This window comes from Caproiciproducens faecalis, from assembly GCF_019448085.1.
In the GTDB taxonomy this organism is placed as follows: domain Bacteria; phylum Bacillota; class Clostridia; order Oscillospirales; family Acutalibacteraceae; genus Caproiciproducens; species Caproiciproducens faecalis.
Window position 1 is genome coordinate 461,372 of the sequence record NZ_JAGFNZ010000002.1, and the last position, 57,671, is coordinate 519,042.

Sequence of the window (57,671 nt, forward strand, 5' to 3'; positions counted from 1 at the left end):
GTGTCAGAAACAGCGATATCATAGTAACACTGCCCAACATGTACGGTGCTGAAGCAGACATGAATGAAATAATGAAGCACAAAACCCAGTTTGCGCGATGCTATATTGCAGATACCGATGCCCAGGCAGTGGGTTCCATGATGGCCTTCCAGTCAAAGGAGTACAAGCTTCCCGACGATGTGGCACTGGTTGGTTTTGATAACTCTTTCTTTTCCGAGGACTCCAAGCCAGGGCTTACCACAATTGAGACCTACCCTTCTTATATGGCATCTACAGCAATAAACCGTTTACTGGAACTAATCTCAGAGGGTCCGCAGACGGTTCCCATGAAAATCGAAATAGGAACCACTTTGATTGAAAGAGGTTCTTCATAAATGTCAATCGAGTAGGTGATGCTGTATCATGCCTTAGGTGGTTTGTCCAACAATATTTTTGCTTCGAAGTATACGTATTATATTCCAGATAAGGAAGAACTAATAGAGCAGGTGGAAAAGGTAATTAACAGATTACAGGCAAAGTTTTATGTGTGTTTCACCTACATTGATAAAAGTAAAGTATAAAATTTATTTTTATATGTAACCTTTTAGAATATTTAACGAATAATTAGTATCAAACAAAAGAAAATCAAACGAGGTGCACTTCATATGATTTCTGACAAATCACTGTATTATTCCTTCTTGGAGGGTGATATACCATCCTTTGAAGAGCTTGTAATACGACATCGTCATAGTTTGGTTTATTTTATAATGCAATATGTCAAGAGCTATCAAATAGCTGATGCACTGCCTGTGAAAAAGCAAATGGGGAAACTGTGATTCAAAAAGCAGCCACTCCTGTACCGGTGATGAAAAAGAGCATGGCAGCGCCGGCGACTGTCGCCTACGTTATGCAGGAGAAATACGAAAACGCAGTGCCGCTATACCGGCAGGAACGCTTTTGGAAAAGCAAGGGTGTCGAGCTGAACCGGAATACGCTTGCAAACTGGGTTGTCCGCAGCAGCCGGTGGTTTGAGCCGGTGTGTGAATATCTACACAACACGCTGCTGCAAGGTGACATTGTCCATGCAGATGAAACGGAGTTTCAGGTGCTGAAAGAAGACGGGCGTACCGCAGCGCAAAAATCCCGGATGTGGGTATTTTGTTCCGGCAAAAGCGAAGAAAAGCAGCTTGCACTTTACCGGTATGCGCCCAGCCGTTCCGGCAAGGTGGCAAGTGAGATGTTGAACGAATTTACCGGATATTTACAGACAGACGGCTATCAGGGCTACAATGCGGTAGAAAACGTGACGCACGTTGGCTGTTGGGCACACGCCCGTCGAAAGTGGGCGGACTGCCTGCCGAAAAATATGCAAACGGACGGCAGCAAAGCCGCGCTGGCGCTGGAACTGGTAAAGCGGCTGTTTACTCTGGAAGATATATTCAAAGAATTACCGTCTGAAGAACGAAAATCAAAGCGTGCAGAACAGTCCAAGCCTGTTCTGGATGCTTACTGGTCGTTGGTCGAAAATATCAACGGAAACCAAGGCTCCAATCTTGAAAAAGCACAAACCTATTCCCTGAATCAACGTAAAACATTGGACACATTTTTGCTGGATGGGCATATCGAGATGACCAACAATCGTGCCGAACGGGCAGTGAAACCATTTGTGATTGGACGCAAAAATTTTTTGTTTGCGGATACCACCCGCGGTGCCTGTGCAAGTGCCCGCTGCTACAGCGTAATTGAAACCGCGCGGATGAACAACTTGGATATCTGCTGCATCTTCTTGCGGAGTTACCCAAATTTGGCGAGAAGCCAACCCACAAGCAGCTTGAATCTGTGATGCCGTGGTCACTAACGCTCCCTGAATATTGCCGCAAAGGTAATCCAATTGAAATGAAGGACGTAGTCCGCACCTAAAGTGCTCTGAAATGACCCCAAAAAGTTAGACAAAAATAGAATTAGGCAGATTGAAGGGCTTGAATCCTGTACTGAACAGGGCTCAGACCCTTTAATTTTGATTTAATACGAAGGTTGTTGTAATAATCAAGATACTCAACAAGTTCGTGTTTAAAATGCTCCATGGAAGTAAAGTCCTGCAAGTAAAGTAACTCGGTTTTATGAATGCCAAAGAAATTTTCAATGACAGCATTGTCCCAACAGTTTCCCTTGCGGGACATGCTCTGCCGAACACCTTTTTCTCTAAGCATTTTTTGGTAGGGTTTCATTTGGTACTGCCACCCTTGGTCAGAATGGAGAATGAGGTTGGTCTGGCTGGGTATTTTTTGAAAAGCTAATTCCAACATCTCTACTGTTTGAGAAAATCAAGAATGTTCACTAATGCAGTAGCTAACGATTTCGCGATTATACAAATCAAGAATAGGAGATAGATACAGCTTTTGCCCAAACAGAGAAAACTCTGTTACGTCGGTGACCCATTTCTCATTAGGTCTGTCCGCATGGAAATTTCGATTTAGCAGATTAGGAGCCACTTCGCCTGCCTCTCCTCGGTATGAATTGTATCTCTTCATCCGAACCCGACAAAACAATCCGAGCTGCCGCATTAAGCGCTGTACTGTCTTGTGATTAATACAGATTTTTCGGTTGTGCAACTCAGTTGTAATTTGCCGGTAACCATACCGCTTCCTATGCTCTTCATAGATCGATATGATTTGAGTTTTCACGGATTCATACTTGCTCGGCTTCTCCAGCTGCTTGGCATGGTAGTAATAGGTGCTGCGCGGAATGTCGGCAATTTCAACCAGTAAAGTGACCTTAAACTCATGCCTTAGCTCCCAGATCACTTGTGCTTTCTGTTTTGCTGTTCTTCTTTTAAAACCAAGGCATTCAATTTTTTTAGGTAGGCAACCTCTGCTCTTAACCGTTGATTTTCAGCTATCAAATCTTCTTCTACTTGCTTTTCTAATTTGGGTGGTCGACCTTTTCTTGTTCCACTATTCGTTCGTGTCTATGCTGTAATTCCGGTACGCCTGATACAAGGCACCAGAGCTTTCACGAAAACTGGCAGCAAGTTCACACTTGTCCTCAAGAAAATGGCCAAACCAGTCGTTCTGCGCGCGGTACTCCTCAATTGCTTTCTGCACACATGCCGGTACCGGAATTTTGTAGTCCAGAGCAATGACCTTCTGGGCACCTTCGATGATCCATGTGAGGATGCTCTCACCGGCGTTGTTGTAAAGATAATCTAATGTGTCAGAGTAATAATACTTGGCTATGAGTAAAACCTACGCCACTCCAAAATGTTTCGTAATGACAAAATTCAACTTCATAATATTGATTCGTTTGGCTCTCCTTATAGCCCCATTATTTGTTTTTTCTTAATTTCAAACTCTTCTTGAGTAATAATTCCGGTATCCAGCAAGTCTTTCAGCTTTTTTAATGTTTCAATTTGAGCATCCACATCCATAGCAGGACTTGTTTCAAGTTTCGGAATCTCTTCCTCATTTGTTTTCTTACCTAGCAAGCCTTTTGTGACGCTTAATACTCCCGTAAGGGCATTGCCGCCTTTTGCCTGAGCCTGTGCTTTCTTACCAAACCCACCAAAAACAGCACCTACCACACCGTTTTCAACAACACTTTTAATCGCACCAACGGTACTAATACCAAAAGTATCATCTACAAGATTCACAGCACCCTTGACTTTTTTTGCGCCTCGTTCCGACATTGACTTTCCGGATACTAATTTATTAGCAGCGTTTGCAAACTTGTAAGCTTCAATTTTCGAATAGAAATCAAAAATTATCTCCGTATTGGTAAGGTAGATTTCAACCATACAGTCATGCTGCTTGATTTGAGGAACATCATTATAGACTTTAATTTCTTTAACTGGAAAGCTCTTCAAGTCAACTTGCTCACTAGAAAAAAACTTTTTTGTCTTGGTAATGACCACAATGTTAATGTTAGTCAGAAGCAATTCGCTACTTGTCTTATTGTTACCGAAAGTAGCTCGGCCCTTATAGAGCACTGCTTCGTCTGACTGTAAAGAATAATCTTCCATAATCTTGTCTCCTTGCATTTTTGTATTTCTTTAATCTAATGGACAAATTGAGTTATCCACTTTCTCAAAATAGCCTTTGTAATTTTCGCGGAGAAATAGAAGGTGCATCGCTCTTGCAGATTTTGAAACTTATGAGTTTCCTCCTACTTGAGCTTTCCTTACCAAATTTATATCTTACATATTGCATTATTGCATATTTGATTTTAATTAAGAATAGCATACCACAAATGGTTATATTTCACAATTAATTGCTAAATTTCTTTAAGGTATTACATTATCAGATGGACTTTTTCTAAGCCACAGATTTCAATGTTGAATATTGGACATAACCTATATATTCACAATAAAATAGGCCGGTACAGAAATTGAATGATCAACTTCCATACCGGCTCTCATTTGTTGCTTTATTCACTTTTACCCTAATCTTCTTGTAATTCCCCTTGGTGTCAAAATATCATCCAATGCATCTGCTGCCATTTCATCAGCCGTTTTAATGGCATGAGCATAAATATTTTCTGTAGTGGAAGTTTGCGCGTGACCTGCTCGGTATGATACTGTTCGCAATGGAACACCCGCTGCAATCAACAAAGTAATATTGGTATGTCGAAGCGAATGTATCGTTATCTGCGGTAAATCAGTCTTGGCAATAAACTCGCGGAACCAACCGGTAATGGAATCCGGGTGGATTGGCTTGCCGTCACACTGCGTAAAGATTCGGTCGGAAACTTCCCACCTGTCGCCCATTTTCAAACGTTTCTCTGTTTGCCAAATCTTGTATCCTTTCAAAACCTCAAAAGCCTGTGAGGGTAGTTTAATCGTGCGGTCGGAAGTTTCAGTTTTGGTTTCTTTGGTGTAAATGCCTTTACCTGCAACATATTGGGAAGAACGGCGTACCGTAATCAAATGGTTTTCAAAATCAATATCTTTCCATTCAAGGCCGCACATTTCACCTCTACGAAGGCCACTGTATAAAAACATTTTTATCATCGTCTGATGCGGCACTGATTCAGGTTCCAAAAGCCTAAGTAGTTCTGCCGTTTGCTTTTCATCGAGATATTTCGCTTCAGTTCTCGCCACCTTTGGAGGCTTCACCCTAGAAGCCGGATTACTGGGGATGACCTGCCAAAAGACTGCTTGATTCAGGATTGCCGATATCAGTCGATGATGGTGCTTAATTGTTTTGTTTGATAAACCATTGATTGGCTTTGAAGGTTCAAATCCCTCTTCAAAAAGAATGCCGAGCACTCCACACACTTTACGCGCGGTTTGCTCGGCTACTGGCTTATTCTTAAAAACATTATAAATGGTATTTAAGTGAATATCGGTTAATTTTGAAAGAGTGTCCCTTGTATACCCTTTTTCCTCAAATGCCTCCAGCAAATCATCAGTTGCTAAAAACGATAATCCACGATGGTTAATATCACTGCCCATATCCTTGTAAAGTTCCATTAGGTGATGGGGTTGAAGCTTATCCAACTTGATATGCCCAATCGCCGGTAAAATACGCTTCAGCATGGACTGATACCTTGCATAGGTTTTGGGAGAAAGGTTGACTTCGGCATAATCCCTGCACCATCGCTCCGTGAATTCCGCAAAGGTAACGCTTCCATCCAATACCTGCCCGGACATTACCTTTTTTTCGAACATTACCGATTGCTCGTTTAGCGCCTTTTCAATTTGTCTTTCGGTCATGCCTTCTTCTGGTTTCCACGTCATTGTCTTTCGGATTTGTTTGCCAGTAGTATCATAACCAGTGCTGACCATAATAAAGTAAGCGCCATTGCGCTCCCTAATTGATGCCATTTGAATATCTCCTTTTATTGATTTTTTGCTTTTGTGGACACCATGTTACCTCTGACACCTACAATTAGCAAGTTGATTTTGATGTTTATTTTTTGATTTTATTGAATTATTTTCAAAGGATTTTTGTAGCCCGGCAGCACGTCTTCCGGCTTGGTTCCCTTGAGATATTCAAACAATACATCGAGGTCAATCAGATATTTTTTGCCCGCTTTCACGCAGGGGATCTGACCCGACACCACCATACGGCGCAGTGCATTAGGGGTAATGGCGGTTTCGTTATCTTGTTCTTTTATGTAATTATAAGTTTCTGTTAATGTTCTGAGTCTTGGCATATATAAATTTCTCCTTCTATTTCTGTTTTATATTTTTATAATATTGTAATTTCCTAGCGGTAGGAATTCTTGTACTCATATTTTGGAGGAATGTGTTTTCCCATTTCTCTATCTGCTTTACGTATATGAAATAATTAAAACATTGAGATCGTAAAATACAGTGCTGTCATCTGACAGTGTGGCGGTAAGTATTACGCTATGCCCAATATAAGCATTGTTATTAAGCGCAGCCAGTTTGCAGGTTGTACCTGTCATATCAGACAATGTTGCCATGACATCTCCGGTGTAATCTTTGTTTTTCACCGACCAAGTCACCGATTTTGTGGTAATAGCTGTGCCGTTTTCATAAACAACAGCGGTAAATGGCTTTGGATAACCGCCGACTCTTATTTCAGCAGTGTTTTTGAAGGTAATCTCTACCGAGTAGCTTGGCGTTACCGTTCCGGTTACCTTTGTGGATACAGTCACCGCTGCTTGAGGATACCCGGAAACAACAGCGGTAATTGATGCCTCGCCATTGGAAATTCCGGTTATTAACCCAGTATTGCTGACTGTTGCAATTGCTTCATTGGATGATGTGCAGATAATTTGCGGCAGGGTTGAAACCTGACTGCCTTTATCAGTGACAATTAAAATAAGCTGTGTAGTTCCACCTACAGTCACCTCAATTGGCTGTTGATTCGAAACCGTAATTGCATATTGATGGTTGTGCTTATAATAATCGGCAATTTCATTCTGCTTATCGTCATCATCTATAAACACGTCTTTGTCGGCATGAATCATATTGAGACCCTTTTTACTCCGGTCAACGCCACTGACTTTCCAAGCGTAGCCAAGCTTGATGAACCTCGCATTGATTTCAATTTTATCGGAATACTCATTTGATGGCACTGTAACAATAATTTCTCCGGCGGCAGTATTGATTACTTTCCCATTTTCAACATAAGCACCGACGGAATCAATCATGGAATCAAACTCATGGAGAATTTCGCCGATATACACTTTTATTACAAAATCGCTTTCTCTTATTTTGGCACGATAAGTTTTACTGTTTTCTTCCGGCTGAGAAATGACGACCCACTTTTTGTTCTGATATACGATGATATCTCCGGTTGTAATGGGTACATCGGTTCGTAAATATTGATCATCATAATAGGTTGGATTTTCACTTGCACTGCTTATGATACCAAAATTTTGTACTCCATTAATCGTGATCTGTTGACCTTTTTCAAATTGAAAGAAGTTCCACAATTTTTCAATACGATTCATATCGCGCCACGCTCACATTCATAGAGCCAAAGTTCTAAATAATCGCTGTAAGGCTTTATCTTCATAACTTTATAAAGCTTACTGCTGTTCTTTAAATAGGACTGGTCGTCTATTTGAGGAAGAGCTTCACAGAATGCTCTTTTTGTAATTTCAATATCAATGCCATCCTCAAAAGTCATGGTTTTTTCAAACGGCTGTATGTCCGCATCGGTTTCAGCAATCTGTTGAAAGGAACCATTCAGTATTTGAATCTGTGTATCTTTAAACATCTGCCACCCCCACTGTTATTTTGGGAACAGGCAGTGCTGCCTTAATTGACTCAGGGATACCCAATTCAAATGCAACGCTCTTTTCTCCTTCGGTTTTCTGCGTATAACCTTTGCTGTCCCTATTTTTGTACAAATAAACAGCCAATTCTGCAACCGTATCGTCATAACCCACTAAGGCCGCAACATTGCAATAAAGCAGAGCCATTTTATTTGCCTGAGTAATATAGTGATCCAAAACTTTGTCCTTTGATGTATCTGTGCTGTCGATACCGAGCAACATCTTTACAAGTTCAAGCATTTGGTTCCTCCGTTTCTTTCAGTATATGCAGAAGTTCCTCTTTTTTCATACCGATTCCGTTAAGTCCTTTTGATTTTGCATATTCGGTCAATTCCTTATAATTCATTTCTTCCAACTCTGGTAAAATGTAATATCCGTTTTCTTCAAACCAAGAAAGAAGGCGGGAGTCCGTTGAGACCCCCACCCCGTTTACAAAGTTGATTCCTGCGGATATACCGTTATACTTTTCGTTTTTAGAGTATATCCTCGCCATATCATATCCTCCGTTATATTACTTTAATATTTCTGAATACACCGGCGCTCTTTGTTGCCTTTAGTGCTACCGCAGCAACCATTTCTACTTCTCCGGTTTTCACTGCGCCTGAAGTGCTGAAGTCAGGAAGCCAAATTTTCACCAAATCCTGATTTGCAAGGGAAACAGCATGGAAACCGTCAAGAGCCAGCCTTGCAGCATAAAGGTCAGTTAATCCGGTTACTGCATTGGTTCCATCGGGTTTTCGGGTATCAACAATGGATACAACCGGATCATTGCTGCCAACCTTTGCACCCAAATCCACAAGTGGAATTCCGTCATAGGCATCTACCTTTCTACCGAAAGCATCCTCACTTTGTGTTAAATATCCCGCTCGTCTTGCAACTGACTTAATTTTGGTAATCAGTTTCGAGTTGCCGCCAAGGAATGTGGGCGTTGCATCAAGGTTGGACAGGAATTCATCCAGCATATCAAGGAACTGCTTGTAATTGGTATCCACCGCAGAAGTGCTTGATAAGTCAATTGTCTTATTCACTGCATACTCAGTGGTAGAGCCGGTTACCGCTTTATTCAATCCGTCAAACGAATTCACATTGATTGCGGAATCACCATTAATAATGGTATCGTGAAACAAAGCCTTTGCCGCTTTCACCTTTTGCTGAACCTGTAAATTCACCTCATCGACCAATCCACCGGTATTGGCAACAATCCGGTCTACTGCAAAAGAACCACCGAATGGCTTGAGTTCCACTGTAAACCTGTCCTTGGTGACTTCCTGTGAAGTATATTCCGTGTTAATTGCTCTGAAAGCCGCTGTCGGCTGGGTAATTAACCTCGTGTAACCATATGTAAGCGTAGCTCCATTGGTTCCGGGCGTTACCGCATTGTCAAAAGTAATATTGTCGAGAATATACGAACTTTTTCTGAATTCATCGATAACACCTTTTTGAATATCATCCTGTGAGTCAAGTTTTGCCTGTTGTAATGTTACTGCCATAATAATCATTTCTCCTTTTTAAATTTAGTTGTTGTTTTTCGTATAATAATTTTTGAGGGCATCGCCCAGATTCTTAACTTTTGGTTCCTGTTCCTTGCTTTGAGGTGGAACATAGGAATTGCTTTTGAGCCTTTCTTCCACTGCCGACTGAACGGAATCACCGAAAACAGTTTCAATCCTGCCGATGTTTTCGAGCGTGGATTCTTCATCTTTACCTAATAGCAAATCAACAATATTAGTAATAGGTAACTTTTTCTCCGCTGCAACGGTCAAAGCCTTATTTTTGAGAATTTCTCGCTGCTTTTCCTGCTCCATCTTTTCAATTTTGGAATTCAATGCCCGAAGCTGTTTTTTCTCTTCGGATTCCTCCGGGTAAAGTTCTGCTATTTTTTTGTCGATTTCCTTTTGCAGATTGTTGGCTTTCCAAGTTTCAAGACCTTTTTGCAAATGTTTGTCTTTCACAGAATCCAGCCACGATTTGCCATCCTGCGTTTCCATGAAATTTTGCACCCCTTCAACGGTAATAAGCCCCTGAAGATATGCTTTGGTTTCCTCACTGTCTTTGTTTTCACTGAAATACTGTTTTACTTCATCAAGTGTCATGATTTTTTCCTCCTTTAAATTTACCCATCCGACTCAAGAAGAACCGGATACGTACTTTGGCAGTTTAACGTCTTACCAAGGACAACTTTTATCTGCGTTTATAGCGTGGGCAATCGACCTCTTTGCATCGGTAGGATTGTTTGCAGGGATTTGCACAGCGAGCGCACTTTTTAAAATATTTGATATTGCCTTTTTCATCCATCCAAAACTCCAAATCTGATTTATCAGAATCGCTGATTCTTGCCAAGTAGTATCATCTCCCTCACCCCCTTAAAACGGGCAAATTAATTTTTATGATAAAAGCCGAAAAATCCAATGAATACTGGATTTATTGGCAATTTTCACATGTGTGTAATATTGTGTTTCGCGTTGTTTCAGGCAATAAAAAAACAGGGGAGGTATAATTACCCTACCCTGCTATGAAAGTGCCTGAAATATTGTTTTATTGTGTAATCGTCGGTTCTGTATCCGTAGTATTCTCTGCCTTTTGTTTTTGCTCTGCCTGATATTTATTAAGTTCAATTTTGGGATTCTCTACAAAGGGCAGCAAAGTAAGGAGTGTTTCCTGCGAGCAGACATTTTCAAGTTTGACAATCACATCTGCAAGCCCTGTCAAATCGGTTGGCAGATTTCTTGTGAACTTTACGGTGACATCCCGGTAATCATAAGTAATACCTTCTTTTTTAGCAATGAAAACAAACAGATTTCTGAGCCGCTCTTTGATTACCCGTTCCATAAAGGCTTCTCGCATAGACACCCGATTTTCCAGATTCAGCAGTTTATTGCGCAAAGCTAAGGATGAGGTATTGGCTGCCCAATTCTCATTGAAATTGACCTCATCCATCATGTCATAGATTTTACGTTCAATATTTTCTAATTCGTTCTGCACAAAGCTATCATTAATATCTTTGGTGAGCCAAGAAACCTTACCGCCCTTCGGCACCTGAATAATGCCCATACTTTTCATTTTCTTCAAATCATCATCTTCTAGTTTGGCATTTTCAATAACAAGATAGGCATTTCTGTGATCCGCAATCTCGTTCACTAAATCCGAATTAATAGCATTATAGGCATCAAACAAAGAAACCACATCTTCAAATCCGCTTTTGCGATCAGAATTAGCGGGGCAGACAATTACCGGTACCCTGCCGAAAATATGAGGATGGCTACCCAAATAGTTCAGATTTTCCCCTGAACTGACTGTGCCCAATGAATCTGCATCACCAATTTCATAATGCATAATTTGCGTATCGGTATAAACATCCACATAAAGATTGGAATCAAAAGGCTTCTTAAATTGGTGCAGAGCAAGGATGACATTTCGGTCGGCAGAGCCATCCTCTAAGCAATAGCAATTGAGTGGAGTCAACACTGTCCCACAGAATTCACCATCTGTATTGATGTAATCCAGTTCATAGCTTTCACCAAAGATTTCCGATTGCTTTCTTAGATTGAGATTATGTTCTTTGTCCCAGTGAGAAATGTTGTGGTCAACACAGTCCACCACAGCTTTATTATCGGTTTTGGATATAAAATTAACCGGCTTACCCAAAAGGTACCCGGTTTCGTTATCCACAAATTTCCGTGGGAAGTTGAATATCAATTTTCGGTTGCTGCGGCTATCCTGCATATCGTAATCGTGCAGAATATTATGGTCGCCATCATAATAATACTTATATTTTAACTTTTGTTTTGCTTGAGTATTTAGCTCATCAAGACAAAGCCTGATGAGGTCTTCATTTACTTCCAAATAATCCTCTCCTTTCAAAAATTGGCAGAAAAAAGGACTTCCGAAGAAGCCCAATATGATTTAAACTATTTTTTCAGCACACTGAATTAAACAATGCTGAAGATGCTCCGGTTCAAACACGGACGCAATAGAAGCGTCCAACAGCTCTTGCTTTGAAACTTTGTCCCAATGAATGGCATAACCGTTTTTGAGTGCCAGTTCTCTGATAAATTCTCGTATTGCTCTTCCGTTCCCTTCTCGAAACGGATGAATAATATTTAATTCTGTCATATAATAGGTAAGCTTTTCAAAAAACACTTCTTCATCTAACCCAGCTAAAAAGTTGTCAGCTTTCAATTTATTGAAAAGCGCCTTTAGTTCTCTGTCTATATATTGTATCGGACAAAATCTTGTCTGCCCTTTGGATATATCTTCATAACGGATTCTTCCGGCGAAAGAATAAATATCCTCAAATATAAACTTATGAATACGAAATAAATGAGTTATACCAAAGCGTCCTGTAATCGGTTGGTGAGTCAACTCATAGGCCTTTTTAAAAGTAATTTCGTTCTCAGCCATTTTAAGCAATTTTTCATCTTTTATATGCATTTTATTGCGTAACACAGGTACGTCTTTATAATAGTAAAGCGACCATGAATCAACATAAACTTCATATTTAGAAAACTCGCCCATTACCGCTGTGCCATCTCTCTATATTTCTTGGTAACAGCTTCTATTTCCTGCTTACATGAAATTCTTCCGGCATCACGCATCCGGCAATATTTCAATGTTTCCCGGCTTGGAGTGATACCCTCAACAGCGAAGGACGCAATCGTACTCTTTAAATTTTTTTTGTTTTTATCATTTATTTTTATACTTCTCTCCATGTCGGCACCTCTTTCTTACCGTTATTATACTGAAATCTCTTCAATTTATCAACACATTTTTACTCAACTTCAGTATATAAAACTGATACATTGAGTTGTTCTGAATTGCAATTACCCCAATCAATCCAGGTGCTACTTTTTAAAATATGATGAGATGTTTTATGTCTTCCAAATTCATCAATTAATATTGCAACACCACATTTGGCTTTTTTATTTTCAACAAAGCGGTGTATCCTATCTATATCGATTAACACTCCACTCCATTCAACAACTGGCAGCTTATGTACGCAAATTTCATCTTTACGCATCTTGGAAGGCTCGAATTTAAACTCGATTACAAATTCAGCTTGTGCCTTTCCAATTAATATATCTTTGTCATTGCAGTTGTTTGCAATAACTGCAATATCAACGCTTTTGCTTCTTTTTTCTCCGGACTCAATTGGGAAGTCATTGAACACCTTATATGGAAGTCTATCATGATCCATATACTTTTGGATATATTTTTGAACAGTCCAAACAAAGTCTCTTTCACAGTAAAAATGGAAATTACAATAATCTTGCCTTATATCTTCCAAACAATTTTTAAACACATCCAAGAAAATCATTCGTGTTATCCCCTTAAAACAGCAGGCCTCTGTCAAAGAATTTCAAGCTCTGTACACCCTGTACCAATTGTACCGCACCATAAAGGCTGTCCGGTGCGTCATCATGCTTTGCACCTTTGTTATAATCCTTTACTTGATTATTATACGCCACATTTGCAGGATTGAAAAGAATAAATCCACGTTTGATATCCGGCTCCAGTGTAATAATGCGCTCATGCTTTTGCCCTTTAGAATTGACTTCTTCCACTGGAGTAAAAATTCGTTTTTCCCATAGGCTTTCCTCAAATTTTTGTTTCATATAGCTCTGCGCCTGCGTTGCTTCAAACCCAACTTTTTCAATAGGGAACTGTTGCAGTTTTTCAATGGCAACCTGAAAAAGGTCATCGGGCAGCAACTTATAAATACTGCCATCCAGGACATACATCTGACCAGTCTTCTCCTGCCTTCCAAGTATTGTAATTGCTGAATAGTCATTACGCTTTCCGGCTTTAATGGCAGGGTCAACATACATGACCACCTCCAAATCAGTGTAATCTGGTAGGCTGTCCCACATAGAGATATTCTGAAAAATATAATCATCAGTGGAACGAGGATCGTTCTGTAATTCCTTGTAAAATGACTTATCTCCCATAGACTGCTTTTTGCACATCAGATAATAGTAATCGAGGTATTCATGCCACAAGATTTCAGTACCTTCCAGCATGGCTTCTTTGTTATCCTCAAAATATGCCTTGGCAGTATTGATGCGATCAAAATCCTTTAAATTGTTATATAGCCGCTCCCATTCACCCCATAAATCATCGCGCTCTGAAAATGATAGGATTGCTGCTTTTCGAATACTTCTCACCCCGGAGATTTTGCCCTTGAGAAGCTCTGCCATCAGATCTTCTTCATGAAGGACTGTGCCAACCACAAGGATGTTTGTTTCTTTTGTGCCAATTGGAATGACAACATCAGTAAAGGTGGATTTCACTTGTTCACGCTTGGTTTCCGATTTTGCGGTATCATCCTTCAAAAGATCATCGAGGAGCACAAGCTGCGGGCGAAATTGTTTAAAATGAATACCACGCAGGGAACCATCAATACCACGAATCATAATGCAGGCATCAATGCCGCGACCTCTTATCCAAATTTCATTGTTGTTCCATCGATTACCCTTTTCAATGTCGAAGTCTTCAATCAGCAGTTTATTGTTTTCGAGTTCATCCTTAATCATATCGAGAAACGGCAGGGCAATCTGCTCGGTTGCCGAGATAATAAGCGTGAACTGCGATTTATTATATAATGTAGAATAGAGCGGGAACAGGAATGAGTTGATGGTACTTTTACCGTGTTCACGAGGCAATCCGAATGCTTCAATCAACCCGCTGTTACCCAGCATATATTTTAATTCAGAAAACAGTTCTTTATGAAAGCTGCCAAAAGGACGGTCAAAGTACTTTGGGAAATAAACCAATGCAAAAAACTGAATATCAATTTCACCAAGCAATTTTCTAAGCTCCGAAAACGTGAATTGTTCAATTAATTGCTTCATTTTATCTTGTGGAAAATATTTATTCAAATAGGTCATCAATAAGGCATTTTGCCTGTCATCTTCATTTGTCATTACTTCACCTGCCTTTTTATTTTTTGAAAAAATTGTACTGTAAAAATTTTCGGGGCTTCAGCTGTGGGGCGCGTTTTTGTAGATAGAAGCACCCCTCCCAACAAAAAAAGCGACACTGTTTCCAGCATCGCTTGATATATTCTATTCAGTTTACCAAGCCAAGCCTTGCAAAGCGTCAGCCTTATCCTGCTCAGTGGTCTGCGTGTACAAATTTGTTGTTAAAATACTCTCATGGCCGAGAATTTGTTGGATAGTTGTCATTGGTGTACCTGTTTTGATTAGCTTATAGGCAAGGGAATGGCGCAGCATATGAGGTGTAACTTTAATGCCAAGTGCTTTGCCATAGTTACAAAGGATAATCTCCACAGCACCTCTGCCCAGTGCGCCACGTTGCCCCAATAGGAGCCGCTGTGTGCTGCTGTCCGGTCGTACTGCGAGGTATTGCTCCAGTGCTTGCTTTGCAACAGCGTTGAGGGGCAGTGTGCGGTTGACCATTCCTTTGCCAATCACTCGGATATGACTGTCAGTATCGCTTATGACAATATCATTAAGGGTCAAACCTGTCAGTTCACTCACACGAACGCCGGTTCCAAAAAGCAATTCGACAATGCAGATATGCATCGGATTTCCTTTTTTCAGGATTGCTTCATGCAGTGCGGTCAAGTCCTGCTCTGATAAGCCTTTATAACTGCATTTATCTCGGCTCTTGGTAAGCTTTGCGGCATAGGCTTCCGGCAGTAACCTTGCATCATATAGGTATCGGCAAAAAGCATTGACACTGGCAAGCTTTCGATTGGAAGTAATGACTGTTTTCTCTTTTGCAAGCAGGTATCGCTTGTAGGCAATGAGGTCAAACTCTGTTATCCGCTCTGGTTCTTTGCCATACCAAACAAAAAAACTTTTTACATCGCGCAAATAGCAGGAGATTGTGTTCTCACTGCGCTCTTCACGCATCAGATATAACTGGAAATTATCAAAGTTTATCATATATAGCACCATCCTTCGGTACTACATTAATCACTCTAAGTGGGTGCTAAGTCAAGATAATTCTAACAACATAACCTTAATTCCGTAATGAGCAGCAAAAATCATTAGTCGCATTCCAAGTTCTCATCATCTTCAGAAGTTTCAGCAATTTCCGGTGGCTGCTCATCAGAAAGCATTTGCAGGAACAATTCTTTACGAGCCTGCTCATTTTGTGCGGTATCAAGAACCAACTGCTTTTTATCCGACCATTCCTCCGGGCATCGATTGCGAAGAAAAAAGGATATTGCCTGTGCGGATGGTGGCTGGTGGCGCTTGGTTTTTTCCAGCTTGGTGTGCTTCTTTCCGTTTCTATCCTCTTCAACGATGGTTTTCAGTTCTTCAAACTCATATCCCATGCACAACTTGAAAAGTGATTTTTCCACGTCCTGATTCAACAGGCACTTGCCCATATTCACGAGTTCAGAAAGTGTTTCATGATCTTTGCAATATCTGTACCAAGAATCCGGCGATATTGATAATTTGTGGCAAATGTCACGAACTGAGTCTCCTTCGGCAATCCATTCTTTTATGTCCGACAAACGGGGTATTATGTCCGTATCATATTTACTGATTTTATTTGCTATTCCTTTTCTGCTCATGGCGTTCATCTCCTTTCTTTGCCCCACGTTTCGCCTGTGTGGGCATCATTTTATATATTCAAGTACATTTGCGTACCATAAGAAAAAGGGGCTGTTCGCCCCAATTTCCAATTATTCTTCAATCATATCGGCAATGAAATGCAAGAGAAACGGAATATCATATGAAGTGAATGTTTCCGGCAGTTCTCCAGTCAGCATCAATTCGTCAATCCGTTTGGAATCAGCCATATCGGTTGGCAATATCTGCGGCATCAACACTTTTTTCAAATCATTCTGTTCAGCCTGCTGTGATAGATTTCTCAAAGTATCAACTAATTCCTGTCTGTCCATAAAAATCCTCCCAGTTTTGAATTTACGACATTCATCACTCCAAAGGGCAGATTAGTCAAGCGGCTTTTGAACCTGCTCATATGGGATTTTCTTATCGCCACGTAAGAGAAAGACTTCATTTGCTGAGCCAACTTTATCAATATAGCGTTTCACAATTACATCCACATATTGTGGGTCAAGTTCCATCAATAAGGATTTTCGGTCGGTATTTTCACAGGCAATCAGAGTAGTGCCACTGCCTCCAAACAAATCCAAAACTGTTTCCCCACGATAGGAACTGTTTGTAATCATTTTCTGCATCAATTCAATCGGCTTCATCGTTGGATGCAAATCAGATTTACTTGGCCTTTGAAAGTCCCATACATCTGACTGTGTTCTGTCCTCAAGCTGATGAATTCTTGGTGCATTGTCCAGCCAGCCATAAAATATTGGTTCATATTTGGTATGGTAATCTTTTCGAGACAGTACAAGCCTGTCTTTATTCCAAATAATTGTGGACGACCAGTGAAACCCGCAATCTGAAAGCACATCCATCATATTTCCCCATTCTTGAGCCGACATGAAGGAATAGAGCATGGCACCACTTTCTGCAACAGATGCAATATTAGAAAATGCTTTGAATAGGAAGTCATGAAAATCATCTTTCCCCATAGCATCATTCATAATACTTCGTTTTCTCCAACTAGGATGTTGAGTCGCACCATAATCTACATTATATGGAGGATCAGTACAAATCAGTTTTATCTCCCCACCGTTAGCCAATTTTTGTACATCTGCCAAAACGGTACTGTCACCACACATCAGTCGATGCTTCCCTAAGAGCCAGACATCACCTTTTTGTGAAACCGGTTTTTCCGGCAGCTCAATTTCAAATTCATCATCTTTTGATGTATCAGACTGTTCTCCTAAGTATTCATCCCATAACTTTTCCGCTTCACTCATATCAAAGCCGGTCAGTTCCACACTGTAGTCCTGTTTTTGTAAATTATCAAGCAATTTGGAAAGCCGTTCAAAATCCCATTCACCGCTGATTTTATTGAGGGCAATGTTCAATGCTTTTTCTTTGGTTTTATCAATCTCAAGCACAACACACTCTATTTCGGTATAGCCTAAATCTTTCAATACAGAATATCGCTGATGGCCTCCGATAATTGTCATATCAGAATTTACTATGATCGGTTCAGCAAACCCAAACTCTTTGATGCTGTTTTTGATTTTTTCATATTCTTTATCTTCTGGCTGCAACTTCTTTCGTGGATTATATTCGGCAGGAACTAATTTATCAATTGCAATTTTTCTAAACTCCATTATTGTTCCTCTCCCGTAACCTTGAACCACAGTTTTTGGAAAAATTGGCCTATCTCAGCAAATGGGATGTGTTTATCACACCATCTAACCAACTTATTAACCATGAATGAAACTGCCATATAAAATCCAACGTAAATCAAAAAGCCAAGTAGACCAATGAAAAAATGCGCTGTGTCTGTTAAAAGTAACCTCATAAAACTCATTCTTTTTTCCTCCAATTAAAAAGCTGCCTACCCATAACGAGTAGACAGCACAGTCCAATATTCGTACTATTCAGTTTTACTTTAAATTTTGCAAATTCATGTTCTGATTTTCATCTTGCTAACTTCACCCCCTTTTATGAAAATTTTCATGTAACATGGCAAATTATGCTCAATGGAATATAAATAAAAGCTGCCTACCCAGCTAAGAGCAGACAGTTGTTATTACACCTTAAAAATCATGGAAATCATATCGTATTTTAAGCTTGATGAATTTCCACTCATTTTCTATAAATTTTAATGTAAGGATATCATTTTCTCAGCAAATGCTGAAATTGGCGCTTTCCATAAGTCAGCAGGTTGAGTTTCAAAATGCTTGGAAACAATGGGCGACAGATTTGTTTCAAATATTTCTCCAATAAGAGGCTGAAGATATTGCTCCACTCTATTTTCATAATTATTAGCTTGCAGAATTTCTTCTTGTATTTTCTCTTTTGCCTGAAATGTCAGTTTATTTTTCAATTCACCTCTCAAAACATCTTCTTGAGGTACAATTTTACTACATGCATACTGATTAAACTTTTCCTCAATCCAAGTAACAAATTGCGGAGATGTCATAGCATTCAGTTCCACACGATTGGTTTCAAGCCAGTGTTTTGATTCCCTGTCCAGACTACTTGCAGAAGCCGCACCCTTCTTTTCAACATTTTCTACTGGTAACATCATCTCAGTTGCTTCCTTTGGATTAAGACCAAAATCAATAATATTGACTTTCCTTTTTCCTCGGGCTTGTGTTTCTTCAACTAATGTCTGATAAATCATAGTACCCGCCGCATCGCAGTCATGAATACAATACACTTCAAGTTCCTCATCAGTTTCACCCAAAAGGTCTAATAAATCTTTGATTGCCCTGCTTGCATAGCCCTTGGAAGTGAGCAAGGCACAGTCATACCGCTCAGGAAATCTTACATCTTTCAGAATTTCAAAAAGTCCTTCCTTTTCAATATATAATACCTTATTAAAAATGAACTCCGGTCGGTGATACTGTTCCACTGTCAAAGTACCCATCGGTACAGTTTGATGAAGGTGGGGAGTATACAAACTACCCCGGCAATCTCGATACATTCCATCTATATTTTCGTTTTCTTTTTCATGATCGGTAATGACAGTGCCAAAATAATCATATTCCAGTTCTTTATTTAATTCTTGCATCACAAATGGCCTGATAACATAGTACAACTGCCTTTCACTAAATCGGATAGTTCCATCGCCACTTGCTTTGGAAATAGCTCCGTCAAGGTGGGCAAGGACTACTGCTTTTTGTGACCCTATATTTTCTGTACTTTCAGATATACTTTTATTTTTCGCCTTAAATTTCCTGACAGTCTTCTGAATTGCAGAATCAATACTTTCCTTCATTAGAGTAAGGTCTGGCTCCTTACCGTCAGATGTAATTGGAATCACCGGAGAATTCACATTAATTGTAATTTGTATATTATCAAAACAATTTATAAAAGAATGAACTCCAACACCCCAAATTTCAATTTTCTTTTTTTCTGTAAATAAATAGGGTGATTTTATTGCCGTACTTTTATTGATCAGGAGATCAACCTGTGAATATGTTCTGGGTGAAATTAGCACTTCAATTTTATATGGTATTTCTGCCGACAGCTTGCCTTTTGTACTTGGCAACACATATGTACCAGAAACCGAAGAATAAAAAGTATCTGTAATTTCACCAATCTCTCCTAAACGATCAGCTTTGACAGGTTTAGAATGATCTCTGATTGCTGATAACAATGATTCGGAATCTTCAAATGATAGATTTGGAGCTTTATAATTCTTGTCAAACAGCTTTGCAATTTGTCCTGCTTTTGCACCGGTGCAGCCATCAAACTCAGAAACCAAATCATACACTGTTCCATCAAATGCCTGTGTAATTTCATAGAAACCTTCTGAATTATACCAATACGCTGATGTTTTGCCTTTGTATTTTTCACCACGATTATAGTAGACAGCATTCTGTGCCCAAGAATCATCAATGGGATAATCTCCAAGTGATAGTTCAATCATAGTCCCGCTTATCGGGTAATGATCCAGATACATAACCTTTGAGCTACCATCATCCAGTGAATCTATTTTATATTTATCACCATTTGAATAAACAAATAATTCACCGCCAGTTGCAATAACCGCTCCAACTACTACTCTTAATCCATTGCCTAAAGCTCCTCTCGTTGGAAGTTTGATTAATTTTGTTGATACCAATGGGCGATTAATTGAAAATAATTCTGCAATTCGATCAGCCGGGATACCAGTACCACCATTCCAGACAAATAATTTGTTTCCATCACACTTAACCTCAATGTCGTCTGTAATATCCAGTGCATTATCGGTTAATTCCTTAGCGACCAGTTTTGGTATATCGTTTTTGGATACTCCTGCTTTTTGAGTAAGTGTATCCATACTTCTAAATTGAGTCCATTCCTGTTTCTTAAATTCCATATACTCTCCTTATATTTTGATTTTGGGTAATAAAAAACTGCCTACTTCACTTGGAATAGACAGTCCTGTTTTATATTTGATTTTAATTGTCATTTATACTATTTTCTATGATAAGCGGATCGCGTATACTGCGGTATACGCACAGCGCGATAATAATAAGTTATCTACACTACGTTTCGCGAACTTATTATTTTTCGCGCTGTAAACAAGGATTTAAATTGCATTACAAATACCAATTTTAAAAACATACATTTATAAGTTATATAAATAGATTGATATTAAATATACCTTTTAATTGTATGTTTTTTAAATTTTTAAAAGATAATTCGCTAATTCTTTTTGAATATCAACATAATCATAATTGTATTTAAAACACTTAAAGCTACTTTCAATTGGTCTCCCAAATCCATTCCAATTTGATATGAACTTCTCGTACCCTCGATCATATTTATCTCTATTTCTTTTATAATTGTTCTCTGCTTGTTGGTTCATTGCATCAATGACTTTTTGATTCAGTTTCAATTTTTCTATTTGCAACTCTGTTTTGGGGATTTCCTGTATTATGTTTTTCTGAGTATATATTAATTTAAATTGCTTGTATGTATATTCCCAGTTATATTGCTCTTTCAAAATGGAGTCAACTCTTGAATAAAATTTATCTCCCTTGAATTTTAAAAATACTTGTGTCAAGCTAATTAATCCCATTTCATCTAACACTTGTTTTTTTACAGAATCAATACATTTTATTTCAGTATCATTTGCTATTGTAGTATAAGTTTTTCCATCTTCATCCTTTTGTATAATGACTATTTCTTCAAAATAGCTAATCAGACATCTATTTTTCAAATTTTTTAATGCATCAAATAAAATTTTGTCTAACTTCTGATATGCCCTTTGATAAAAATGGTCTAAATCATACGTCCTGATTTGGTTATTTTGTTGCTTTATTAAATCGTATGGTTTGTTTGAAAATTCGCCATTTACTAGACCTAAGAATTGAAAAAGTCTTTTCCTTGTTATTGTGCAAGTAAAATTCTCTTCACGAGCTAATCGATTCATTAGTAATAGCTCAATATATTTTACATAAATAGAATGATTCCCTTTTGATCTTAGATCCTCTTTTTCCAATGGAACATCATAAATTTCTGTGATCAAGAATTTTTGTCCATGTTTTTCAAAGTCAAAATATCTTGAAAATTCTTTAAGATGTGCTTTTTTACCATTTGTATTATTATTAGAAACAGGAGCAATATTTAATATTTCACATAATGCTTTATAATTTTTTGCGATTTGTCCAACTTGTAAATTACTGATATCTATATAAGTTCACCATCCTTAATTTTTATAGTAATAGCACTTCACTATTCCACAAAAGTGGGTCTGGAAGACAGGCATTTAGGTAAACAAGCACGTTAGTGCTTAGTGAACCTTAGTGCCTGCTTGCCCACTTATACAATTATTTCAGTTACAGTCATTCCTAAACTCTTTTTGGTTTTTGCAATATTAACTAGTTCTACCTTGACTTGTTTGATCAAGGATAAATTATATTGATTGACCTGTGATTTTTCAGCGAACGCTTGCAATAGCGGCTTGCCTTCTCGCAGCAGCAATGCTTGCCCATCTTTATCCTCAACGTCAAGCCAAATAAATCCATTGGATTTTATCTCCGATTCAATTGTCTCAATGGCAGCACCATCAATCACCCTTGCTCGAATCTCAGCTTTTTCGATAATCTTAAGACGCTTTTTCTCTTCCAAATGCAAGTTTTTAACTATGTAGCCATTATCAATCGCCGAAACTTCTATTTTTTTATACTTCTCGTGCAAAAATGAGATATCCCCGTCTTTCGCTATCTGATATACATATCTCTTCGCTTGCAATTTAGAATTCAGGTATTCAAAGACTGGCCAAAATAAATTTATAATAAAATCTTCGGTACAGTTTTTCATATTACCAATGGCATTCGCAATTGTAGCCAGCTTAAATTTTTTTATGATAGCATCGGCAAGCAGGATATATTTAGTATCAATCTCTTTATATTTCTGTGTTTTTTCCCGCTTGTATTTTTTAATACTTGAATATAATAATTCATCATCGATCTGACTCCAGAAGCAATTTTCAATCAAAAACTCTTTCTCTTCAAGGCCATGCCTGACTTTCCGGTTGTATTGTTTCTCGGCGGTTTTCCGTTCATCAGTATAATTTTGATATAGCACCATTATTTCCGCCGCACATGGTTCGTACTCGTCAACTGGGTAATCACTGTTGGTCAATTTTTGTTGTATCAATTCCGGCTGATCATTAAATTCTTTACGCATGTCATCTATTTCATCTAGCAGTTTCTCTTTTACTAGTCTTGTTGCAATATCCAGCAGTCCCTTTGTCCATTCATAACTGCCGTTATATACATCATCAGCATCTTCTTTAAACTGCAAAAACCAAGCCTTGCGCCCGTATTTACTGTTGATAGGCTTCATGTCTTCCGAGGAAGGGAAATAGAGCGTTTTGGGAGCATCAATGCTGACCATAGCATTGTATAGCACTATATAGATGTCTTTTTCATTATCATAAAATCTCTGCTTTACATAATTCCGATGCTGCTCAGCAGCTTTATATGTTGTTATCCATTCGCCGCTTTCCAATTTTTTATTCTTTACTGCTTTCTCGTCTTCTGAAGCCTTGCTCCAATTAAACTCCACAAAACTTTTATTTACGGTATCATAATAGTCTAGTGTCTGCTGACTATTAGAATTGATACTGGCGCTCTTCAAAGCTATACTACCAATTAAATTGCCGGATGCTCTATAGGTTGCAAAAAATCTATTTTCAAAGTTGTATTCCATCTTTTCTTTGTGACCATCATCTGTATTTAAAAAATACTTACCATCTTTAGGAATAACAACAGCGTCCCGAATAATATCGCTATCAACCACCGTGCAGGCATCCCCGTCACAGTCAGCCGAGCTCATGAGTGCCAATATATCGCTCTTTTGATTAAAGTAAATTAATTGTTTGCATGGGCTAAAATAGTTATCGAAAAATGAATTCCTAACGAAGTTCACATTATGTACTTCGCTATAGGCGCATAGCGGATTTCTTGCAATTGTTCTAATATCCCCGTTTTGGCAGTCAGCACTATAGAATTCTCCAGCTTTCAGCCCATTTTCCCTTTGCTGCCGGTACATAGCATAATTCATATAAGAGATTGCATCGACCGCAATATATTGATACTTGGCTTTTGCTGTAACTTTCCCGCAGGCAAGTTCCCTGCATCTTTTTTCAATTTGCTTTGCCAAATTACGTTTAACATTTTTCAGCCTTACAAAGTTCTCCGATATATTGAGCAACTCTTCGCATTTATTCATAATATTTCTGTTGAGTGTTTGAACTTCCTGTTCAAACTCATCGCTATCCGAATCGTCGCTTTTCACTATGTTTTTAAAGAAAAGTCTGATAGCGTCAATATTAATCTGCCACTCCGATTTGTCATCCTTTTGAAATGGCTTGATAATTTTTCTATATGATGCAATGTCTTCCTGTATTAACTCATAATAATCTTTTTTGCTTAAAGCCAGCGCCGAAAGCAATTGATAGTTTAACCGCCTATAATTTCCAATATGGTCTTCACTTTTATTAAATTTTGTAACATACAGCTTACCAATAATATTCGCATACTTTGGATCAACTTCACTAAGTCTTTGTTTACATGTGCTCATATCTTCATTGTTTTCTGATTTGTAATATTTCGCAAGTTTAACCATACTCTCATTCAGCAGCATTGTTCTATCAGTGACCTCTTGCCAGTTATCCCAATAATCCAGTAAATAGAATTTGTCATCTACTTTTTTGCAGTACTCCGTATCGGCTTTATAAACTGCGTTTAGATATTTCAGTATATCGAACTTGGTTATCATGCCTTTTATCCCGATGCCGTAACCCCGAATAATAGCAAATTCAACAGGATAGTGAAGCTCAAGTACAGATTTTATCTGTTCAAATACTTTCGGAGTGGCAATGCCGCCACCGTCAAACACCTCAATATCATCATCAAAATGGTAATCCACCAAATCATAAACAACTGTATCTTCCAATTCGCCTTTTTTGTTTTCCACCTTAGCAGGCTTTTTCTCAACGGTCTTATAGTCTTTGACGATTCTGTACTTTGGCTGCGAAAGGACAATAATATCAGGCATATCACCTGCCATCTGGCAGCTACTCAAACCTAAAGAAATTCGGCTCAAAACATCTTTATTGATGCAAATCTCTTCTTTGCTCTCTTCAATTTCTTTGAACTTTCCAAGTGAAATCAAATTTTCAAATTCACGAGCAAAGTCACAGAAATCCTCCCGTACAAATAAAGTTTCGCACTTCCCATTCGAAGGCTCTTTTTTCATACCTCCGGTAGTGGCGAACCAAGCATAATATATTTTGTCATTGAATGTTAAACCGTCATCCCATTCGGTTTTTGCTTTTTCCTCTGTGCTGGGGAGTATAACTTTTATTATTCCATCAATTAATTGCTTATCTTGTAGCTTTTCGCCTTTATAGCATTCATAAGCTAAGGTTAAAAAGCTCTCATCTATCGTTATAGTGTTTTCACCTAAATTTTCAGATTTTATTACACCGTCAAAAATGTAGTTCCTTCCAAAGCTATACATTTTAATCTGCTTTTGCTCCATTTGTTATACCCCCTCATATGAAAAAAGCCAGCATTAGCAAAAAGTATTGCTTAATGCCGACTTTTCTGGTTGACAATATTCCTTAATATTGTTTTAAACTAATTATTTCATAACTTTGTCCATTAGCGTGTTGTAATCGCTTACAACATCGTATTTTACCGTGTCTGAACTAATTGCTTTGAAATGCTCTTCTGCACACCTTATTTTTAACTTTTCGACTTCCCTGAGCTGCAAAGAAGACATACTTCCCTTAGTTTCAGCGACAAAATAAATATGCTTCACCTTGCCCTCGTAAAAAGCAATTGCCCAATCAGGATTATATTTACCAACCGGCGTTGTAATAAAAAAGCCAGTGGGCAATTTAACATATACTGCCACTTCTTCACTTTTATCAAGATTGGTTGCAAATTCACACTCATTGGTTGAGTCATAAAGAATATGATCATATAAATGCTTATCTGCTTCCATTGCATTAACACCCAACCGGCCTTTTAATGTTGGCTCCGTAAAGATGCGAGTATCATATTTGGCATCCAATTTATTGTAAGTGATATGTTGAATGATTACCGTGGCTTTTTGCTCGTTTATAATATTTGAAGCCTTAATAATAAATTCTTCCGGGTTATCTTTAAAATTTTCGAAGGTGGCTTTTTGGATTCCTTTCAGAATTGCTACGGTGGCACTGCGCGTAAGTCCCGTTTCTGCCACTATTTTTCCTACAAGGTCGTACTTTACATTACTGTTTGAGAAAACATTGGCAGTTGTGGTACTGGCAGAATCTTTTTTAAAGCTTTCTGCGTTCTGTAACTCTTCTTTTGATTTAATTGACTTCATTGCACCAGTTTCAACTTTAAAGAAAATCTGCGATACATGAAGCTCCTTATCTAATGCGGCAATAGACTTTTCAATAAGTTCATCGGTATTAAAATCAACGACGTAAGCAGACTTCGTATTAATTCTACTCCACAGCTCTTTAAATTCCTTGCGGTTCAGCTTATCATTATCAATCTTTAACTCAACATTCTTATCACGAGCATTGTCCGGCATCATAGATTTTGGATTATAGATGTTATCAAGTATTTTGATCACGGATGCTTCACAGCCTTTTAATTCTTCTGGTACAACAAAGTTACCTGATTTAACATCTTCATAGTACTTGTCAGTCAATATGCCCTTACGCGTATATCCATTGATAATCAGTTCCTCTGCAATACTCATCGCTGTACTTTGGTCAATCGTCTGTTCCACACCATTTGCATTACAGATTACTTTATTTTCAAACAGCTCGGCATTTACAATGCGAGGACGGTCTGCAACAACCTCTGCAAGTTCGGACTGAAGCGCCTTGGCAAAATTATCGTAAGATTCATTTGCCACCACTGTCAATACATTAATATTATGGACATCCTCTCCCAGCAGATTTTCATCCATGCGCTCTCCGTTTTGATTGACGCTCAACCGCAATCCTCGACCGACTTCCTGTCGCTTGCGCACATCACTGCCGCTCTGCTTCAAGGTGCAAATTTGAAAAACATTAGGATTATCCCAACCCTCACGAAGCGCTGAGTGTGAAAATATGAACCTGACCGGCTCTTTGCGGTCAAGTAAGCGTTCTTTGTTTTTCATAATCAAATCATAAGCATCCGCATCATCAGATGTTTTTTCTTTTTTGTCGCCAAGTTTGCTTTCAACAAATCGATGGCTTTTTTTATCAATTGAGAAATAGCCTGCGTGTGTACTTTCGGCAGAAATTCCATTTAGATATTTCATGTAATCATCTTCGCCAAAAGCAAGCTGCCACTCATTTAAAGCAGCGTTGTATTCTTCTTCAAACACATCGGCATATTCACCGTTATGCGCGACTCCCGCCGCATCGTATTGTTTGTATTTTGCAACCTCATCGATAAAAAACAGTGATAACACTTTAATGCCTTTATAAAAGAGCTGCCGTTCGCGCTCAAAATGCGACTTTATGGTTTCTCTGATCTGTATCCGGCGAACCTGTTCTTCACTAACCGCACCCATTACATCACCGGCAAAAATCGTCACCCCATTCTTAAAAGAAAGGGAATTCGTTGAACCATTGATGTCAGAAACGGTATAGCCTCGATATTCTTCCAAACCGCTGTATTTCTCGTATAAATTGTCTCCAATGCTGACAGTTCGCGTTATCTTGCGGGGTGCTGATGACCCTTTTACTTCAAACTCGAGGGAAGCAGTTGGCGCTTTGCTCTTGGATAAATTAATGCTTTCTAAATAAAGATAGCTCTCGGTAGCGGTGCTGCCCGAAATAGAAATTCCCTTAACCGCAATTTTTTTAACCAGTTTTTTATTGTAGGCTTCCATGGCATCCAGCCGGTAAACCATGTTATAAATACTGTCTTTTTTGTGGGTAGCCGAGTAGCGCAAGGTCAACAACGGCTCGAAATCTTTTAGCCGCTCCTTTGTTGCCGCTCCCTCAACCGACTGCGGCTCATCAATAATCAATATGGGATTAGTTTTAGCAATCACATCAATTGGTCTGCGACTGCGGAAACTATCCAGCTTCATATAGATGCGCCTTGCATCTTTGCCTTTGGCATTAAACGCCTGTGAGTTGATGATCATTACATTGATGGCACTGTCACTGGCAAACTTATCAAGATCGGTAAGCTGGGCAGAGTTATAGATAAAGAAGCGGATTTTCTTTCCGTATTCCTCAGCAAAATGGTCTTGCGTAATTTCAAAGGATTTATACACTCCTTCTCGAATCGCAACACTCGGCACAACCACAATAAATTTGCTCCAGCCATATCGCTTGTTCAGCTCAAACATGGTTTTTATGTAGGTGTAGGTTTTGCCAACACCGGTTTCCATTTCAATGGTCAGATTATATTTACCCTCAAGTTTGCTTGAAGGTTCAATCTGATAATTCCTTTGAATTTTATTGATGTTTTCAAGTATGATGCTGTCGTTCAGCTCCGGCACAATTGTGTGATTATTAAACCCGGTAAAATTTATTTCCTCTTTCTCTTTATAAAATCTTTGTTGTTCCGCATTGCCGGTACTTGGTTTTTGAACCGTTCCTTTATCGATCATATAGGTAGGGGTATAGTAAGGCTGTCCGGCAAACACATCGCACACTGCCTTTGCCGCATCTGCTTGAAATTTTTGATGCTTAAATTGAAGTTTCATTCGGTATCCTCGCTCTCAATTACCGGCAAATCCTCAATTGAGTATGCATATTCGGGGAATTCATCCCAGAATTCCATTAAGGCGTTGTGGTAATTTTTAAAATCTGTATCTTTTATTTGTAAAGTAGGTTCAAGCAAAGTAGCGTTACGTTTTTTCAACACATCAGTCCCATTACAATTGAAAAAATCAGGTCTTAATATTCTGAGGTTTTCTTCTGATCTGCCTTTCCCATGCTTTAATACATTGACCAATTCTCTTAGTTCTTCAATTTTTCCGTTCTGAACCTCTTTATAATTGACCCCATGCCAAGTCAATGTTTCTGATACAAACTTAAATCCACTTTTCATATCGCCTTCATCATAAATAATGCCTTCAAGTTTTGCTTCGTGCAGTATAAAAGAATATAATTGTTGTTCCCAGACTTGGCACATACAAGAAATCCACAAGCCAAGCGTCCTGTACTGCATAGAGGACAGCAGTTCATATCTCTCCACACCTGCCTGCCATACCGCCTCTTGAGCATCGCAAGGATCTGGCGCATCATCTGCACCCCAGTTAATGCTTGTGCCGACCTCTTCGTTTAGGTTATTTGTATATTCTTCCGCTTCTTTTTCCGGGTCTTTAAAAGTTGGCTCAATACGTTCAAAATATAAATCAATAATATTGGTCAAATCTCTTTTATATTTTTTACGCAGTCTATCATATAAATATAGTTCACTACGCATGCTATATCACCTTAACCGTTGTTTTCGGTGCCGCCAGCTTGAATATTTCCTCAACATTGATTTTGTCGGGGCTACTCACAAAGCTGCTGTCACGGAAAACGGCGCGCAACGGCTGGCGTTTGGCAATTTCACGAATAACGCTTTCGTCAATCTTATTGGCAAAGCAGGCAATTAAATCGCCCTCATTCACGGTATGTACTGTTACGCCGTTTATCTGCTCCATTTTGTGCGGCAAAGAAAGGGGTAAGCCCCATTCCAAAAGAACGCCGTACAGCAAATCCATATCGGTGCGGTCATCTTTCACATTGGACACCAAATGATCAAGCATTGTTTGGTCATATTCAGAAGCACCATAATAAACATCTTTCATATTAGTGCTGTCCAATTTTAGCACACGAAAGCCAATATCCGGCACTTTCTTTGGCTCTTCGCCAAGCTTGAGCTGCTTATTGCTTTCTTCAACTTCTGACTTGATCATTTCACCCGCGCGGCGGATACGCTCTTTTCCGATTTCACAAATGTTTTTATAGCCTGCTTTGTAAGCTTCACTCTTTTTGTCACAGGGTTCGGGCAATTGCACCATAATAAATTTGCGGTTGCCGCCATTTTCGGCATTCAACTGCATAACAGCATGAGCGGTTGTAGCAGAACCAGAGAAGAAGTCCAGTACAATATCATTTGAATTGGCATGTGACATTAAAATGCATTCACAAATATAGTCTACTGATTTGGGAGATTGAAAATATTTTTCTTTAGTTTGAAATAAATAATTAACTGTAGCCTGCCCCTTTTCTGTATGAAACTTTTTATTTGTCCAAATGGACTTGACTTGCTTTAGCGGTTCCTCTTGGTTAATGGAGGCATATGCCTTTCGATAGACTTTCCACTGCCCATTGACTACTTTCCCGATTAATAAATGGATTTCTTCTTTAGCTTTATCTTTTCCCCATGTCCAGCACCCTTCAAAACCATCATCCCATATTGGATATACCTCTGTTTCAATATCTTTCTTTTCTAAAAAAACTTCCCCATTATTATTAACAAAAAATGGATAAAAAAGATTTGGTCGGTTAAATCTTCCAAAATCTCTGTGCGTATTTCGCAGCTCCAATTCTCTATATGCTAATCCAGCTTCGTCTATAAGTGTATAATCCTTTTCAATATCTTCTTTTGTTTTCGGTATTGAAAAGGCTCCTTTGTTCATTGGCATCTTTGAATAAATTAGTAAATACTCGTGACAAGTCGCAACATATTTATCTTGGGATCTTCCTTTAGGATTGTTTAAGGCTGCTATTTTTGCAACAAAGTTTACCTCTCCGAACACCTCGTCGCAAATTTTTTTTAAATTGTCGACTTCATTGTCATCAATGCTAATAAAAACAGCCCCATCATTAGCAAGCAAATTCCTTGCTAATTGCAATCGCGGATAAAGCATGGAGCACCAGTCGGAATGAAAACGCCCATTGCTTTCGTTATTTTGGAAAAGGCGATTTTCGTCCTCATCATAAAGTCCGGTCTGCTCGTCATACTCTCCCTTATCCATGGTGAAATCGTCTTTATAAATAAAATCGTTGCCTGTATTGTAAGGTGGGTCTATGTAAATCATCTTAATAGAGTTTAAATAACTTTCCTGCAATAGTTTTAAAACATCAAGGTTATCGCCCTCAATGTAAAGATTTTCGGTGTTCTCCCAGTCCTTGCTTTCTTCTTTGCAGGGGCGCAGGGTTTTGCGGATAGGCTTGTTGCCCTCAACAATACTTGCCTTTTTACCCACCCATGTGAAATCATAGCATTCCTCGCCGTCAATCACGTCTCCGGAAAGTTCCTGCTTGAGCAGTTCAAAATTGATGCCTTTTTTCAGCTTGCCGTTTTCATCTTCCATTTCTGTCATTACATTTGGAAACAGCGCTGCAATTTTCTCAATGTTTTTTTCGGTCATATCTACCGACTCCATTTTAAACTTGTCCATTGTCTTTCTCCTCCGGGGATTTATCAATTTCTTTTCTTAATGTTTGAATTTCACCTTTAGCTAGAGCTATGAAAGAATACTTTTTTATATTTTCATCGTCTAATCCAAATTTGCTGTTAGTTAATATTTTAAACAAAATATATTTCATCCACAAGTAATCACTATAGTTAAATGACCACCAGTCAGTATCATTTGGATGCTCATTAATTTGCAAATGGACTTTATTCCTTAAACGTTTCAACTTTTTTAGATAAGGGAATGCTTGATGCGGTATATCTATTAGGCTATGGCTCTCAATCTTTTTTATCATAGAATCCAAATTCATTTCATCATCTGTTTTAGGGATACTTTTGAAAATATGTGTTTCAACTTTTCGTGTTTCATTTTCAAAGCTAAATCCATTTGACTTTACTATTTTTTCGAGCTCCCACTCTTTTTGTGTCCACAAATTATTGGATTTTAAAAGATAGTAAAAGACACCTTCAATGATGGAAACGCCTGTAATAATAAATGTTTTGTACAGCATTGTTATTATTACATTATGTAGGTCTAACTCGTGCAATTGTAATTCTATATATTCGAGATATTGCAGACTGTAAGCTATATTTTTCCTTAAATCATGGTTTAGGCCTTTAAGCGTTCCTTGTGATAAATTATATTCATATGTACTTACAAGATTTGGACTCCACCGATCATTATAACAAATATCATTTTTCTTAATTAATGTTTCAAAATCAGACATTCCTGTTAAATTGTTTATTGGCAAAACAATTCACCTCAAATCAACTATTTTGTAATAATTTTTCTTTCAGTTTTTTCAGCTCTGCATTGAGTTTTACCTGCACATTAAACTGCTTTTCCCTTGCTATTTTGGCTTCCAATACTGCAATTTGCGCCTTCAAATCATCAATTTCTTTTGCTTTGGCTATTGCCTCTTTTAAATCGCTTGAATTTGTCACATTCAGTTTTCCGCTTGCTATTTGGAGGATAAAATTTTCATAAATTTTATCCATATCCAAGCCATTGACGGATAGGGTCAAAGCGTTCATGTCAGACCAATCCGTCTTATAAGTCGCACTAATTTTGAACTTACCTTCGCGGTTCTTTATGGCTTCTTTAAAGTTGATTACGAGCTGTGCTTTTTCCTGCATTCGCAGTATGAAAACAGTATGGTGGGGAATGTTGCTGTCAATAAATTCAAGCAGTTTGTAGTCGCATTCATTGCCTTTTAGGATAACTTCCAAAACATCGATTTCAATAACATTCGCGCCATCGGCAACATTTAAAGTGGTTTTGGATAGCTTGTTTTGCCAAACGATAGAATCAATACCGCTGATAAAACGCTGCCTGAGTTTTGAATCAATATCTAAATTTTTATAAAACTTCTCCTTTGGTATTTTTCTCTCAAAGTATGTAGATTTCGGTAAATTCAGCACTTGCCTCACTCCTCATTTCTAACTACTAAAAAGCATATCAGTTCAAAATCATTTAAGCCGGAAATTTTGTTGGTTAATGCTGTTGTTTCACCAATACTAAAAAAGCTGTCAATATCACTTTCATCTTTCACATGAATAATGGAAGCAATGGCGTCTTCCAACAGTCTTGAGTATTTTGCCATAACTCTACCGTCTTTGGTTTCTGTGTTAAACAGCTTACAAAGATTAGTGTCCGGCTCCTGCCTGCCTTTGCAAAGATACCGCATCGTATCCAGCAGTTTCTTTGGCTCAAGATGATTGCACTCGACCTCACCGTCATCTTTAATGTATACCATGTAGAAAGGGGGCAGTCGGTTCTGATTATCAATATTTACACCATTGCTTACGTTTTTGAGAACATAAATTACTCCAGCAGGACAATCCTGTGTTGCTTTTGCTATTGCATGCATTCCAAACGGTGTTTTATCAAGATCGGGGTTAGCTTTGATATAATCAAGCAAATCTAAGCGGAATTCATTAAGTCCCAAATCCATAATTGAAATGCCATTGGACATTTCCTCAATATCCACAACCTCTTTTTCAAGACGTGAAAGCTGCTGTTTGCGATATTCCAAATCGCCTTTTTCCTCATTGTTAATAAGGTCGTCATCGCCGGTAGAGGTCATAACTGAGATTTTCATTCGAGTTTCAACACGGCTCTTGAGATTAATATATTCATCCAGCGACAAATCCGGCCAGAAGTTCACAAGTTGAATTGTCGCATTTTTACTTCCAATACGGTCGATACGACCGAAACGCTGAATAATACGAACAGGGTTCCAGTGAATATCATAGTTAATCAGATAGTCACAATCCTGCAGGTTTTGTCCCTCAGAGATACAATCAGTGGCTATTAAGATATCAATCTGGTCATTGTTGTTTGGCATCAACAACTCTTTTTCCTTTGATAGGGGAGAAAAACAAGTAAGCACCGTATTTAGGTCTGCTTTTAACTTTGGTATTGTAGTTTTACCGTCGACAGAACCGGTTATCATGGCAGTGTTTAGCCCAAATTCTTTTTTGACCATCTTACTAATATTGTTGTACAAATACTCGGCGGTATCAGAAAACGCGGTAAAAACAATGATTTTTTTGTTTCCGACATTGATAGGATGATTAATTTTATTTCTAACCACCTCAAACAGGGTCAAGAGCTTTTTATCGTATTGAGGGGTAATATCATTTATCATTGAAAGCAGTAATTCTAACGTTGCTTTATCTTCTGCGAGACCTTTTCTCCACGAAATATAATCCATATCTTTCAGTTCAATCTTCACTTTTTTACCGACAGATAACAAATCCATGTTTTGATCATCATAATCAAAGTCTTCTGCGTCGCTGAGATCAACCAAACTGATTTCGTTTTCTGGGCGATAATTGTCAATGGCTTCAATTGTGGAATGAATCAGATCATAAATTCTTGTAAGTGTGAGCTGAAAAGAATGGACTGAACTTTCAAGCCGTTTTAATAGATTAATGCTCATTAATCTGCGTATGCCTTGTTCACGACCGGCTTGTGTCAGGCTTGTTCCCTGCTCATGATTAAAAACATTATACTTGTCCAGCTTGCTCGGAAAAATAAAATCCGTCGGAGTATAAATACTCAGATTGAGCTGTGATAAAGATTCATAAATCTCATTATATGTAATTGCGCCTTCCAGCTGGGTGAGAGGAGGTCGTTTGGAAATCGGCTTTTTCCGTTCCGGAAATTTACCGATATCCCCCATATCATAATACTTCCGAATATGATTTCTTGACCGAGCAATCGTTACGCTGTCTAGCACTTCAAAGAAATCAAAATCAAGTGTTTTTAATAATGTGTCAGTTGTTCTTTCCTCTACAGGAAGTTTACTCCATGCATTAAATGACTTTTGCGCCATACGAAAAATATCATCAATATTCTTTGTCGTATTAAGCTTGTCATTGATTAGTTGTGGATTCCCCTCATATGCTAAAGCAAGTTGATTTCGTAAATCAAAAAATTTATTATTTACCGGAGTTGCGGAAAGCATTAGAACTTTTGTTTTTACCCCTTGCCTTACAACTTTGTTAAGAAGTTTCAAATAGCGGTTTTCTTTTTCGCCGCCTTCCCCAGAGGTTTCGCCACCATTACGGAAATTGTGTGATTCATCAATTACAACTAAATCATAATTGCCCCAGTTAAGGCGTGATAAATCAAGGCCATTTGATGAACCGTAATTACGGGATAAATCGGTATGATACAGTACATCGTACCGCAGTCGGTCTTTTGCGATTGGATTATTCACATAGTTATCTTTGTATGTATTCCAGTTATTTGCCAGCTTCTTAGGGCAAAGCACTAAGACCGACTTATTTCGATTTTCATAGTACTTTATTACGGCAAGAGCAGTGAATGTTTTTCCCAAACCAACACTGTCTGCTAAGATACAACCGTTATATTTCTCGAGTTTATTGATAATTGCCCTCGCTGCTACCTTTTGAAAGTCATAGAGTTTGTTCCAGATCATGCTTTCTTTAAATCCGGTTGCCTCATTAGGTAGAACGTCCTCCGAAATATCATCTAAAAACTCATTAAAAATATTATAAAGCGTTACAAAATAAATAAATTCAGCAGAGTTTTCTTTATATACCGTTGTTATATTGTTTATAACTTCATCCGTTACATCTTGCAGTTTAGATTTATCATTCCAAATATTATTAAAAAGCTTGATGTATTCACTGCTGAATGGCGCATCAAATTTGTTCACCATATTATAGCTGTTATTTCCTCTTTCACAGCCAATATCTACAGTTGTAAAGCCATTAAGAGGCATATATGTGAAATTTTCATCATTATTTTCAACATTAATAAAACCGGTCATGTTTTCTTGTGTTATATTTGATTTGAAAGTTACTTTTTTTGCAATCCATTCAGCACATTCTTTTGCTATCGCCTTTTGGGTCAGTTCATTGCGGAGTTTCACTTCAAATTCCGTACCGTATAGCCCTTTTTCGCGACTCAACCGAGGAATGTAAAACTCACGCTTCTCTTTCTTTGCCTTCTCGGTTACAAACGTGGGTGAAGTAAAAATGAATCGTAGCTCATTTACCTTATCTAATTGCTTTTTTAATTCTTTGTAAGCGTATATCGAAAAACAAGCCGCAGCAATATCTACTTTACTACCCTTTTTTATGGTTAGATTAAAGTCATCACGAACAAATTTATTTATGTTATCAAATATTTCCATGCGGCATCTCCTAAAATGCGTTCTTTTTCAACCAATTTTTGATATAAAAATATTGTTACAGTTGTGTTTTTTAATAATTTAATTATAAACCTCATGCAAATTGATAGCAAGTTGTATCCAGTGCTTTTATTCTAATTTATACTGTATTTATTTTATCAGTCCCATTATAGGTACACAAACAAAAAAGTGCCTACCGATTAGAGCAGGCACATCTTTTAAAAGCAATTATAAGCATATAAATTCTATTAGACAATCCTTCAAATTTCTGATAAACTAATATCAATATCAATATTGTATAAATGGCATAAGTTCTAAACATTTTAGGATGTGAGAAAATGTATGTGTGTAAATATGGGAACCACAGTCTTTTCGTCGATACTGAGGCTCCTGAAACATTTGATTTGCTAAAGAAGCTATCAAATGAACACAAACTATTTTGTCTTGGATGCGGTAGGCAAGTAATCTTTCACAAATGCACTGTAAAAGATAGTCATTTTGCACATCGCAGCTCACAGGGAAAGCTCTGTGACTTTGAGCAGTATATTATAAATTTACCTGATTCTCATAAAAAAGCTCTTAAGGAATTGCAAAACAGATTTTCCGGATCAAACAATCCTCAGCTTTTTATTAAGTTAATAGATAAACACTGGACAAGCATGACAATATGTGTGAATGATAAAACCGTTGCTATAGAGCTTTTACAACCGAATATATCACTAAATAAAATTGAAAAACTAAAACAAGCTTATATTGAAAAAGGCATCAATGTACTTTGGATATTTGTAATGGAAGACATTTCGTGTGAATACAAATCTGTTAGTATCAAAGGGTCAAATAGCTTTTTTCAAACAAATAATTATATTATCGATTTTGATCCTGAAAGTAAAAAGATTTATATACTTTTTAAAGATCACAAATTTAGCACTAACCACAATGGTATATTTCATACATCAATTTCACTTGACCATTTAATCGTTAATGCCGAAGGAAAGATCTCGGAATCTATCAAAACTCAATATGATGATTGGAAAAGTCAGCAGAGCCTTCAAGCAAAACTCAAGCAACAACTATCAATAGCTCAATCAGCATATAATACTTCTACGAATGTATCTTCTTCCAATGCATCTTTGGATTTAACTTATGATGAAATTTTACATAATGTAAGACAGTGGATAGAAAATGTCCGAGCAGGTGCGGGATATAATACTTTAACAGCCATTCGCACACTCATTAATAATTATTCAGACTATCGTCAGGTATATAGTGAGACTCTTCAAAGCGTTGAAGATCCTGTACTCAAAAAGAAACTCGAGTCCGTATTACGCTAGATTTTAGCTGTTTATGATTATTACCTTATAGTTTAATAGTAGAATTTCTCCGTAAACATCAAATAAACATCAAGCAAACATCAGAAAAAGTGGCTTTACTTCCGGCTATTTGCGGTAATTTAACGTCCAGCTAAACATCAAATAAACGTCAAGTTGTAGGTATTCTACCTTACAAGCAACTTCTGGGCATAAAGAAAAGTCCCACAAATGGCGGTTTAAAGCCATTTATAGGACTTGGTTTTGGTTGCGGAGGCAGGATTTGAACCTACGACCTTCGGGTTATGAGCCCGACGAGCTACCGGACTGCTCCACTCCGCGATATTCAATTGTGCATCTTAAACAAAGAGATGAAACATATCTTGTTCAGAGAGCTTAATTATAATACCACACAAGGCTCTTGGTGTCAAGGCTTTTTTCAGAAACTTTTGTATTTATCTAACAGGTATCAGGGCAATTAATGGACAAACCGCCTTTTTGTCTGCCTTGTGTTTCAAGTTAAAATCCATTTTGGAATTTTATTCAGCCAATCATTCGGTATTCTAAGTATAGAACCCGTTTACTTAACGCAAGTTTGCATCGAAGGTTGGTGACAGCTTGAAACAGATCCCGAATATTCTTTCCCTCAGCAGAATCGTGCTGCTGGTTGCATTGTTTTTTACGTTCCGGCATGCGCTGCTGTTTTCAGTGATTTACCTGAGCTGCGGACTTACCGACATTCTGGACGGTTATCTTGCCCGCAGGATGAATGCACAGAGCGCTTTGGGCGCCCGGCTGGACTCCATCGCGGATTTTATGCTGTTCATGGTCATCGCCGTAACCATCGTTCTTTGGATTGGGAAACAGGGCCGAATATTTGTACCCTTTGTAATCGCTATTTTTGTGGTACGCCTTGCAAACGTTGTGATTGCCGCGCTGAAATACCACGCTTTTGCCATGCTGCACACCTGGGGGAATAAGCTGGCCGGATTTCTCCTTTTCATAACCCCGCTATTCCTTCTGTATCAGCATACCCAAATTCTCTGGCCGGTATGTATCGCAGCGGCAATTTCCGCACTGGAAGAAAGTCTGATACACCTTACTTCCCCCGTTCTTGACCTCAACAGAAAAAGCATTTTTAAATTTTAGAATTTGTTTTTTGCGCCTTCAGCTTTTCGGCTTGATTTTCAGGTAGAAGCACAGGACGATACCAAGCATAATACACAACGCCGCAATCAGCATACCGACTAAGTAGACCGGCATCTGATTCCCGATGATATAGATATTTCTTTCGCCATAACCGGGATTAACATCGGTTCGGGCAGCAGTCTGTGCTGCCTGCTCCGGCTCTTTCCCATGTTCATCGGCGGAAAAATTCTGCTCCCCGCCGGACTTTCCGGCGGCTGTTTCCTTTCCGGTCAGCTCCGTATGCGTTGAGCCCGACTTTCCCGCAGCGGCTGTTTGTCCACCGGGAAGCGGCGGTTTCGATGCAAGCCCTGCCGCTGCTGCGGGCCTTTCCGATCTGCTGACAAGAACCACATACTGAACCTGATTGGACTTGTCGGCGGAAGTTACCGTCGTGACAATCGGTGTATCCGTACCGGGATTAAACAGCGATTTGCGGTTAATCTTAACCGAACCGCCTTCCTCGGCACGGGCATAGAACTCTACCGACTCCACAGGATAATCGACGCGCATCCGGTATTGATAGACATCGGGGGAAAACTCAGGCGTCAGTACGCCGCTATACGGTTCCAGCAGCGAAAGGCACGCCTCGTCGGAAGGTACCTCTTCCGGCGGCTCAACGGCGACTGTCAGGTTCTCTTCAATATCCACATCCAGCTGTTTCGCCGCATAGTTGCAGACCTCGTCGATATGCGCGTTAATGACCGTGCCGCCCGCCGACGCATGATCCTTCACCTGAAACACAAAAGAAATGATATTGCCGGAAAGCAGCGGTGCAAAACCCTGATCCACATTGCACACATAAACGCTGCAGATCGGGTTGGAAGTACTGTTTGTAACCATGGTTCCGCTTTTAATCTGAGAGGACGTTTCCGTGCGGACAAAACTGAGCGTGTCCGTGTTATAACGCACCCTCATCCGAAACCCCGCCGCGGTGTCCGCAACCTGTCCCGCGTTGATCTGCAGCTTAATAAGCTCCCCGCGCGCAACGGAAGACTTGTCCGTGCTGTATGTAAAATAAGGGATGGTTGCCGCGTGTGCAGGAATCCGCAGCATCGTCAGAATCAGCAACAAAAGGAAAGAGACGCGAAGGCACTTCTTTTTCACCGGTAGCTCCCCCCAGCGGCAAATAGATAAAAACCAGCTAAGCCGGTTTTGCGGCGAAGCTGATTTTTGAACCTGCAAATATTCGGTTTGTTAAGCGGTAACGGTTTGCCCCATCCCGTTTGTGCGCAGATCGCGCAGCAGCTTTTTACGCAGAACCTGCAGCCGGAAGCGGTTATACCGCTGAATAATGGCAAAAGGCAGGTTCCCAAGCATAATCAGGAAAGAAAACACCAGCCCCACCAAAAGAGGATTGATGAGCATTGTAACGACAATGCAGATGCAGTTTTTCAGGTGCATCCACTCGCCCCGGCAGGTTTCAAAGATAAACTCATCAACATAATCGATGGAAATATCCGTAAGATGCTCTTTTGAAAAGCCGTCTTTGCCGATATGCTGCGGCACCCTGTCCTTCCAGAGCTGAATTTTCAATTTATCCCTGTACCAGCGCCCTCCGTGTTCCCATTCCTTTGGCGCATAGCGTTCCTTTTGGGAAATGGAATGGGGAAGCTTGACGCACGCCAAAAAGACCGTCAAATGCCAGAGTCCCACAATAAAAAGATTCCATAGAAACATATTCAAAAACGATAGATTTTTCAGCATTTGTATCCCTTCCCTGCAAAAATGAAAGCCCGACAATTCTATCAGAATTATCCTGCTATGCATGTGATATTATTAACATACATATTATAATACAATTTACAGGTATGTGCAAGATCAGCCTTTTTTGTATTTTTCAACAATCATATTGGCGCATTTATAAACATCGCCGCCGCCGAGGGTCAAAATAAGATCCCCGTCCTGTGCATTGGCGGTTACATATTCCGTGATTTCCTCAAAGGTCTTAAACCAGACGCTGCCCGGAATTTTGTCGGCCAGATCCTTCGCGTAAATATGGTAGGTATTTTCCTCACGCACCGCCAGAATTTCAGAAAGGACAACCCTGTCCGGAATCGAAAGCGCTTTGGCGAATTCGTCCAGCAGCATATAGGTTCTGGAGTAGGTGTGCGGCTGAAATACCGCCCAAACGCGCTTAAAATTCATCTTCATGGCCGCGGTCAGGGTGGCGGTCAGCTCTGTTGGGTGGTGCGCAAAGTCGTCCGCAACCGTAATCCCGCCGAACGTACCGAGGATTTCAAACCGGCGGTGAACGCCCGTGAACTGATGCAGGCTCTCCGCAATAACCTCAGGCTTTACGCCCATCCCGTCTGCCGCGGCAAACGCCGCCAGCGCGTTATAGATATTGTGCTTTCCGGGGATACTCAGCGTAACATCCGCAAGCTTTTGACCGTTCTTCATTACCGTGAAGCATTCCCTCGCTCCCTTTGTGTCCGCAATATGGTCGGCATAGTACTCGTTGGACGGGTTCAGGCCGAACGTAACGACGGACGCATTTTTTATGCCCTCCACCGCTTTCAGGGTATTGGCGTCGTCCCCGTTGACAATCAGGGTTTTTGATGTCTGGAGCGCAAACTGGTGAAAGGATTTAATAATGTTTTCCACTGTTCCAAAATAATCCAGATGGTCTGCGTCGATGTTTAAAATGATCGACGTTTCCGGGTTCAACTGCAAAAAAGTGTCCACATATTCGCAGGCTTCACACACGATGGTGCCGGATTTTCCGACACGTCCGTTCCCGCCGATAAACGGCAGCTTGCCGCCGATGACGGCGGAGGGATCTTCCCCGGCATTAATCAGGATCTGGGTAATCATCGCGGTCGTGGTCGTCTTGCCGTGCGTACCCGAAACCGCCACCGGATGCGGGTAGCGGCGGGTCACCATGCCGAGCATCACGGAGCGCTCCACAACGGGAATTCCTTTTTCACGCGCGGCAACCAGTTCGGGGTTGTCGGCCTTGACCGCCGCCGTGTACACGAGCATTTCGGCATCGCCTATGTTTTCCGGGCGGTGGCCCATGGAAACAGGAATTCCGTAGGAACGGATCCTGGCGAGCGTATCGGATTCGTTGGTGTCCGACCCGGTCAGCACATAGCCCCGGTGGTGCAGAATTTCAGCGATCGGGCACATACCGGAACCGCCGATTCCCACAAAATGTATTTTTTTAACCTTGGATAGAGTATCTTGATAATCCATGATTTGAGCTCCTTAAAATGAGATAATGTGACAGTGTTTGCAATTCCGCTGAGCGTAATTCCGTGTTTCATCACAACCGGACCGCCGCGGAATATTGATCTTCTCTATTATATTGCTATACCCGTTTATAATAAACAGTTTTTAAGATATTTGCAATAAAAAATAAAATCAAAATCGAAAATACCGCCTATCACACCGAACGTTCCCTTTCCATAATATGGGGAAAGAAGTTTGTGGAGGTTTGTACAATGGTTGATATAAACAGTTTCGGCGTACTGGGCGGTGATAAACGCCAGATTGCGCTTGCAGAATCCATTGCCGCGGACGGTTACACCGTCTATGTGTATGGATTTGACAACATTGAATTTTCCAAGGACGTAAAAAAAGCAAATCTAGAGGAAATTATTCTCCGGTGTGAAAACATCATCCTTCCGCTGCCGGTTACGGCGGACGGCAAGCATCTAAATATGGTCTACAGTGAAAACAGCATTGAACTGAACGACAGCTTTGCGGAGCTGATGAGAAACAAACAGGTTTACGGAGGAATGATGGGAAAACTTTACCAGACCAGCGACGTGTGGGATTCCATTGATACCAACGACTATTATACCCGGGAGGAATTTGCCGTACACAACGCTGTTCCCGCCGCGGAAGGCGCAATTGAGATTGCCATGCGCGAATACCCCGGCACCGTCAACCAGAGCAGATGTCTGGTTGTGGGATATGGAAGAATTGGAAAGATCCTGGCATCTATGCTGCGCGGAATCGGCGCGAACGTTACCGTAAGCGCACGAAAATATTCCGACATTGCCTGGATTGAGTCCTACGGGTATTCCTCAGCCCTGACGGACAAAGTCTGTGACAAAGAACAGTATGACGTCATTTTCAATACTGCGCCCGCTTTGATATTTAACCGGCGTTTGCTTTCGAAAATGCACAACAGGCCCCTGATAATCGACCTTTCTTCACCGCCCGGAGGCGTGGATTACGAAGCCGCTCAAAAATTCGGTATCAAAGCGATTCACGCCCTTTCGCTGCCCGGAAAGGTTGCCCCGAAAACCGCCGGTGAAATCATTAAAAATACAATCTATAACATGATGGAGGAGTGAAAGATGAAAAGCTTTACTTTCGGTTATGCTTTCTGCGGTTCCTTCTGCACCTTCGACAAGGCGATTGAGCAGCTGCGCAGCCTTGTTGAAGCAGGGTACGACATCCTGCCGATCATGTCGCAGAACGCAGCGACCACCGACACCCGCTTTGGAAAAGCGGACGATTTCATCTGGGAAATCGAGGATATCTGCGGCAAAAAAATCATTAAAAGCATTGTAGAGGCGGAGCCCATTGGGCCGAAAAAAATGGTCGACCTGATGATTGTCGCTCCCTGCACCGGCAACACGCTGGCCAAAATCGCGAATGGAATTACCGACACCACCGTGACCATGGCGGTGAAATCCAATCTGCGCATCGGCAGGCCGGTGCTGCTGGCCGCCGCAACCAACGACGCGCTTGCCGCGTCCGCGCAGAACATTGGCAAACTGCTTAATACCAAAAATATCTATTTTGTCCCTATGAAACAGGATGACCCCGGCAAAAAGCCCACTTCCCTGGTCGCGGACTTCAGCCTGATTCAGCCCGCGGCGCTTGCCGCGCTGGAGGGAAAGCAGCTGCAGCCCGTCCTGTTGTAAGGTTTAATATTCATAAATATTTATGCTAATTTCTTGTAAGTTAGTAAATAAATGTGATATGATAAAGCAATGAAATGGAAGTGAAAGGAATGCTGTACTGTTCTAAGTGCCAGCTGCTCACCGACGGCGATACTGACCGCTGCCCCGTGTGCGGTTCCACAAAGCTGAGGGCGCCCGCGCCGGATGATCCGGTTCTTCTGCTGACGGTGGACGAAATGAAAGTTGTTCTGGTTCGGTCGGTTTTTCAGGAGAACGGAATCGTCTTTATCGAGCAGGACAACGGATTCGGTTCGCCCCCGTCCATGCTGCTTGGCAGACCTTTTTACGGCAACCGGAATATTTTTGTGGCTTACCGCGACCTGCCGGCCGCCAAGGAACTGCTCAACGGCATTGGATTTGCGGACGCGGACGACGCGAAGCTGGAAAAAGACCAACCCGCACCGGAACCGGTAACGGAATCCGAAGAGCAATCCGAACCGGAGGAAGAACCGGAACCAATGAGCGCGCGCAAGCGCTTTTTCTGGCGGATTGTCTCGGCAATGCTGTTTATTCTGGTTGTGTGGGGCGTTGTTGCGGCGGCCGACTTTGTGGCCGGCTGGCTGAAAGCGCTTTTCACATAACGGCTGAATTTTAAAGTTAAAGGAGAATTCATTTGAGCCATTATCATATTGATACGAACTGCATTCACGCGGGATACGAACCGGGAAACGGCGAACCGCGCGTTCTGCCCATTGTGCAGAGTACGACCTTTAAATACGACAGTGCGGAAATGCTCGGGGAGCTGTTTGACCTGAAGGCCGACGGATTCTTTTACACCCGTCTGGGCAACCCGACCATAGACGCGGTGGAAAAAAAGATTGCCGCTCTGGAGGGCGGCGTCGGCGCACTGCTGACCTCCTCCGGCCAGGCCGCCTCTATGATATCGGTACTTAACATCTGCCCTGCAGGCGGCCATGTGGTCTGCTCCAGCGCGATTTACGGAGGCACCTTCAACCTGTTTTACAAAACCATGCGGGAAATGGGTCTGGAATTCACGTTCCTGCCTGCGGACTGTACCGCGGAGGAACTGAACGCCGCGTTTCAGCCGAACACGCGCTGTGTTTTTGCGGAAACGCTGACCAATCCTTCTCTGGTAGTAACCGATCTGGAGCTCTATGCGAAAACAGCGCACGCTCACGGTGTGCCTCTGATTGTAGACAACACCTTCCCCACCCCTGTTAACTGCCGCCCGTTTACCTTCGGCGCAGACATTGTTACCCACTCCACCACAAAGTATATGGACGGCCACGCCGTTCAGGTCGGCGGAGTCATTGTGGACAGCGGGAACTTCAACTGGGAAAACGGAAAATTTCCCGGACTGACGGAACCGGACGAATCGTACCACGGGATTGTCTACACCAAGCAGTTCGGCAAGGCAGCTTACATTGTCAAAGCCCGCACCCATCTGATGAGGGATCTGGGCGCGCAGTCCAGCCCCAACAACGCGTTCCTGCTCAATCTGGGGCTGGAAACGCTCGCGGTCAGAATGGAGCGCCACTGCTCCAATGCGCTTGCCGTGGCAAAGCATCTGGAACAGAACGATAAAATCGCGTGGGTCAATTACCCCGGGCTGGAGAGCAGCAAATACTACGGGCTTGCCAAAAAATATATGCCAAACGGCACCTGTGGAGTCATCTCCTTCGGAGTGAAGGGCGGGCGCGAGGCCGCCGCCGGATTCATGGAGGGCTTAAAGCTTGCTTCCATTGTTATCCATGTTGCGGATCTGCGAACCTGCGTGCTTCATCCGGCCAGCACCACCCACCGCCAGCTGAACGACGAACAGCTCAAAGAAGCCGGCATCGGCGCCGATATGATCCGGATGTCGGTCGGCATTGAAAACATTGAGGATATTCTGGAAGATATCGATCAGTCACTGAAGAATCTGTAAAACAGCATTTGAAAAGGCGGAGCAGCTGCTCCGCCTTTTATTTTGTAGTTTTCAATTGCAAGAGCAGCCAGAAAAGTTTAGTTAAACGTATAAAGAGATTTGTACGGATTCTTCGTATTGGGTGTTAAAACATAGAAGTTTTTAGAAAGCACTTCCTGCTTATCGACTGCAAAAATGCCGCAGAATTCCTCGATGTACCCGTTGATTTCCGCCATGTCTTCCGGAGAAGCCGGAGCCGCCTGCACCTGCTTCGGCAGATCCTCGGGGAGCTCCTCGCAGCGCAGGTAGATCTTTCCGCCATGCATACCCGTTCCGCAGAGATTGCCTACCGGAACTTTCTTTTGGGAGTTCAAGCCCAGTACCACAATGGTGCCGCCCGCCTGATATTCCCCCAGAAAGCTGCCGGTCTCGCCGCCGATCATAATCAGCGGATGGTGCGTCTGGTAGGCCTTCATATGGATGCCCGCGCGGTAGCCCGCGTTGCCTTTTACAAAGATTTTACCGCCGCGCATCGCGTAGCCGGTGGCGTCGCCGCTGGAACCGTTGATTACAATCATGCCTTCATTCATTGTATCACCGGTGGCGTCCTGTGCGTTGCCGTTCACCCGGATGGTGGCGCCGTTCAGATAACAGCCCAGGTCGTTGCCCGGCACGCCGTTGATCGTGATCTTCTTTCCGCTCATGCCGGAAGCGATGTAGCGCTGCCCAAGACAGTTTTCCACCGTGATTTCCGTTTCTTCCGATACCCGGATCTCATTGTTCAGGTCCTTAAAATGCTTGTTGTCCGCATTGATTTTCATTCTTTGGCACCTCCCAGCTTCACGGCTCGTTCCGACGCGGTAAACGCCATGAGCTGCGGCTTTTCTTTAATCAGTTCATAGTCGACGGTGTCAAGCGGAGTCCTTTCACGAATCAGGGAAGTGTAAATTCCCGCTCTGGCGACGTCGCCGATCAGAATAAATCCCTTTAACAGATTGTCTTTGGAGATAAGCTTTTTATAGGTCTGTTCCGTCTGTACCACATAAGCTTCTCCGTCGTAGCTGCCCGCTGTAATAATGTGCATCCCGAAGAATCCGATGGCGTTCATCGGAATGGCCTTGTCGTATGCCTTTTCCCCGCCAGCCATATTAATTCCGGCTGCCTCGCCCTGCATATAGGCGTTGGGCAGCAGCGCAAGCACGCGGTACTGGCCCGAGGTGATGTCGTAGCTTTCACTGCAGTCGCCCGCCGCGTAAACGCCGTCCAGATTGGTGGCACAGTGAATATCGGAGACAATCCCTTTGTTGACCTTACAGCCGATGTCCGCGGCAAGCTTTGTTTCCGGCCGGACGCCGACCGCGACAACCAGCACGTCAAAATCCAGCTTCCCGCCGCTTTTCAGCTGGGCGGAATTTTTGGAGAACTGAGCGACACTGTCACTCAGAATAAATTTCACGCCCTGCTTTTCAATGTGCTTCTGCACCAGTTCGGAGCCGGTTTCATCCAGGATGCTCGGCAGGATACGGGGCGCCAGATCCACAACGGTAATTTGTTTGACCTTGCTGCAGATTCCCTCCGCGCATTTCAGACCGATGAGACCCGCGCCGACAATCAGCACACGGGTTTCCTTGTTAATGACCTTCTGCAGAGCCGCCGCGTCGTCCAGCTTCATAAAGCTGAACTGGTTCTCCACTTCCTCCAGCCCCGCCATCGGCGGAACGAAGGGGGAAGAACCGGTTGCAAACAGCAATTTGTCAAAAGCGATCTCATCCCCATTGTCCAAAACCACCTTTTTATTTTCATAGTCCACTTTGGTCACCGCGGTACCGAGGACGGGGGTAACCCGGTTGTCTTCATAGAAGCTGTCCGGACGGTACTTCATGCGCTGCTCTGTGGTTTTTCCGTAAAGAAGGTAGGAAATAAGCGGACGCGAATAAACATGGTGCGGTTCTTTGGAAATCACCGTGATCTTTCCGGCTTTATCCACGGAGCGGATTCCTTCGATGCAGCCGACAGCCGCCGTCGAGTTTCCGATAATTACATAATTCATTCTGTTCACCTCTCCTCAAAAACAATCGCTTTGTTCGGACAGCCCCGTACACACGCCGGCTCTCCAAAGCTGTTGTTTGTGCAGAGCTCGCATTTCTGAATCACGCTGCCGTCGTTTCCCGGCATGATTGCGCCGTAAGGGCAGATCATAATGCAGGTGTAGCAGCCCACACATTTGTCCTTATTGACCTCAATCACTCCGTTGTCCACACTGAGCGCGCCGGTAATGCAGCTTTTCACGCAGAGCGGTTCGGTACAGTGGCGGCAGGAAACGGCGAAGCTGATTCCCTGAGGGCCTTCCTCAATTTTGATTCTCGGGTTAATATGAATATCCTTGAGCGCTTTGACCATATCGTCGCTGCCGGAATTGGCAAAAGCGCAGTTATATTCGCAAAGATGGCACCCGAGACACCATTTCTCATTTACATATATCCTTTTCATCGCTTATTCCCCCGCATGCTTGATCCCAAGAATTTCAAGCTCTTTCTCATTTAATCCGATTCCGCGAAGCATCAGGCGGTTGCCCTTTAAAGCTTCAATCGAATTGATGCCCATGCCGCCCATCATTTCCTTAATTTCATGCTGCCACGCGGAAACGAGGTTGACAAGGCGCTTATAGCCGATGTCGGGGTTGAGGCGTTTGACAAGGTCAGGCCGCTGAGTTGCGATGCCCCAGTTGCATTTACCGGTCTGGCAGCTGCGGCAGAGGTGGCAGCCGAGTGCCAGAAGGGCCGCTGTTGCAATGTAGACCGCGTCCGCGCCCAGAGCAATGGCTTTGACAATATCCGCGGAGTTGCGGATGCTGCCGCCGACGACAAGGGAAACGTTATTTCGGATTTTCTCCTGGCGCAGCCGCTCATCCACGGCCGCAAGCGCAAGCTCAATCGGAATACCGACGTTGTCGCGGATACGGGTCGGGGCCGCGCCGGTGCCGCCGCGGTAGCCGTCAATGGCAATGATATCCGCGCCGCTGCGGGCAATGCCGCTGGCGATCGCAGCAACATTGTGCACCGCCGCAATTTTTACAATGACCGGTTTCTGATAGTTGGTAGCCTCTTTCAGGGAATAAACCAGCTGTCTTAGGTCTTCAATCGAATAAATATCGTGATGCGGCGCGGGCGATATGGCGTCTGAGCCTTCCGGAATCATTCTGGTACGGGAAACGTCGCCGACAATCTTCGCCCCGGGCAGATGTCCGCCGATGCCCGGTTTGGCCCCCTGGCCAATTTTGATTTCAATGGCCGCGCCGGCTTCCAGATAATCCTTATGTACCCCGAAACGGCCGGACGCTACCTGTACGATGGTGTTCTTGCCGTACCGGTAAAAGTCCTCGTGCAGACCGCCTTCACCGGTATTGTAGTAGATCCCCAGTTCCTCGGCCGCTCTCGCAAGGCTTTCATGCGCGTTGTAGCTGATGGAGCCGTAGCTCATGGCCGAAAACATAATCGGCACGGAAAGCTCCAGATTCGGAGGAAGGTTCCCCGTGTTCAGGCTGCCGTCCGCGTTGCGTTCCAGCTTTTCCGGTCGCTTGCCCAGAAAGGTTCTGGTTTCCATCGGCTCGCGCAGCGGGTCAATGGACGGGTTTGTCACCTGTGACGCGTTAATCAGAATCTTATCCCAGTAAACCGGGTACGGTTTTGGGTTGCCCATAGAGGAAAGCAGCATGCCGCCCGACCCCGCCTGACGGTACACTTCGCCGATGACCTCGTTGGTCCAGTTGGCGTTGGTCTTAAAGGTATGATCGGTCTTTACGATTTTCAATGCCCTTGTCGGGCAGAGGGATACACATCGGTGACAGTTGACGCATTTGGATTCATCGCTCTTCATCAGATTCAGTTCCGTATCGTAGGAATGAACTTCGTTGGCGCACTGTCGTTCGCAAACGCGGCAGGCAATGCAGCGCTGCGGATTACGGATTACTTCATATTCAGGATATAAGAAATCTACAGGCATTATGCATCCACCCCCTTGTTTAATGTTACAATCACCGGTTCTCCGCCCCTTGGAGCGAAGGTTCTGTCCGGACTCGTTTCAATCGCGCGGATTGCGCACTCTTCACTCGCAACATAGGTCATGTCGCCCTTTTCGGCAACGACCATGGAGCGCAGTTTCAGGCGGTCGTTCAGCGCCATCATCCCGCCGCTGAAGCCCAGAAGTATGGAAAACGGGCCGGTAATCAGCAGGCTGGAAAACACGTTGCGCAGATAGGTGAGCTTTTCGCGCTCTGCCTGCGGCAGGCGGTCGATTTCATTCCAGAACGGGGCGGCGATCACGTCCGCAACTTCTTTGAGGCTAAGACCCTGTTTGCGGTTCAGATAGTCTATAATATAGGTAATTACCTCCGTGTCGGTCAGAAGCGTACATTTATAGCCGAACATCTCAATAAAACGCCGGTTCGCGTCATACGAGGAAATTTCACCGTTATGTACAATGGAATAGTCCAGCATGGCAAACGGGTGAGCGCCGCCCCACCAGCCGGGGGTATTGGTTGGGTAGCGTCCGTGCGCCGTCCAGCAGTAGCCCTCGTAGTTCTCCAGGCAGTAATATCTGCCTACATCCTCCGGGAAACCAACGGCCTTGAACACGCCCATGTTTTTTCCGCTAGAAAAGACATAAGCGTCCTTGATCTGGGTGTTGATCTTTACCACGCAGCGCGCGACAAATTCTCTTTCATCCAGCTGGGTATCTTTGAGAAGCTTTTCAAACGGCAGCCCAAAATAGCGCCAAATTGCAGGTTCATCCGTAATTTCCGGCATTTTTCGGGTAGGAATTTTCTCAGCGACCGTCACATCGAAATTCGCCATGATCTCTTTTTCGCACTCTTCCTTGGCGCGGGCGCTGCCGTAGAAAACATGGAACGCATACAGATCCTTATTGCGCGGATAAATTCCGTAGGCCGCAAAGCCGCCGCCCAGTCCGTTGCTGCGGTCGTGCATGGTGGTAATGGAGCGAATGATGGCCTCGCCATTCATCTTCTTTCCGCTGCGCGAAAAAATGCCCGAAATAGCGCAGCCCGAAGGTATCCTTACATCTCCCTCTTTTTGCATAAAAAACTGACCTCCCTGCAATTTCATCGTTTTAAGGCGTTTTGATGCCCTATCAGCAAAAATTGCGATTCTCACAGCTGAAAAGCTGCATAATAGTGATTTTTGGTTTTTATAATATATTGTTTAACTACTAATGTCAATAGATTTTGCATAATTCTGGCTTTAAAATTGCAGAGTAGTGCAAATTTCCATAAAACTTTACCAATAACAAGGTGGTTATGCATGTAATATTATCAAATCTTGCAAATTTTTATTTTTTTATTGACATTTGGCTTTCACTGTCATATAATAAGCGCATAACAGCAAAGGCGCTGTAGGGGTTTGCCCTATAGGGCCTTCTTTTTTTATTCTTTTTTGTAATTTATGTAGGGAGTGATTTTCATGAGCAATATTCCTGAAATGTTCGGCAGCATGGTCTTCAACGATACCGTTATGAAGGAAAGACTGCCAAAGGACACCTATAAAGCTCTGAGAAAGACCAGAGAACAGGGCAAGCCGCTGGATTCTCAGGTTGCGAACGTAGTCGCTAACACAATGAAGGACTGGGCGGTAGAAAAAGGGGCGACCCACTTTACCCACTGGTTCCAGCCGATGACCGGTATCACCGCGGAAAAGCACGACAGCTTTATCTACCCGGTGGAAAACGGCAAGGTCATTATGGAATTTTCCGGCAAGGAACTGATTAAAGGCGAGCCCGACGCTTCCAGCTTTCCGTCCGGCGGACTGAGAGCGACCTTTGAAGCAAGAGGCTACACCGCCTGGGACCCTACCAGCAACGCGTTCATTAAAGACGGCTCCCTCTGCATCCCCACCGCGTTCTGTTCTTACGGCGGTGAGGCACTGGATAAAAAGACTCCCCTGCTGCGTTCCATGGACGCCATTGACAAGCAGGCAATGAGAATTCTGAAGCTGTTCGGCAATACGGAAGCCCACAGGGTTATTACCACGGTCGGACCGGAACAGGAATACTTCCTCATTGACAAAGCAATGTACGAAAAGAGAAAAGACCTGATCTACACCGGCAGAACGCTGTTCGGCGCAAAGCCCCCAAAAGGACAGGAGCTTGAGGATCACTACTTCGGCGTGATTAAGCCGAGAGTGTCCGCATACATGAAAGAACTGGACGAAGAACTCTGGAAGCTTGGCATTTTCGCCAAGACAAAACATAATGAAGTCGCTCCTTCCCAGCACGAACTTGCCCCCATTTTTACCACCAGCAATGTGGCCTCCGACCAGAACCAGCTTACCATGGAAATCATGAAGAAGGTCGCCACCAAGCACGGCCTGACCTGTCTGCTCCATGAGAAGCCGTTCGCGGGCATCAACGGAAGCGGCAAGCACAACAACTGGAGCGTTTCGACCGACACCGGCGTAAACCTTCTTGAGCCGGGCGATTCTCCCCGCGAGAACGCGCAGTTCCTCCTTTTCCTCTCCGCTATTATCAAAGCGGTTGACGAGCACCAGGATCTGCTCCGCATTTCTGTCGCGAGCGCGGGCAACGACCACCGTCTGGGCGCAAACGAAGCTCCTCCGGCAATCGTCTCCATGTTCATCGGCGACGAGCTGTCCAGTGTACTGAAATCCATCGAGGACGGTTCCTCCTACAAGCAGCAGGACAAAGTATCCATGACAATCGGCTCCGACGTTCTGCCCGCCTTCCCGAAGGATTCCACCGACAGAAACCGTACTTCTCCGTTCGCCTTTACCGGCAACAAGTTTGAGTTCCGTATGCTCGGTTCCACCGTATCCATTGCCTGCGCGAACATCATGCTCAATACGATCATTGCCGACGCTCTTTGCACCTTTGCGGATGAGCTGGAAAAAGCGGATGATTTCAATGCCAAACTGGCCGAAGTAATCAAGAACACCATTAAGGATCACAGCCGCATTATCTTCAACGGCAACAATTACTCCGACGAATGGGTCAAGGAAGCGGAAAAACGCGGACTGTTGAATCTGCGCTCCACTGCGGACGCACTGCCGTACTATATCAGCGACGCGAACATTGCGCTGTTTGAAAAATACAGTGTGCTGACCAAGACGGAAGTTTATTCCCGCTACGAAATTCAGCTGGAAAACTACTGCAAACAGATTCATATTGAGGCGCTGACCATGGTGGATATGGTTAAGAAAGACATCATTCCGGCAGCCTGCTCCTATATGAAGGACATCAGCAAAGAGGCGATCAACAAAAAGCAACTCTGCGCGGACATCAGCTGCGAACTGGAAGAAAGCCTTTTGAAAAAGCTTTCCAACCTCAGCGCCGACCTTTACAAGAAAACGCTTGTACTGGAAGACTCTGTGGTACCGGAAAAGGAATTCAAGGATGTTCTTGAACAGGCAAAATTCTACCGCAATACGGTTTTTGTACAGATGGAAGAAACCCGTGTCGTTGCGGATGAAATTGAAAGCCTGGTCGGTGAAAAATACTGGCCGTATCCGACTTACGGCGATCTGCTTTTCAGTGTGGTCTAAAAGCAGTTTCCTTAGCTTGTAAGGGTATGTTGAAAAAAATATATTAATGCACAATGGCGTGTATTCTGTTTTAGCTTGCAGAATACACGCTTAATTTTTTTTAGGAGGCAACACGCATGACGCAAGTATTCTCTTCCGTTGACACGATCTGGGTACTACTCGGCGCGGCCCTGGTATTTTTTATGCAGGCGGGCTTCGCAATGGTTGAAACCGGTTTTACAAGGGCAAAGAACGCCGGCAACATCATCATGAAAAACCTGATGGATTTCTGCATCGGCACTCCTATTTTCTGGTTCTTTGGATTTGGGCTGATGTTTGCGGGAACAGGACCGTTCATCGGCGGCTTTGACTTTCTGACCCAGGGCGACTATGCCGCCAGTATGGGGCTGACGATTCCCACCGCGGCCTACATCATTTTCCAAACCGTCTTCTGCGCGACAGCCGCAACGATTGTTTCGGGTGCCATGGCGGAAAGAACCAAATTCATCTCCTACTGCATTTACAGCGCGTGCATCAGCGCTATTGTTTACCCCGTCTCCGGCCACTGGATTTGGGGCGGAGGCTGGCTTGCACAGATGGGTTTCCATGACTTTGCCGGTTCCACCGCGGTACATATGGTCGGCGGCCTCGCAGCGCTGATCGGTGCCAAAATGCTCGGACCCCGTATCGGAAAATACGACAAGGACGGCAATCCCAAAGCAATCCCCGGGCACAGTCTGACCCTCGGTGCGCTGGGCGTGTTCATTCTTTGGTTCTGCTGGTTCGGATTCAACGGGTGTTCCACCATCTCTATGACCGGCGACGACATTCTAACCTCCGCGGGCAGCATCTTCGTCACTACCAACTTAGCGGCGGCGGTAGCAACCGTAACGGTGATGATGATAACCTGGATCCGTTACAAAAAGCCGGATGTTTCCATGACGCTCAATGGTTCTCTGGCGGGCCTTGTGGCAATTACCGCGGGCTGTGACGCAGTTTCCCCGGTGGGTGCGTTTTTCATTGGTATCGTTGCAGGATTTATTGTTGTTTTTGGTATTGAATTTATCGATAAGAAATTAAAAATAGATGACCCGGTCGGTGCTATCGGCGTCCATTTCCTGAACGGCGCGGGCGGCACCATCTTAACCGGATTCTTCGCGGTGGACGGAGGCCTGCTTTACGGCGGCGGCTTCCAGATGCTCGGCACACAGATTCTTGGTGTGCTCGCGGTTTGTGCATGGGTTACCGTTACCATGCTTATCATTTTTACCGTCATTAAGAAAACGGTTGGCCTTCGCGTGGATCCGGAAGAAGAAATCATGGGTCTTGACATTAAGGAGCACGGCATTGTCAGTGCGTACGCCGACTTTTTGCCCATGGACGGCCACGCTCTGTTCAGCGAGGCGGACTTCCTTCCTGTTGAAGAGAGCGTTCCGGTTGCCCACTACCCGCAGGCTCCCACCGTTGCCTCTACCGTTACCGGCAGAAAGCTGACAAAGATTGTGATGATCTTCAACAAGAGCAAGTTTGAGGCGATGAAGGAAGCAATGAACGCAATCGGGATTACAGGGATGACCGTGACCAATGTTCTTGGCTGCGGCACACAGAAAGGCCAGACAGAGTACTACCGCGGCGTTAAGATCAAAGAGATCAACCTTCTGCCGAAAATCAAGCTGGAGTTGGTTGTCAGTGCCATTCCGGTGAAAACGGTAGTCGACACGGCAAAGAAAGTCCTTTACACCGGCAAAATCGGTGACGGAAAAATCTTTGTCTACGACGTGGAAAATGTCATTAAGGTTCGCACAGGCGAAGAAGGATACGACGCCTTGCAGGGCGAATATTAATTAGAGTACAAGATCTTTACATATCTTCCTATATAAAGCGGGCGGTCTGTCGTTTTTGGCAGACCGTCCTCTTTATTGATACGACTTTATGAACGTTTTTTGAACTCTCTGTATTTTTCAGTCTATTTTATACAAAATATGTTATAATTTAATCGTATACACGGTTGCTCGTATGAATGACTGAATTGCCGGTTTGAAAGCTGATATTTACGATATGAATGAAAGGAAGTTGAGAATGAATGGAGTAATGACCGAAAAATTGAAAGAATCCGTGCAGTCCGTTCTGCCTGTCAGCATCATTGTGATCCTGCTGAACTTTACGATTGCACCCATGCCCGCAGGCACCCTGATGATGTTCTTCACCGGACTGATTCTGCTGATTGCGGGGATGAGCGTTTTTACCCTTGGCGCGGAAATCTCGATGATCCCCATGGGGGAAACCATCGGTTCGGTGCTGACAAAGTCGCGCAAGCTGTGGCTGATGGTGGTAAGCAGTTTCATCTTGGGCGTTGTAGTTACGGTAGCCGAACCGGACCTTCAGGTACTGACGAAACAGGTTCCGGCCGTACCCGACGCTGCGCTGATAGCGTCTGTGGCCTGCGGGGTAGGGGTATTTCTGGTACTCGCGCTTCTGCGCATTCTGTTTCAGATGAATCTTTCCCACGTTTTGATTGCCTCATATGTTTTTGTATTTATCATCGCCGCGCTGACGGCTCCGGACTATCTGGCCGTCAGCTTTGACTCCGGCGGCGTAACTACCGGGCCGATCACCGTGCCCTTTATCCTTGCGCTCGGGCTGGGCGTCTCCGCCGTGCGCGGCGGAAGCACCGCTGAGGAGGACAGCTTTGGACTGTGCGCGCTGTGTTCCATCGGCCCCATTCTGGCCGTACTGGTAACCGGAATGTTTTTTGACCCCTCGGGAACGGGGTTTGCGTTTGAATCCGCAACAAGCGTAGACAGCTTTGAGGAGCTTGTGTCCCTTTTTTCAAACGGTTTTTTGCAGTTTTTTAAAGAAGTCTGTATTGTACTGATTCCGATTGTCGTGATTTTCGCGTTTCTGCAGCTGGTAAAACTGAAGCTGCCAAAGACACAATTGATCCGCATTATGGTCGGAATCATTTACACCCTGATCGGGCTTTCCCTGTTCCTGACAGGCGTCAACATTGGCTTTATGCCCGCCGGAACCTATCTGGGACGTTCCATTGCGTCGCTCCCCTACCGTTGGATTCTCATCCCGCTGAGTGCGGTGATCGGCTGCTGCGTCGTTTTCGCGGAACCGGCGGTTCATGTTCTGAACAACCAGGTGGAAGAGATTACCAGCGGCGCGATTTCGAGAAACATGATGATGGCCGGCCTGTCCGTCGGCGTAGGAATTGCGCTGTCTCTGGCCATGATCCGCATCATGACGCATACCCCCATCGGGTTCTTTCTTGTTCCGGGGTATGCCGTCGCGCTGGGGATGACGTTCTTCAGTCCCAAAATTTTTACTGCTATCGCTTTTGATTCCGGGGGCGTAGCGGCCGGAACCATGGCCGCCGCGTTTCTTCTTCCGTTTGCCTCCGGCGCCTGTGACGCCATGGGCGGCAATATTATGACGGACGCTTTCGGCATCATCGCCCTGGTAGCCATGATGCCGATTATCACCGTCCAGTCGATCGGTATTGTCTACCAGATTAAGCTGCGCAGAGCAGAGAAGGAAGAGAAACCAGAGGAAATTCAGCCGGAAGAAGTTTTTGAAATTTCGGAAAATCCGGAAAAATCCGGAATTTTTCTTGCAAATTCTGCAGAAAGCAGAGAAAATAGAACAATTGACAGCGATTCATCGGGGAAGGAGGAATGAAATGACGCAGACAAATACCGGAGAAGAACCGACCGTACTCATGATTACGATTCTCAACCGGGGATATGGTAATAAAATTACAGAGCTGTTTACCGGCAGGGGGGTGCGCATGAATTTCCTGGCTTTGGGAAAAGGGACTGCGGATTCCAAAATTCTGTCTTACTGGGGCCTTGGCGAAACAGAAAAAGATATTTTGTTGAGCATTATGTCCTCACAGACTGCCATAACACTTGCTGAAGAATTGAATGTAAAAATGGGCAAACCCGGAACAGGCATTGCCCTTACGATACCGATCAGCGGCGCCGTCGGGTGCAGGGCACAGACTCTCTGCGATACCGTATTACAGAAAACAGGGGGGATTCCTATGAACCAATCCTTTGAACACGCACTCATCGTAACCATAGCCAACAAGGGCTTTTCAGATGAAGTGATGGACGCCGCAAAGGCTGCAAAAGCGACCGGCGGCACCGTGATTCACGCGCGGGGAGCCAGTGTGAAGGAAGCTGAAAAATTTTTTGGAATCACCATTCAGCCGGAAAAGGAATTGATTCTGATTTTAACAAAAAGCGAGCACTCTGAAGAGATTATGCAGGCGATTATCCGTGAAAAGGGTCTGCACACGGACGCAAAAGCCATTGCGTTTTCTCTTCCCGTCAACAGCGTTGCCGGGCTGACCGTTTTGTGACAGACGTTTCAAAATTTCTGCCGCCTGAAGCGGAATCAATTCGACCTGATAAAAGAAGCTGTCTGACATTTCGACATGACAGCGGTATTTATTCTAAAATATTATACTAATTGTATAATCCAATGGTATATTACAAGACAAAAAGACGAAAGCCAGCTGAAACAGCGGGTTTTCGTCTTTTTGATGCGACCAGGCCTGTAAGCCGAGTTCTGTCGTGAACAGCCATCTATCTTGGCCGGATGTTACCATCGCGGCTCAGTGCCACCTTCTCGGGACACGTCGGGCCGACGTTTTTGTCCCTCTGCGGTGTTGCTCCGAATAGGGTTTGCAGAGCCGCGCGGTCTCCCGCGCGCTGGTGAGCTCTTACCTCGCCTTTCCACCCTTACCGTTTCCGGCGGTATATCTCTGTTGCACTTTCCCTGGGGTCGCCCCCGGCGGCCGTTAGCCGTTATTCTGCCCTGTGGAGCTCGGACTTTCCTCGGGCACGTCCTTTCGGAATGTGTCCGCAGCTGTTCAGCCTGCTCGCTTCATTATTTTAACGGATGAAAAGCCATCTGTCAACTGCAGATTCTGGAAGACGGCCTTCCGCTGCCTGAAATCGAGCCCTTTAAAGGGTGTGTTCGGAAA

At 42.7% G+C, this 57,671-nt stretch carries 49 protein-coding genes, 1 tRNA gene, 1 other RNA gene and 2 pseudogenes (2 of these 53 running past the window's edge); 12 read left to right on the top strand and 41 right to left on the bottom strand.

Annotation, left to right across the window (positions count from 1 at the left end):
• Positions 1–374, top strand: the 3' end of a protein-coding gene (locus tag J5W02_RS06510) for a LacI family DNA-binding transcriptional regulator (protein WP_219964867.1). It extends 631 nt beyond the left edge of the window; only the last 374 of its 1,005 coding nucleotides appear in the window; its start codon lies beyond the left edge, outside the window; it ends in the stop codon at positions 372–374.
• 422 nt (positions 375–796) lie between these two features.
• Positions 797–1,822: pseudogene (gene tnpC / locus J5W02_RS06515) on the top strand (IS66 family transposase); the annotation flags it as partial.
• A gap of 118 nt (positions 1,823–1,940) precedes the next feature.
• On the opposite strand, the pseudogene J5W02_RS14725 reads toward tnpC, so the two are convergent.
• The 30 genes and pseudogenes from J5W02_RS14725 to J5W02_RS06670 form a co-directional block, all read right to left on the bottom strand.
• Positions 1,941–2,887: pseudogene (locus J5W02_RS14725) on the bottom strand (IS3 family transposase); the annotation flags it as partial.
• A gap of 46 nt (positions 2,888–2,933) precedes the next feature.
• Positions 2,934–3,083, bottom strand: coding sequence for a hypothetical protein (locus J5W02_RS14730; protein ID WP_255575607.1), 150 nt, complete (start codon positions 3,081–3,083; stop codon positions 2,934–2,936).
• 209 nt (positions 3,084–3,292) lie between these two features.
• Positions 3,293–3,997 carry an SHOCT domain-containing protein gene (locus J5W02_RS06535; protein ID WP_255575608.1) on the bottom strand — a complete coding sequence of 235 codons (705 nt, stop codon included), beginning with the start codon at positions 3,995–3,997 and terminating at the stop codon, positions 3,293–3,295.
• Between the two features lie 414 nt (positions 3,998–4,411).
• Positions 4,412–5,800: a tyrosine-type recombinase/integrase gene (locus tag J5W02_RS06540; RefSeq protein WP_219964872.1), complete on the bottom strand. Its 1,389-nt coding sequence runs from the start codon at positions 5,798–5,800 to the stop codon at positions 4,412–4,414.
• A 98-nt stretch (positions 5,801–5,898) separates the two neighbouring features.
• Positions 5,899–6,132: a MerR family transcriptional regulator gene (locus tag J5W02_RS06545; protein WP_219964834.1), complete on the bottom strand. Its 234-nt coding sequence runs from the start codon at positions 6,130–6,132 to the stop codon at positions 5,899–5,901.
• A 117-nt stretch (positions 6,133–6,249) separates the two neighbouring features.
• The gene (locus J5W02_RS06550; protein WP_219964873.1) at positions 6,250–7,401 is read right to left on the bottom strand and encodes an Ig-like domain-containing protein; all 1,152 of its coding nucleotides are present in this window, start codon (positions 7,399–7,401) and stop codon (positions 6,250–6,252) included.
• Complete coding sequence (locus J5W02_RS06555; protein WP_219964874.1) at positions 7,398–7,670, bottom strand: hypothetical protein; 273 nt, start codon at positions 7,668–7,670, stop codon at positions 7,398–7,400. Before J5W02_RS06555 ends, J5W02_RS06550 begins: the two co-directional genes overlap by 4 nt.
• Entirely contained in the window at positions 7,663–7,968 is a 306-nt protein-coding gene (locus tag J5W02_RS06560) for a phage head-tail connector protein (RefSeq protein ID WP_219964875.1), read from the bottom strand. The genes J5W02_RS06555 and J5W02_RS06560 overlap by 8 nt, the downstream gene beginning before the upstream one ends.
• Entirely contained in the window at positions 7,961–8,221 is a 261-nt protein-coding gene (locus J5W02_RS06565) for a Rho termination factor N-terminal domain-containing protein (RefSeq protein WP_219964876.1), read from the bottom strand. Before J5W02_RS06565 ends, J5W02_RS06560 begins: the two co-directional genes overlap by 8 nt.
• A gap of 13 nt (positions 8,222–8,234) precedes the next feature.
• Positions 8,235–9,227 (bottom strand): major capsid protein, encoded by a 993-nt coding sequence (locus J5W02_RS06570; RefSeq protein WP_255575609.1) that lies wholly within the window; start codon positions 9,225–9,227, stop codon positions 8,235–8,237.
• A gap of 15 nt (positions 9,228–9,242) precedes the next feature.
• Positions 9,243–9,821: a DUF4355 domain-containing protein gene (locus J5W02_RS06575; RefSeq protein ID WP_219964877.1), complete on the bottom strand. Its 579-nt coding sequence runs from the start codon at positions 9,819–9,821 to the stop codon at positions 9,243–9,245.
• Between the two features lie 442 nt (positions 9,822–10,263).
• On the bottom strand, positions 10,264–11,571 hold the full coding sequence (locus tag J5W02_RS06580) for a phage portal protein (protein ID WP_219964878.1): 1,308 nt from the start codon (positions 11,569–11,571) through the stop codon (positions 10,264–10,266).
• Positions 11,572–11,631: 60 nt separating this feature from the next.
• A complete protein-coding gene (locus J5W02_RS06585; protein WP_219964879.1) occupies positions 11,632–12,243 on the bottom strand; it encodes a Fic/DOC family protein in 612 nt (203 codons plus the stop codon).
• Positions 12,243–12,437, bottom strand: a complete 195-nt coding sequence (locus tag J5W02_RS06590; RefSeq protein WP_219964880.1) for a hypothetical protein — start codon at positions 12,435–12,437, stop codon at positions 12,243–12,245. The genes J5W02_RS06585 and J5W02_RS06590 overlap by 1 nt, the downstream gene beginning before the upstream one ends.
• A 59-nt stretch (positions 12,438–12,496) precedes the next feature.
• Positions 12,497–13,042, bottom strand: coding sequence for a hypothetical protein (locus J5W02_RS06595; RefSeq protein ID WP_219964881.1), 546 nt, complete (start codon positions 13,040–13,042; stop codon positions 12,497–12,499).
• Between the two features lie 13 nt (positions 13,043–13,055).
• Complete coding sequence (terL, locus tag J5W02_RS06600; protein WP_219964882.1) at positions 13,056–14,648, bottom strand: phage terminase large subunit; 1,593 nt, start codon at positions 14,646–14,648, stop codon at positions 13,056–13,058.
• Between the two features lie 150 nt (positions 14,649–14,798).
• Positions 14,799–15,635 carry a tyrosine-type recombinase/integrase gene (locus tag J5W02_RS06605; protein WP_219964883.1) on the bottom strand — a complete coding sequence of 279 codons (837 nt, stop codon included), beginning with the start codon at positions 15,633–15,635 and terminating at the stop codon, positions 14,799–14,801.
• Positions 15,636–15,739: 104 nt separating this feature from the next.
• Positions 15,740–16,273 (bottom strand): hypothetical protein, encoded by a 534-nt coding sequence (locus J5W02_RS06610; protein ID WP_219964884.1) that lies wholly within the window; start codon positions 16,271–16,273, stop codon positions 15,740–15,742.
• A 111-nt stretch (positions 16,274–16,384) separates the two neighbouring features.
• Positions 16,385–16,603, bottom strand: coding sequence for a hypothetical protein (locus J5W02_RS06615; RefSeq protein ID WP_219964885.1), 219 nt, complete (start codon positions 16,601–16,603; stop codon positions 16,385–16,387).
• A 51-nt stretch (positions 16,604–16,654) separates the two neighbouring features.
• The gene (locus J5W02_RS06620; RefSeq protein ID WP_219964886.1) at positions 16,655–17,911 is read right to left on the bottom strand and encodes a site-specific DNA-methyltransferase; all 1,257 of its coding nucleotides are present in this window, start codon (positions 17,909–17,911) and stop codon (positions 16,655–16,657) included.
• Entirely contained in the window at positions 17,911–18,114 is a 204-nt protein-coding gene (locus J5W02_RS06625; protein ID WP_219964887.1) for a hypothetical protein, read from the bottom strand. The genes J5W02_RS06620 and J5W02_RS06625 overlap by 1 nt, the downstream gene beginning before the upstream one ends.
• Before the next feature lie 294 nt (positions 18,115–18,408).
• Positions 18,409–20,616: a hypothetical protein gene (locus tag J5W02_RS06630; RefSeq protein ID WP_219964888.1), complete on the bottom strand. Its 2,208-nt coding sequence runs from the start codon at positions 20,614–20,616 to the stop codon at positions 18,409–18,411.
• A 306-nt stretch (positions 20,617–20,922) separates the two neighbouring features.
• On the bottom strand, positions 20,923–21,744 hold the full coding sequence (locus J5W02_RS06635) for a hypothetical protein (RefSeq protein ID WP_219964889.1): 822 nt from the start codon (positions 21,742–21,744) through the stop codon (positions 20,923–20,925).
• Positions 21,745–22,064: 320 nt separating this feature from the next.
• Complete coding sequence (locus J5W02_RS06640) at positions 22,065–25,295, bottom strand: hypothetical protein (protein WP_219964890.1); 3,231 nt, start codon at positions 25,293–25,295, stop codon at positions 22,065–22,067.
• A gap of 102 nt (positions 25,296–25,397) precedes the next feature.
• The gene (locus tag J5W02_RS06645) at positions 25,398–28,469 is read right to left on the bottom strand and encodes a type III restriction-modification system endonuclease (RefSeq protein ID WP_219964891.1); all 3,072 of its coding nucleotides are present in this window, start codon (positions 28,467–28,469) and stop codon (positions 25,398–25,400) included.
• Positions 28,466–29,194 (bottom strand): hypothetical protein, encoded by a 729-nt coding sequence (locus J5W02_RS06650; RefSeq protein ID WP_219964892.1) that lies wholly within the window; start codon positions 29,192–29,194, stop codon positions 28,466–28,468. Before J5W02_RS06650 ends, J5W02_RS06645 begins: the two co-directional genes overlap by 4 nt.
• Before the next feature lies 1 nt (position 29,195).
• Positions 29,196–31,163 (bottom strand): site-specific DNA-methyltransferase, encoded by a 1,968-nt coding sequence (locus tag J5W02_RS06655; protein WP_219964893.1) that lies wholly within the window; start codon positions 31,161–31,163, stop codon positions 29,196–29,198.
• Positions 31,150–31,905, bottom strand: coding sequence for a hypothetical protein (locus J5W02_RS06660; RefSeq protein WP_219964894.1), 756 nt, complete (start codon positions 31,903–31,905; stop codon positions 31,150–31,152). Before J5W02_RS06660 ends, J5W02_RS06655 begins: the two co-directional genes overlap by 14 nt.
• 40 nt (positions 31,906–31,945) lie before the next feature.
• Positions 31,946–32,599 carry a DUF4391 domain-containing protein gene (locus tag J5W02_RS06665; RefSeq protein WP_219964895.1) on the bottom strand — a complete coding sequence of 218 codons (654 nt, stop codon included), beginning with the start codon at positions 32,597–32,599 and terminating at the stop codon, positions 31,946–31,948.
• A gap of 5 nt (positions 32,600–32,604) precedes the next feature.
• The gene (locus J5W02_RS06670) at positions 32,605–35,847 is read right to left on the bottom strand and encodes a helicase-related protein (protein WP_219964896.1); all 3,243 of its coding nucleotides are present in this window, start codon (positions 35,845–35,847) and stop codon (positions 32,605–32,607) included.
• Positions 35,848–36,182: 335 nt separating this feature from the next.
• On the opposite strand from J5W02_RS06670, the gene J5W02_RS06675 reads away from it, so the two are divergent.
• Entirely contained in the window at positions 36,183–37,175 is a 993-nt protein-coding gene (locus J5W02_RS06675) for a competence protein CoiA family protein (RefSeq protein WP_219964897.1), read from the top strand.
• A 241-nt stretch (positions 37,176–37,416) separates the two neighbouring features.
• Here the strand turns inward: J5W02_RS06675 and J5W02_RS06680 are convergent.
• Positions 37,417–37,493: transfer RNA gene (locus J5W02_RS06680), tRNA-Met, on the bottom strand.
• Between the two features lie 276 nt (positions 37,494–37,769).
• Between J5W02_RS06680 and J5W02_RS06685 the strand changes: the two genes are divergently transcribed.
• Positions 37,770–38,300 carry a CDP-alcohol phosphatidyltransferase family protein gene (locus J5W02_RS06685; RefSeq protein WP_219964898.1) on the top strand — a complete coding sequence of 177 codons (531 nt, stop codon included), beginning with the start codon at positions 37,770–37,772 and terminating at the stop codon, positions 38,298–38,300.
• Positions 38,301–38,318: 18 nt separating this feature from the next.
• Here J5W02_RS06685 and J5W02_RS06690 read toward each other — a convergent pair whose 3' ends face one another.
• The 3 genes from J5W02_RS06690 to murC form a co-directional block, all read right to left on the bottom strand.
• Positions 38,319–39,443: a cadherin-like beta sandwich domain-containing protein gene (locus tag J5W02_RS06690; protein WP_219964899.1), complete on the bottom strand. Its 1,125-nt coding sequence runs from the start codon at positions 39,441–39,443 to the stop codon at positions 38,319–38,321.
• A gap of 90 nt (positions 39,444–39,533) precedes the next feature.
• Positions 39,534–40,043, bottom strand: coding sequence for a glycosyl-4,4'-diaponeurosporenoate acyltransferase CrtO family protein (locus J5W02_RS06695; RefSeq protein WP_219964900.1), 510 nt, complete (start codon positions 40,041–40,043; stop codon positions 39,534–39,536).
• 114 nt (positions 40,044–40,157) lie between these two features.
• Positions 40,158–41,534: a UDP-N-acetylmuramate--L-alanine ligase gene (gene murC / locus J5W02_RS06700; RefSeq protein WP_219964901.1), complete on the bottom strand. Its 1,377-nt coding sequence runs from the start codon at positions 41,532–41,534 to the stop codon at positions 40,158–40,160.
• A gap of 248 nt (positions 41,535–41,782) precedes the next feature.
• Here murC and dpsA point away from each other — a divergent pair, with 248 nt between their 5' ends.
• From dpsA to J5W02_RS06720, 4 genes are all read left to right on the top strand, one after another.
• Complete coding sequence (gene dpsA, locus J5W02_RS06705; RefSeq protein WP_219964902.1) at positions 41,783–42,643, top strand: dipicolinate synthase subunit DpsA; 861 nt, start codon at positions 41,783–41,785, stop codon at positions 42,641–42,643.
• A 3-nt stretch (positions 42,644–42,646) separates the two neighbouring features.
• Positions 42,647–43,219, top strand: coding sequence for a dipicolinate synthase subunit B (locus J5W02_RS06710; protein WP_219964903.1), 573 nt, complete (start codon positions 42,647–42,649; stop codon positions 43,217–43,219).
• An 89-nt stretch (positions 43,220–43,308) separates the two neighbouring features.
• On the top strand, positions 43,309–43,839 hold the full coding sequence (locus J5W02_RS06715) for a hypothetical protein (protein WP_219964904.1): 531 nt from the start codon (positions 43,309–43,311) through the stop codon (positions 43,837–43,839).
• Positions 43,840–43,871: 32 nt separating this feature from the next.
• Positions 43,872–45,146 carry an O-acetylhomoserine aminocarboxypropyltransferase/cysteine synthase family protein gene (locus tag J5W02_RS06720; protein WP_219964905.1) on the top strand — a complete coding sequence of 425 codons (1,275 nt, stop codon included), beginning with the start codon at positions 43,872–43,874 and terminating at the stop codon, positions 45,144–45,146.
• Positions 45,147–45,223: 77 nt separating this feature from the next.
• Here the strand turns inward: J5W02_RS06720 and J5W02_RS06725 are convergent, their stop codons facing one another.
• From J5W02_RS06725 to J5W02_RS06745, 5 genes are read right to left on the bottom strand one after another with little or no spacing between them, the layout of a single operon-like run.
• A complete protein-coding gene (locus J5W02_RS06725) occupies positions 45,224–45,946 on the bottom strand; it encodes a GltB/FmdC/FwdC-like GXGXG domain-containing protein (protein WP_219964906.1) in 723 nt (240 codons plus the stop codon).
• Entirely contained in the window at positions 45,943–47,175 is a 1,233-nt protein-coding gene (locus J5W02_RS06730) for an NAD(P)/FAD-dependent oxidoreductase (RefSeq protein WP_219964907.1), read from the bottom strand. The genes J5W02_RS06725 and J5W02_RS06730 overlap by 4 nt, the downstream gene beginning before the upstream one ends.
• Positions 47,176–47,180: 5 nt before the next feature.
• Complete coding sequence (locus J5W02_RS06735; RefSeq protein ID WP_219964908.1) at positions 47,181–47,615, bottom strand: 4Fe-4S dicluster domain-containing protein; 435 nt, start codon at positions 47,613–47,615, stop codon at positions 47,181–47,183.
• Between the two features lie 3 nt (positions 47,616–47,618).
• Positions 47,619–49,127, bottom strand: coding sequence for a glutamate synthase-related protein (locus J5W02_RS06740; RefSeq protein ID WP_219964909.1), 1,509 nt, complete (start codon positions 49,125–49,127; stop codon positions 47,619–47,621).
• On the bottom strand, positions 49,127–50,221 hold the full coding sequence (locus tag J5W02_RS06745; RefSeq protein ID WP_219964910.1) for a class II glutamine amidotransferase: 1,095 nt from the start codon (positions 50,219–50,221) through the stop codon (positions 49,127–49,129). The genes J5W02_RS06740 and J5W02_RS06745 overlap by 1 nt, the downstream gene beginning before the upstream one ends.
• A gap of 381 nt (positions 50,222–50,602) precedes the next feature.
• Between J5W02_RS06745 and J5W02_RS06750 the strand changes: the two genes are divergently transcribed.
• The 4 genes from J5W02_RS06750 to J5W02_RS06765 all read left to right on the top strand — a co-directional run bounded on the left by J5W02_RS06750 (position 50,603) and on the right by J5W02_RS06765 (position 57,044).
• Positions 50,603–52,696, top strand: a complete 2,094-nt coding sequence (locus J5W02_RS06750; RefSeq protein WP_219964911.1) for a glutamine synthetase III family protein — start codon at positions 50,603–50,605, stop codon at positions 52,694–52,696.
• 116 nt (positions 52,697–52,812) lie between these two features.
• Positions 52,813–54,519, top strand: a complete 1,707-nt coding sequence (locus J5W02_RS06755; protein WP_219964912.1) for an ammonium transporter — start codon at positions 52,813–52,815, stop codon at positions 54,517–54,519.
• A gap of 247 nt (positions 54,520–54,766) precedes the next feature.
• Positions 54,767–56,359, top strand: a complete 1,593-nt coding sequence (locus J5W02_RS06760) for a DUF1538 domain-containing protein (protein ID WP_255575610.1) — start codon at positions 54,767–54,769, stop codon at positions 56,357–56,359.
• A gap of 1 nt (position 56,360) precedes the next feature.
• Positions 56,361–57,044 carry a P-II family nitrogen regulator gene (locus J5W02_RS06765; protein WP_219964914.1) on the top strand — a complete coding sequence of 228 codons (684 nt, stop codon included), beginning with the start codon at positions 56,361–56,363 and terminating at the stop codon, positions 57,042–57,044.
• Between the two features lie 182 nt (positions 57,045–57,226).
• Here J5W02_RS06765 and rnpB read toward each other — a convergent pair.
• Together rnpB and J5W02_RS06775 are read right to left on the bottom strand one after the other, a co-directional pair.
• Positions 57,227–57,569: RNase P RNA component class A (gene rnpB / locus J5W02_RS06770), an RNA gene on the bottom strand.
• An 82-nt stretch (positions 57,570–57,651) separates the two neighbouring features.
• Positions 57,652–57,671, bottom strand: partial view of a nicotinate phosphoribosyltransferase gene (locus tag J5W02_RS06775; RefSeq protein ID WP_255575611.1) — the 3' end only. Its footprint extends 1,438 nt past the window's final position; 20 of the gene's 1,458 nt are visible here — the last part of the coding sequence; its start codon lies off the right edge, out of view — the gene reads right to left on this strand; its stop codon occupies positions 57,652–57,654.

Excerpts from the sequence above, each read along its gene's own strand:
- J5W02_RS06695 (WP_219964900.1), bottom strand. The coding sequence starts at position 40,043 with ATGCTGAAAAATCTATCGTTTTTGAATATGTTTCTATGGAATCTTTTT.
- J5W02_RS06565 (WP_219964876.1), bottom strand. The coding sequence starts at position 8,221 with ATGGCGAGGATATACTCTAAAAACGAAAAGTATAACGGTATATCCGCA.
- J5W02_RS06570 (WP_255575609.1), bottom strand. The coding sequence starts at position 9,227 with ATGATTATTATGGCAGTAACATTACAACAGGCAAAACTTGACTCACAG.
- J5W02_RS06590 (WP_219964880.1), bottom strand. The coding sequence starts at position 12,437 with ATGGAGAGAAGTATAAAAATAAATGATAAAAACAAAAAAAATTTAAAG.
- J5W02_RS06610 (WP_219964884.1), bottom strand. The coding sequence starts at position 16,273 with ATGAGCAGAAAAGGAATAGCAAATAAAATCAGTAAATATGATACGGAC.
- J5W02_RS06645 (WP_219964891.1), bottom strand. The coding sequence starts at position 28,469 with ATGAAACTTCAATTTAAGCATCAAAAATTTCAAGCAGATGCGGCAAAG.
- J5W02_RS06660 (WP_219964894.1), bottom strand. The coding sequence starts at position 31,905 with ATGTCTGATTTTGAAACATTAATTAAGAAAAATGATATTTGTTATAAT.
- J5W02_RS06750 (WP_219964911.1), top strand. The coding sequence starts at position 50,603 with ATGAGCAATATTCCTGAAATGTTCGGCAGCATGGTCTTCAACGATACC.
- J5W02_RS06735 (WP_219964908.1), bottom strand. The coding sequence starts at position 47,615 with ATGAAAAGGATATATGTAAATGAGAAATGGTGTCTCGGGTGCCATCTT.
- J5W02_RS06630 (WP_219964888.1), bottom strand. The coding sequence starts at position 20,616 with ATGGAATTTAAGAAACAGGAATGGACTCAATTTAGAAGTATGGATACA.
- J5W02_RS06550 (WP_219964873.1), bottom strand. The coding sequence starts at position 7,401 with ATGAATCGTATTGAAAAATTGTGGAACTTCTTTCAATTTGAAAAAGGT.
- J5W02_RS06575 (WP_219964877.1), bottom strand. The coding sequence starts at position 9,821 with ATGACACTTGATGAAGTAAAACAGTATTTCAGTGAAAACAAAGACAGT.
- J5W02_RS06755 (WP_219964912.1), top strand. The coding sequence starts at position 52,813 with ATGACGCAAGTATTCTCTTCCGTTGACACGATCTGGGTACTACTCGGC.
- J5W02_RS06765 (WP_219964914.1), top strand. The coding sequence starts at position 56,361 with ATGACGCAGACAAATACCGGAGAAGAACCGACCGTACTCATGATTACG.
- J5W02_RS06560 (WP_219964875.1), bottom strand. The coding sequence starts at position 7,968 with ATGCTTGAACTTGTAAAGATGTTGCTCGGTATCGACAGCACAGATACA.
- terL (WP_219964882.1), bottom strand. The coding sequence starts at position 14,648 with ATGACAAATGAAGATGACAGGCAAAATGCCTTATTGATGACCTATTTG.
- J5W02_RS06615 (WP_219964885.1), bottom strand. The coding sequence starts at position 16,603 with ATGGACAGACAGGAATTAGTTGATACTTTGAGAAATCTATCACAGCAG.
- murC (WP_219964901.1), bottom strand. The coding sequence starts at position 41,534 with ATGGATTATCAAGATACTCTATCCAAGGTTAAAAAAATACATTTTGTG.
- J5W02_RS06710 (WP_219964903.1), top strand. The coding sequence starts at position 42,647 with ATGAAAAGCTTTACTTTCGGTTATGCTTTCTGCGGTTCCTTCTGCACC.
- J5W02_RS06540 (WP_219964872.1), bottom strand. The coding sequence starts at position 5,800 with ATGGCATCAATTAGGGAGCGCAATGGCGCTTACTTTATTATGGTCAGC.
- J5W02_RS06730 (WP_219964907.1), bottom strand. The coding sequence starts at position 47,175 with ATGAATTATGTAATTATCGGAAACTCGACGGCGGCTGTCGGCTGCATC.
- J5W02_RS06740 (WP_219964909.1), bottom strand. The coding sequence starts at position 49,127 with ATGCCTGTAGATTTCTTATATCCTGAATATGAAGTAATCCGTAATCCG.
- J5W02_RS06655 (WP_219964893.1), bottom strand. The coding sequence starts at position 31,163 with ATGGACAAGTTTAAAATGGAGTCGGTAGATATGACCGAAAAAAACATT.
- J5W02_RS06640 (WP_219964890.1), bottom strand. The coding sequence starts at position 25,295 with ATGGAGCAAAAGCAGATTAAAATGTATAGCTTTGGAAGGAACTACATT.
- J5W02_RS06535 (WP_255575608.1), bottom strand. The coding sequence starts at position 3,997 with ATGGAAGATTATTCTTTACAGTCAGACGAAGCAGTGCTCTATAAGGGC.
- J5W02_RS06725 (WP_219964906.1), bottom strand. The coding sequence starts at position 45,946 with ATGAAAATCAATGCGGACAACAAGCATTTTAAGGACCTGAACAATGAG.
- J5W02_RS06675 (WP_219964897.1), top strand. The coding sequence starts at position 36,183 with ATGTATGTGTGTAAATATGGGAACCACAGTCTTTTCGTCGATACTGAG.
- J5W02_RS06625 (WP_219964887.1), bottom strand. The coding sequence starts at position 18,114 with ATGAGTTTTATGAGGTTACTTTTAACAGACACAGCGCATTTTTTCATT.
- J5W02_RS06745 (WP_219964910.1), bottom strand. The coding sequence starts at position 50,221 with ATGCAAAAAGAGGGAGATGTAAGGATACCTTCGGGCTGCGCTATTTCG.
- J5W02_RS06595 (WP_219964881.1), bottom strand. The coding sequence starts at position 13,042 with ATGATTTTCTTGGATGTGTTTAAAAATTGTTTGGAAGATATAAGGCAA.
- J5W02_RS06555 (WP_219964874.1), bottom strand. The coding sequence starts at position 7,670 with ATGTTTAAAGATACACAGATTCAAATACTGAATGGTTCCTTTCAACAG.
- J5W02_RS06545 (WP_219964834.1), bottom strand. The coding sequence starts at position 6,132 with ATGCCAAGACTCAGAACATTAACAGAAACTTATAATTACATAAAAGAA.
- J5W02_RS06650 (WP_219964892.1), bottom strand. The coding sequence starts at position 29,194 with ATGCGTAGTGAACTATATTTATATGATAGACTGCGTAAAAAATATAAA.
- J5W02_RS06760 (WP_255575610.1), top strand. The coding sequence starts at position 54,767 with ATGACCGAAAAATTGAAAGAATCCGTGCAGTCCGTTCTGCCTGTCAGC.
- J5W02_RS06620 (WP_219964886.1), bottom strand. The coding sequence starts at position 17,911 with ATGGAGTTTAGAAAAATTGCAATTGATAAATTAGTTCCTGCCGAATAT.
- J5W02_RS06670 (WP_219964896.1), bottom strand. The coding sequence starts at position 35,847 with ATGGAAATATTTGATAACATAAATAAATTTGTTCGTGATGACTTTAAT.
- J5W02_RS06605 (WP_219964883.1), bottom strand. The coding sequence starts at position 15,635 with ATGATAAACTTTGATAATTTCCAGTTATATCTGATGCGTGAAGAGCGC.
- dpsA (WP_219964902.1), top strand. The coding sequence starts at position 41,783 with ATGGTTGATATAAACAGTTTCGGCGTACTGGGCGGTGATAAACGCCAG.
- J5W02_RS06585 (WP_219964879.1), bottom strand. The coding sequence starts at position 12,243 with ATGGGCGAGTTTTCTAAATATGAAGTTTATGTTGATTCATGGTCGCTT.
- J5W02_RS06715 (WP_219964904.1), top strand. The coding sequence starts at position 43,309 with ATGCTGTACTGTTCTAAGTGCCAGCTGCTCACCGACGGCGATACTGAC.